The sequence below is a fragment of the Serratia sp. ME47 genome (assembly GCF_903970925.1).
Classification (GTDB): domain Bacteria; phylum Pseudomonadota; class Gammaproteobacteria; order Enterobacterales; family Enterobacteriaceae; genus Serratia; species Serratia ureilytica.
This window is the reverse complement of sequence record NZ_CAJCKE010000019.1, coordinates 56,706-99,444: the sequence shown is the minus strand read 5'-3', so window position 1 is coordinate 99,444 and position 42,739 is coordinate 56,706. Positions and strand designations below refer to the sequence as shown.

The 42,739-nt window shown below is 61.1% G+C and carries 37 protein-coding genes (1 of these 37 running past the window's edge); 21 read left to right on the top strand and 16 right to left on the bottom strand.

Going from position 1 to position 42,739, the window contains the following annotated elements:
• Window positions 1–616: 616 nt before the first annotated feature.
• Together H7A77_RS18165 and H7A77_RS18160 are read right to left on the bottom strand one after the other, a co-directional pair.
• Window positions 617–1,405, bottom strand: a complete 789-nt coding sequence (locus tag H7A77_RS18165; RefSeq protein ID WP_033643795.1) for an ABC transporter ATP-binding protein — start codon at window positions 1,403–1,405, stop codon at window positions 617–619.
• Window positions 1,402–2,484, bottom strand: coding sequence for an iron ABC transporter permease (locus H7A77_RS18160; protein ID WP_033643796.1), 1,083 nt, complete (start codon window positions 2,482–2,484; stop codon window positions 1,402–1,404). The genes H7A77_RS18165 and H7A77_RS18160 overlap by 4 nt, the downstream gene beginning before the upstream one ends.
• 370 nt (window positions 2,485–2,854) lie before the next feature.
• On the opposite strand from H7A77_RS18160, the gene H7A77_RS18155 reads away from it, so the two are divergent.
• On the top strand, window positions 2,855–3,955 hold the full coding sequence (locus tag H7A77_RS18155) for a GGDEF domain-containing protein (RefSeq protein WP_033652543.1): 1,101 nt from the start codon (window positions 2,855–2,857) through the stop codon (window positions 3,953–3,955).
• Between the two features lie 45 nt (window positions 3,956–4,000).
• On the opposite strand, the gene H7A77_RS18150 is transcribed toward H7A77_RS18155, so the two are convergent.
• From H7A77_RS18150 to H7A77_RS18140, 3 genes are all read right to left on the bottom strand, one after another.
• Window positions 4,001–5,479: an amino acid permease gene (locus H7A77_RS18150; RefSeq protein ID WP_033643798.1), complete on the bottom strand. Its 1,479-nt coding sequence runs from the start codon at window positions 5,477–5,479 to the stop codon at window positions 4,001–4,003.
• A gap of 221 nt (window positions 5,480–5,700) precedes the next feature.
• Window positions 5,701–6,567, bottom strand: coding sequence for a DNA-binding transcriptional regulator YeiE (yieE, locus tag H7A77_RS18145; RefSeq protein WP_021505917.1), 867 nt, complete (start codon window positions 6,565–6,567; stop codon window positions 5,701–5,703).
• Window positions 6,568–6,665: 98 nt separating this feature from the next.
• Window positions 6,666–6,863 carry a hypothetical protein gene (locus H7A77_RS18140; protein WP_033643799.1) on the bottom strand — a complete coding sequence of 66 codons (198 nt, stop codon included), beginning with the start codon at window positions 6,861–6,863 and terminating at the stop codon, window positions 6,666–6,668.
• 193 nt (window positions 6,864–7,056) lie between these two features.
• Here H7A77_RS18140 and H7A77_RS18135 point away from each other — a divergent pair, with 193 nt between their 5' ends.
• Window positions 7,057–8,130 carry a YeiH family putative sulfate export transporter gene (locus tag H7A77_RS18135; protein WP_182074485.1) on the top strand — a complete coding sequence of 358 codons (1,074 nt, stop codon included), beginning with the start codon at window positions 7,057–7,059 and terminating at the stop codon, window positions 8,128–8,130.
• Window positions 8,131–8,228: 98 nt separating this feature from the next.
• Complete coding sequence (gene nfo, locus H7A77_RS18130) at window positions 8,229–9,068, top strand: deoxyribonuclease IV (RefSeq protein ID WP_033643802.1); 840 nt, start codon at window positions 8,229–8,231, stop codon at window positions 9,066–9,068.
• Window positions 9,069–9,087: 19 nt separating this feature from the next.
• Here the strand turns inward: nfo and H7A77_RS18125 are convergent, their stop codons facing one another.
• The 4 genes from H7A77_RS18125 to fruB all read right to left on the bottom strand — a co-directional run bounded on the left by H7A77_RS18125 (window position 9,088) and on the right by fruB (window position 13,608).
• Window positions 9,088–9,681: a DJ-1/PfpI family protein gene (locus tag H7A77_RS18125; protein ID WP_080280892.1), complete on the bottom strand. Its 594-nt coding sequence runs from the start codon at window positions 9,679–9,681 to the stop codon at window positions 9,088–9,090.
• A gap of 161 nt (window positions 9,682–9,842) precedes the next feature.
• Entirely contained in the window at window positions 9,843–11,525 is a 1,683-nt protein-coding gene (gene fruA, locus H7A77_RS18120) for a PTS fructose transporter subunit IIBC (RefSeq protein ID WP_147879926.1), read from the bottom strand.
• A gap of 11 nt (window positions 11,526–11,536) precedes the next feature.
• The gene (fruK, locus tag H7A77_RS18115; RefSeq protein ID WP_015378523.1) at window positions 11,537–12,478 is read right to left on the bottom strand and encodes a 1-phosphofructokinase; all 942 of its coding nucleotides are present in this window, start codon (window positions 12,476–12,478) and stop codon (window positions 11,537–11,539) included.
• A complete protein-coding gene (gene fruB / locus H7A77_RS18110; RefSeq protein WP_182074483.1) occupies window positions 12,475–13,608 on the bottom strand; it encodes a fused PTS fructose transporter subunit IIA/HPr protein in 1,134 nt (377 codons plus the stop codon). The genes fruK and fruB overlap by 4 nt, the downstream gene beginning before the upstream one ends.
• Before the next feature lie 247 nt (window positions 13,609–13,855).
• Here fruB and H7A77_RS18105 point away from each other — a divergent pair, with 247 nt between their 5' ends.
• The 4 genes from H7A77_RS18105 to H7A77_RS18090 all read left to right on the top strand — a co-directional run bounded on the left by H7A77_RS18105 (window position 13,856) and on the right by H7A77_RS18090 (window position 19,488).
• Window positions 13,856–14,278 (top strand): NUDIX hydrolase, encoded by a 423-nt coding sequence (locus H7A77_RS18105; RefSeq protein WP_033652539.1) that lies wholly within the window; start codon window positions 13,856–13,858, stop codon window positions 14,276–14,278.
• A gap of 231 nt (window positions 14,279–14,509) precedes the next feature.
• The gene (locus tag H7A77_RS18100) at window positions 14,510–15,670 is read left to right on the top strand and encodes a NapC/NirT family cytochrome c (RefSeq protein WP_108681574.1); all 1,161 of its coding nucleotides are present in this window, start codon (window positions 14,510–14,512) and stop codon (window positions 15,668–15,670) included.
• A gap of 12 nt (window positions 15,671–15,682) precedes the next feature.
• Entirely contained in the window at window positions 15,683–18,157 is a 2,475-nt protein-coding gene (torA, locus tag H7A77_RS18095; RefSeq protein WP_182074482.1) for a trimethylamine-N-oxide reductase TorA, read from the top strand.
• 155 nt (window positions 18,158–18,312) lie between these two features.
• On the top strand, window positions 18,313–19,488 hold the full coding sequence (locus H7A77_RS18090; protein WP_182074481.1) for a sugar efflux transporter: 1,176 nt from the start codon (window positions 18,313–18,315) through the stop codon (window positions 19,486–19,488).
• Here H7A77_RS18090 and H7A77_RS18085 read toward each other — a convergent pair.
• The gene (locus tag H7A77_RS18085; RefSeq protein WP_019453627.1) at window positions 19,485–19,739 is read right to left on the bottom strand and encodes a YkgJ family cysteine cluster protein; all 255 of its coding nucleotides are present in this window, start codon (window positions 19,737–19,739) and stop codon (window positions 19,485–19,487) included. The genes H7A77_RS18090 and H7A77_RS18085 overlap by 4 nt on opposite strands.
• A 271-nt stretch (window positions 19,740–20,010) precedes the next feature.
• On the opposite strand from H7A77_RS18085, the gene mtr reads away from it, so the two are divergent.
• Together mtr and yeiP are read left to right on the top strand one after the other, a co-directional pair.
• Entirely contained in the window at window positions 20,011–21,255 is a 1,245-nt protein-coding gene (gene mtr / locus H7A77_RS18080; protein ID WP_047025330.1) for a tryptophan permease, read from the top strand.
• A gap of 126 nt (window positions 21,256–21,381) precedes the next feature.
• Complete coding sequence (yeiP, locus tag H7A77_RS18075; RefSeq protein WP_004935725.1) at window positions 21,382–21,954, top strand: elongation factor P-like protein YeiP; 573 nt, start codon at window positions 21,382–21,384, stop codon at window positions 21,952–21,954.
• Between the two features lie 42 nt (window positions 21,955–21,996).
• Here yeiP and uxuA read toward each other — a convergent pair whose 3' ends face one another.
• Window positions 21,997–23,187 (bottom strand): mannonate dehydratase, encoded by a 1,191-nt coding sequence (gene uxuA, locus H7A77_RS18070; protein WP_047025329.1) that lies wholly within the window; start codon window positions 23,185–23,187, stop codon window positions 21,997–21,999.
• Between the two features lie 292 nt (window positions 23,188–23,479).
• On the opposite strand from uxuA, the gene H7A77_RS18065 reads away from it, so the two are divergent.
• Window positions 23,480–24,952, top strand: coding sequence for a mannitol dehydrogenase family protein (locus H7A77_RS18065; protein ID WP_182074480.1), 1,473 nt, complete (start codon window positions 23,480–23,482; stop codon window positions 24,950–24,952).
• Between the two features lie 61 nt (window positions 24,953–25,013).
• On the opposite strand, the gene H7A77_RS18060 is transcribed toward H7A77_RS18065, so the two are convergent.
• A complete protein-coding gene (locus tag H7A77_RS18060; protein ID WP_004935734.1) occupies window positions 25,014–25,322 on the bottom strand; it encodes a type 1 fimbrial protein in 309 nt (102 codons plus the stop codon).
• 319 nt (window positions 25,323–25,641) lie between these two features.
• Here H7A77_RS18060 and H7A77_RS18055 point away from each other — a divergent pair, with 319 nt between their 5' ends.
• The 8 genes from H7A77_RS18055 to yejF all read left to right on the top strand — a co-directional run bounded on the left by H7A77_RS18055 (window position 25,642) and on the right by yejF (window position 36,008).
• Complete coding sequence (locus H7A77_RS18055; RefSeq protein WP_033652532.1) at window positions 25,642–26,616, top strand: GTP-binding protein; 975 nt, start codon at window positions 25,642–25,644, stop codon at window positions 26,614–26,616.
• 77 nt (window positions 26,617–26,693) lie between these two features.
• Window positions 26,694–27,404, top strand: a complete 711-nt coding sequence (locus H7A77_RS18050; protein WP_033643814.1) for a phosphatase PAP2 family protein — start codon at window positions 26,694–26,696, stop codon at window positions 27,402–27,404.
• A gap of 410 nt (window positions 27,405–27,814) precedes the next feature.
• Window positions 27,815–28,390 (top strand): bifunctional murein DD-endopeptidase/murein LD-carboxypeptidase, encoded by a 576-nt coding sequence (mepS, locus tag H7A77_RS18045; RefSeq protein WP_033643815.1) that lies wholly within the window; start codon window positions 27,815–27,817, stop codon window positions 28,388–28,390.
• Between the two features lie 392 nt (window positions 28,391–28,782).
• Window positions 28,783–30,369 (top strand): cyclic di-GMP phosphodiesterase, encoded by a 1,587-nt coding sequence (locus tag H7A77_RS18040; protein WP_033643816.1) that lies wholly within the window; start codon window positions 28,783–28,785, stop codon window positions 30,367–30,369.
• Between the two features lie 89 nt (window positions 30,370–30,458).
• Window positions 30,459–32,270, top strand: a complete 1,812-nt coding sequence (locus tag H7A77_RS18035) for an extracellular solute-binding protein (protein ID WP_042785061.1) — start codon at window positions 30,459–30,461, stop codon at window positions 32,268–32,270.
• A gap of 9 nt (window positions 32,271–32,279) precedes the next feature.
• A complete protein-coding gene (gene yejB, locus H7A77_RS18030) occupies window positions 32,280–33,374 on the top strand; it encodes a microcin C ABC transporter permease YejB (RefSeq protein ID WP_182074479.1) in 1,095 nt (364 codons plus the stop codon).
• Window positions 33,371–34,396: an ABC transporter permease gene (locus H7A77_RS18025; RefSeq protein WP_042785062.1), complete on the top strand. Its 1,026-nt coding sequence runs from the start codon at window positions 33,371–33,373 to the stop codon at window positions 34,394–34,396. The genes yejB and H7A77_RS18025 overlap by 4 nt, the downstream gene beginning before the upstream one ends.
• 1 nt (window position 34,397) lies before the next feature.
• Window positions 34,398–36,008 carry a microcin C ABC transporter ATP-binding protein YejF gene (gene yejF, locus H7A77_RS18020; protein WP_117188999.1) on the top strand — a complete coding sequence of 537 codons (1,611 nt, stop codon included), beginning with the start codon at window positions 34,398–34,400 and terminating at the stop codon, window positions 36,006–36,008.
• Between the two features lie 8 nt (window positions 36,009–36,016).
• Here yejF and H7A77_RS18015 read toward each other — a convergent pair whose 3' ends face one another.
• From H7A77_RS18015 to rsuA, 3 genes are all read right to left on the bottom strand, one after another.
• On the bottom strand, window positions 36,017–36,361 hold the full coding sequence (locus H7A77_RS18015) for a YejG family protein (protein WP_004935763.1): 345 nt from the start codon (window positions 36,359–36,361) through the stop codon (window positions 36,017–36,019).
• 595 nt (window positions 36,362–36,956) lie between these two features.
• Window positions 36,957–38,153: a Bcr/CflA family multidrug efflux MFS transporter gene (locus H7A77_RS18010; RefSeq protein WP_182074478.1), complete on the bottom strand. Its 1,197-nt coding sequence runs from the start codon at window positions 38,151–38,153 to the stop codon at window positions 36,957–36,959.
• 41 nt (window positions 38,154–38,194) lie between these two features.
• Window positions 38,195–38,908 (bottom strand): 16S rRNA pseudouridine(516) synthase RsuA, encoded by a 714-nt coding sequence (gene rsuA / locus H7A77_RS18005; RefSeq protein ID WP_182074477.1) that lies wholly within the window; start codon window positions 38,906–38,908, stop codon window positions 38,195–38,197.
• A 316-nt stretch (window positions 38,909–39,224) separates the two neighbouring features.
• Here rsuA and H7A77_RS18000 point away from each other — a divergent pair, with 316 nt between their 5' ends.
• Window positions 39,225–40,982, top strand: a complete 1,758-nt coding sequence (locus tag H7A77_RS18000; protein WP_089197253.1) for a DEAD/DEAH box helicase — start codon at window positions 39,225–39,227, stop codon at window positions 40,980–40,982.
• A gap of 162 nt (window positions 40,983–41,144) precedes the next feature.
• Window positions 41,145–41,429 (top strand): 50S ribosomal protein L25, encoded by a 285-nt coding sequence (rplY, locus tag H7A77_RS17995; protein WP_004935776.1) that lies wholly within the window; start codon window positions 41,145–41,147, stop codon window positions 41,427–41,429.
• A gap of 84 nt (window positions 41,430–41,513) precedes the next feature.
• Here the strand turns inward: rplY and yejK are convergent, their stop codons facing one another.
• Entirely contained in the window at window positions 41,514–42,521 is a 1,008-nt protein-coding gene (gene yejK / locus H7A77_RS17990) for a nucleoid-associated protein YejK (RefSeq protein WP_042785067.1), read from the bottom strand.
• A 211-nt stretch (window positions 42,522–42,732) separates the two neighbouring features.
• On the opposite strand from yejK, the gene H7A77_RS17985 reads away from it, so the two are divergent.
• A protein-coding gene (locus H7A77_RS17985) for a YejL family protein (protein ID WP_004935782.1) crosses the window boundary here: on the top strand, window positions 42,733–42,739 show its beginning. 221 nt of this gene lie beyond the right edge of the window; the window shows 7 of its 228 coding nt (coding positions 1–7); the start codon lies at window positions 42,733–42,735; its stop codon lies beyond the right edge, outside the window.

The window sequence follows — 42,739 nt, the reverse complement described above, 5'->3', positions numbered from 1 at the left end:
CCCCTCCTCTCTTCCCTCCCCCCCCGCTCTCCCTACCCTATCAGACGGTTGGCTTTGCCAACTTCCCTCCCTCCGCCATACCGCATTGAGGCCGGTTGCGACAGGCGTCCCTGCCTGTCTCACCTGAAACCGCCGTCCATGGCGGTTTCGCCTAATGCGCTATGCCTGCGTTCGGCGTCTTCAAGGGCGCCCAACACCGCGCTCATCTCCAACTTCTCTACCACAACCTCATAAGCGACAGATTTCCCAGTAGCTGCCAGCTCAGGTGTTGACCTTGAGCGCGCATCACCGGCTGCCGAGCAAGACGGCGTTGTCAGGGGCAACCGGCCAGGGAAGGCCGGTTGAGGCGAGACTAACAGGGACGTTTGTCGCAGCCGACCCGCCCGACAACGCAGACACGGCGAGGGTATCCGCGTAGCGGACAGACGGTGTTAAGCGAAGGCGCGGGTGGAGGGGCCGCGCCTTCGGCCCCTCCAATTGCCGTTCGCTACGGCATCAGAGAAATGAGAGATTTTTACGGCAATTCAGGCTGCACGAAACACACAAAGATGGGATAAAAAAATGCCAGTCAGGCTTAACTGACCGGCATTACCGGCGATGCCGGGCTTTTCTTGGATTATATCGTCGGCTGATTCACCAGACCGTCTATCAGCACCTGCGGCGTGCCCTGCGAGCAACGCTCGATGCGCCCGCGCACGCCATAGACCCGCGCCAGGCTCTGCGGCGTAATCACCTGATCCGGCGCGCCGTCGGCGATCAGATCGCCATCCTGCAGCATCAGCACGTGGTCGCCGTGACGCAGCGCAATGTTGATGTCATGCACCACCACCACCGTCACGATATCGCGCTTGCGGGTTTCGCGGCGCACCAAATCCATCACGTGGAACTGGTAGTTGAGATCGAGCGCGCTCAGCGGCTCATCCAGCAGCAGCAGCGACGGCTGACGGATCAGCGACTGCGCCAACCCTACCAGCTGTTTCTGGCCGCCGGACAGCTGATCGAGATAACTCAGCGCCAGGTGGGCGATGCCCAGCTGTTCCAGCAAAGCCATCACTTCCGCTTCGCTGCCGGCGTTGCTGCGGCCGCCCGAGGCGCGCTGCGCCACGATGATCGACTCCAGCACGTGCAGATGCACCCCGGCGGGCAGCGACTGCGGCAGGTACACCACTTTCTCCGCCCGACGGGCGAACGGCATCTGCATCAAATCGCCGTCGTCCAGCCACAGCTTGCCCTGCGCCGGGTTCAGCCCGGCCAGCGAGCGCAGCAATGTCGATTTGCCGCTGCCGTTCGGCCCCAGCAACACGGTGATTTGCCCGCGCGGCAGCATCGGCACCGAGAGATTGTCGATCACCTGGCGTTTCGGGTAACCCGCCGAGAAGTTTTCTATCCGTAAACCCTGGCTCATACGTTCCCCCGGTGGCGCAGAATAATGCTCAGGAAGAACGGCACCCCGACCAACGACGTCACGATCCCCACCGGGATGATTACCCCAGGCACCAGGTTTTTCGACGCCACCGAGGCCATCGACAGCACCAGCGCGCCAATCAGCGCACTGGCCGGCAGGTAGAAACGGTGATCTTCGCCGAAGATCATGCGGGCGATGTGCGGCGCCACCAGACCGATAAAGCCGATCGGCCCGACGAAAGCCACCGCCAGCGCCGAGAGCATGCTGATACGCAGCAGCGTGGTCAAACGCAGCCGACGCACGTCGATGCCGAAGCTCACCGCCCGGTCTTCCCCCAGACGCAGCGCGGTCAGTTTCCACGAGCTCATCATCGACAGCGGCAGCAGCACGGCGAACACCCCGAACAGAATGCCCAGCTTGTCCCACGAGGCGCGCGCCAGGCTGCCCATGGTCCAGAACACCAGCCCCTGCAGCGTGTCCTCGCTGGCGATGAACTGCATCATCGAGACCAGCGCGTTGAAGGTAAACACCAGCGCGATGCCGAACAGCACTACGCCGGAGGTGGCGACCCGCGTCCAGCGCGTGATGCCGTCCAGCATCAGCGCGGCGAACAGCGCGAAGATAAAGGCGTTGGCGGAGATGAACCACTGATCGGGGATCCCCGGAATGCCGATGCCGAGCACGATCGCCAGCGCGGCACCAAAGGCCGCAGCGGAAGACACCCCGAGGGTGAAGGGGCTGGCCAGCGGGTTATTCAGGATGGTCTGCATTTCCGCCCCGGCCAGGCCGAGCGCAAAGCCCACCACCACCGCCATCAACGCATAGGGCAAACGGATGTCCCAGACGATCACCCGCGTGCCGGCATCGGCCGCGGCGGGATCAAGCAGCGTTTGCCATAAGGATGACAACGACAGGCCGGACGGCCCCATGGTGAAATCCAGCAGCAGCGAGCCCAGGATCGCCAATGCCAATACGCCCATCATCAACAGGCGATGGCGAAGAATATGCTGATAACGCCCCATCACGCCGGCGTCGGGTTGCCCCTTGGCTTCAGTCATGGGATCGGTGGATACGCTCATTAGTTAAGATACCTGTTGCAACCATCATGACAGCGGCGCGAAAGCGGCCGCCGTGAACCGAAAAGTGTGCGGCAGCAGCCTGCTGCACAGCCGTTAACAATAAAACAAACGATAATACTTATCAATCATATCAATAGGTGAAAACGGCGTTGTCGAAATGTAATAATTTGTTTTTTATCGCCATTTTTCAAACCGCCACGCTTTCCCCCGCCAACGGCCAGTAGGTTAATTATTCTGAAAATTCTTCCTGATCCGACCAGACTCTGACAAATAACGGCAAAACCACATAGAATCCAAAATCACAGCACCGCGCGTGCAAAAAAAACTTCAGGCCGCCGCAAGAGCGGCCTTATTGATTGACGAGGCTGTAATGAGAAGTCCATCTCCGGCGGTAACGCCCAAACGCCCGGCGCTGCTGAACTGGCTGTTATACAGCCCGCTGCACGCCGATGACGAGCCGTTTCAACGCCAGCTGCGTCTCACGCTGACGCCCTCTCCTCTCACGCCCTGGCTGAATGCCGCGGGGCCGGCCGCGCTGCTGGCGGGGTACGCCTGGCTGGTCCAGCGGCCGCTCGGCATCGGTTTGCTGCTGCTGCTGCTGTTGTTGACCGCCGGGCGAGCCTGGCTGGCGCGCCGGCGTCAACCGGCCTGGCCGAACGCCATGCTGGTGACGGTGCTGCTGTGGGCGCTGCTGGTCGGCGCCAGCGCCGCTCTGGCGATGCTCTCGGGCCGCTTCGTCTTAATGCTGTTCGCCGGCCTGACGATCACCGCCCTGGCCTGCTGGCTGATGCAGCGCCACGCCGCCGCCCCGCGCTTCGCGCTGCTTGAAGTGATCGCGCTGACGCTGCCCTACCTGCTGGCGGCGCCGCTGTCGCGCGTGCAAAACCTGTTTGTCCTGGCGGACCTCGCGCCGCTGTGGCTGGTGCTGGCCCACGGCATGATCGCGCGCTACCACCGCCAGCTGGTGCAGCACGTCACGCTGGCGTGGGAGAAGCAGCAGGCGTCGCACCGCGATCGCCTGACCGGCTTTCTCAACCGCGCAGGCGGCGAGGCGGTGATGCGCAGCATCTGCCGTCCCGGAACGGCGCAGCCGATCTCCCATCTGTTCATTCTTGAATTCGGCCCGCTGGCGGCGCTCTACCAAAGCCACGGCGTCCAGATCGGCGACGACGTGCTGCGCACCGTCGGCGAGCGTCTCAAGACGCTGATCCGCCCCAGCGACTATATCTGCCGCTATACCGGCGGCCAGTTTCTGATTCTGGTGCACGATCTGCCCTACGGCGCGGAAAGCGAGTTTCTGGCGCGCATTGTGCCGCCGCTGGAGGCGCCCTACGATTTTGGCGCGTTCGGCGAGGTGAACATGCAGCTTAACGCCGGCATTGTGGCGCTGACGCAGGATTACGCGACGGTAGAGAGTTTGATGAGCTCGGCGCAGCAGGCGCTGGCGGAAGCCAAAGGCGGGAAAAAGTAAAACAAAACGCGGCGGGAGCCCCCGCCGCGTGTCACTCACCGAAAATTACTTCACGTCCATCTTCGGGAATTCCATCTCGCTGTACTTCACGACACGGGTGCCTTGCGACAGCTTGTAACCAAACCAAATCAGCAGGAACAGCGGAATACCGATGTAGGTCGCGGTCACGCCGTACCAGTCGATCTTGTCTTGCAGGAAGGCCTGGTAGTTCTGCCCCAGGGTGATGATCAGACACAGCACGAAGGCGAAGATCGGCCCCAGCGGGAAGAAACCGGAACGGTACGGCAAATCGTTCAGATCGCGCCCCTGCAGCATGTAGCCGCGACGGAAACGGTAGTGGCTGATGGCGATGCCCAACCAGGCGATGAAACCGGTCATGCCCGAGGTATTCAGCAGCCACAGGTAAACCGACTGGTTACCGAACATCGACGTCAGGAAGCACAGGCCGGCCACCACGCAGGTCGCGTACAGCGCGTTGCGCGGCACGCCGCCTTTCGACAGCTTGGCGAAGATGCGCGGCGCCTTGCCTTCCGAAGCCAGGGTGTACAGCATTCGGGTCGACGCATACATGCCCGAGTTACCGGCCGACAGCACCGCCGTCAGGATCACCGCGTTCATCACCGCCGCCGCCGACAGCAGGCCGGCATGTTGGAACACCAGCGTGAACGGGCTGACGCTGATGTCTTTCACGTCGTTGCGCAGCAGGCTCGGATCGGTGTACGGAATGATCAGGCTGATGATCAGAATGGCGAAGATATAGAACAGCAGGATACGCCAAAATACCTGACGCACCGCGCGCGGGATGTTTTTACCCGGGTTTTCCGATTCGCCGGCCGCGATGCCGATAAGTTCGGTGCCCTGGAACGAGAAGCCGACGATCATGGCCACGCCGATCATTGCCGAGAAGCCACCGGCAAACGGCGCGTCTCCTATTGTCCAGTTCTGCCAGCCGGCATGCTCGCCGCCCTTCAGAATGCCGACGATCATCATCACGCCGACGGCGATGAAGATAATCACGGTGCTGACCTTGATCAGCGCGAACCAGTATTCCGCCTCGCCGAACCCTTTCACCGAAATGTAGTTCAGCAGGAACATCAGGCCGAGGAACAGCGCGCTCCAGATCCAACCTGGGGTGTCCGGGAACCAGTAGCTCATCACCAACTGCGAGGCCACCAGGTCAACGGCGATGGTCACCGCCCAGTTGTACCAGTAGTTCCAGCCCAGCGCGAAGCCGAAGCCTTCTTCTACGTATTTGGCGCCGTAGGTGGAGAATGAACCGGAGACCGGCATAAAGGCCGCCAGTTCGCCCAGGCTGGTCATCAGGAAGTACACCATCAAACCGATCAGAGCGTAAGACAGCAGCGCCCCGCCGGGGCCTGCCTGAGAAACCGTGGCGCCCGAGGCGACGAAGAGGCCGGTGCCGATGGAGCCGCCGATGGCGATCATGGTCAAATGCCGGGCTTTCAATTCACGGCGCAATCCGGGTGCTTGCTGCCCCGATGTTTTTATATCCTGCTGAGCCATTCGTTCCCTATCTATCTGCTCTTCGAAAAATGAGGGCGGATTGTAACAAATACCCGCCGGTGAACTAGCAACATTGCACCGATATAAGATAGCTTCATAATTCAGAGGCAATTATTAGCTGCGGCCCTTATAGCCTTACTTACTCTCATTAATGTGAGCGCGCGCAGGTTTTTATGCTTTTTCCGGCCTGCGCGGCAGCAGAGCGCTTGACGTGCCGCCGGTTACAGCACGCAATAGCTGAGAAAACGTTGCAACGCGTTGGAGACGTGCTTTTGCCGATGGCGGATCAGGTACAGGGTGCGGCGCAGCGGCGGCAACGGCACCGGCAGTTCCACCAGCGCGCCGCTGGCCAGCTGTTCCGCCACCACCCGCCGCGACAGGCAGCTGATGCCGATGCCGTGCCGCACCGCATGCTTGATCGCCTCCGAGTTGCCCAGCTCCATCACCAGCTGGAAGTGCGGCAGATGCGCCAACAGCAGATGGTCCAACACCTCACGGGTGCCGGAACCGCGCTCGCGCAGGATCCACGGCGCATTGGCCAGCGCCTCCAGCGTCGGCGGTTGACGGGTCAGCGGGTTATCCGGCGCGGCGAACACCACCAGCTCGTCCTCCAGCCACGGCTGCGTCACCAGCTCCGGCATATGGCAAGGCCCTTCGATCAGCCCCAGATCGACGCGAAAATCCGCCACCGCCACGATTACGTCCTGGCTGTTGCCGACGTTCAGCTCCAGCGGCGTGGCGGGAAAATCCCGGCGGTAGCGGGCGATCATCTCCGGCAGCATGTAGTTGCCGATGGTGCTGCTGGCGGCGATGCGCAACGCCCCGCCGTCATGGCGAAACAGCTGCTCTATCTCCCCCGCCTGTTCCAACAGCGCCAGCGCCTTGGGATACAGCAACCGGCCGTGCTCGTTGATCACCAGCCGTTTGCCGACGCGATCGAACAGCTGCACGCCCAGCTGCCCCTCCAGATCCGCCAGCGCCGCGCTGACCGCCGACTGCGACAGCGCCAGCACCACCGAGGCCTGCGTGGTCGAACCGCTTTTCAGCACTTCGGTAAAGACTTCCAGTTGACGCAACGTGATATGCATAGCTGTCCCGGTATTGAAAGAGGGTTCTGCCAGAGAACCCCAACATGGTGTGGTGGGCAGCCCGGCCAGGCGACCCTGTTTGCGGCCAGATCGGCGCGCTATTTGCCCAACGCGACCAGCTGCGCCGCCGCGGCCAGCACCGGCTCTCGCGGCGTGCCGGTTTCGTCCCGCAGTATCAATTGCAGCATCGCCGCGAGATGGTCGCGGTCGATCGCCTTGTTTTCTTCAATCAACCGCCGCACCGCGCGGCCCACTTCCTGATCTACCTGCTCTCTGCGTTGATCGTCGGTATCCATCGCCTGCTCCTGTTAGTTGGAAAATTGACGGCGGCTCGCCGTTCCTCCACACCCTAGCCGCAATGCGGCGTTATGCCAATGGCTGACCCCATACCACTTATTCAGATAGGTTATAAATATATAATCAATTTCTCTTTTATTCAGCCCAAACGTACTCTTGACCGCAAGAAACAGACTGAAGGACTGACTTTATATGGCGACTGATACCACTCACACTTACCCCGAGCGACGCTTCCCGCTGTTCGGCCTGCCGCGGCTGGTGCCGGGGCTGGCGCTGACCGGCGCGCTCACCGCGCTGGCCGTCTGGGCCGGCGACATTCCCTGGGTGGCGGAGCTGGGGCTGGGGGCGCTGACGCTGGCGATCCTGCTCGGCATTCTGGTGGGCAACACGCTGTACCCCCGCTGGCAAACCGTTTGTCACAGCGGCGTACAGCTGGCCAAACAGCGCCTGCTGCGTCTGGGCATTATCCTTTACGGCTTCCGGCTGACCTTTCAGCAGATCGCCGACGTGGGCGCCAGCGGCATCATCATCGATGCGCTGACCCTGAGCACCACTTTCCTGCTGGCCTGCTGGCTCGGCAAGAAAGTGTTCGGCATCGACAGCCAAACCGCGATACTGATTGGCGCCGGCAGCAGCATTTGCGGCGCGGCGGCGGTGATGGCCACCGAGCCGGTGCTGAAGGCCGACTCCAGCAAAGTGGCGGTCGCGGTCTCGACCGTGGTGGTGTTCGGCACCCTGGCGATCTTCGCCTATCCGTGGCTGTATCAGTTGAATGAGCACTTCCAGTGGCTGCCGTTCAGCCAGGAAACCTTCGGCATCTACGCCGGCTCCACCATCCACGAAGTGGCTCAGGTGGTCGCCGCCGGGCACGCCATCGGGCCGGACGCCGAAAATGCGGCGGTGATCGCCAAGATGATCCGCGTGATGATGCTGGCGCCGTTCCTGCTGCTGCTGTCGGGCTACATCAGCCGAGGCAGCGCAGGCAAGGCGGAAAAATCCGCCATCACCATTCCGTGGTTCGCCGTGCTGTTTATCGCCGTCGCCGGGCTGAACTCCTTCAACCTGCTGCCGGCCACGCTGGTGCGGCACCTGATCACCGCCGACACCTGGATGCTGGCGATGGCGATGGCGGCGCTGGGGCTGACTACCCACATCAGCGCCGTGCGCCAGGCCGGGATGAAACCGATTCTGCTGGCAACGCTGCTGTTCGTCTGGCTGCTGGTCGGCGGCGGCGCGATAAACCAACTGGTGCAACACCTGCTGTAATCTCCCTCGGCGGCCCGCTTCGGCGGGCCGCCGCTTTTCTCCATTCAATCCGCCCGCCATCAATGCCATAATGTCACCGATAACACAGGAGAATGAAGATGAAGTTTGTCGGTGCACATGTCAGCGCGTCAGGCGGCGTGGATCAGGCGGTTATCCGCGCGCACGAATTGGAGGCGACCGCGTTCGCCCTGTTCACCAAAAATCAGCGTCAATGGAAGGCCGCCCCGCTGGCCGCCGACGTGATCGATAAGTTCAAGAGCGCCTGCGCCCAGTACGGTTACGGGCCAGGGCAAATCCTGCCGCACGACAGCTACCTGATCAATCTGGGGCACCCGGTAGCCGACGCGTTGGAAAAATCGCGCGAGGCGTTTATCGACGAGCTGCAGCGCTGCGAACAGCTGGGGCTGACGCTGCTGAACTTCCACCCCGGCAGCCACCTGCTGCAAATCGACGAAGATAAATGCCTGGCGCGCATCGCCGAATCGATCAACATCGCGCTGGATAAAACCGCCGGCGTGACGGCCGTGATCGAGAACACCGCCGGCCAGGGCAGCAATCTGGGCTTCAAATTCGAGCACCTGGCGGCGATCATCGACGGCGTCGAAGACAAAAGCCGCGTCGGCGTTTGCATCGACACCTGCCACGCCTTCGCCGCCGGGTACGATCTGCGCACCGAAGAAGAATGCGAGCGCACCTTCAAGCAGTTGGGCGACATCGTCGGTTTCAACTACCTGCGCGGCATGCACCTGAACGACGCCAAGAGCGAGTTCAACAGCCGCGTCGACCGCCATCACAGCCTGGGGGAAGGCAACATCGGCAAAACGGTGTTCAGCTACATCATGCGCGATCCGCGTTTCGACAACATCCCGCTGATTCTGGAAACGGTAAATCCGGATATCTGGGCCGAAGAGATCGCCTGGCTGAAGGCGCAGCAGTAACCCTCCCCTGGCCGCTCGCTTAAGCGCGAGCGGTTTCCCCCACCGCGTGCTCCGCCGCCAGCATGGCGCCGAACTGACGCAGCGTTTCTTCATCCAGGCCCGCAGCCCTGAACACCGCGGTGGTAAAACTGACCGGCGCCGATCCCGGTGACGTAATGACGCGGTCATCCACAACGGCGACGGCGCTCGCAACGTAATGGCGCTGCCCGCTGTAGCCCGCAACGTTGCGCGTCAAGAACTCGGCATCGTTGGAGGTATGCGCCCTGTTGTTCAACAGGCCGGCCCGCGCCAACGCCAACGTCCCGCCGCAAATGCCCGCTAGGATCGCGCCGCGTTGACGCTGCTCATTGAGCAACGCGCGGATATCCGGCGCCCGTTCGGTTTCCCACAGGGTGCCGCCGACCACCACCAGCACCTCGGGGCGCCAGTCCGCCAATTCGGCCACGCCGTGAGCAACGTCCACCGTCAACCCGCCCTGTGAGCGAAGCGTTCCGGCCTGCGGCGCAAAAAACGCCACATCCAGCCCATAAAACGGGCCGCCAACGCCGGCAATCAGCGCGTATTCCCAATCGGCGAAACCGGATGTCAGTACGATCGCCACTTTTTTAGCCACTGATGAATCTCCTTGAGTCATTCCTTGTTCGCAGGAACAAAGTCACGCTATCAGCTTAGAAAGCCTTGTGGTTTCTGACCAGGGGTAAATCGTGCTAACTGCCTAAGACACAAATAAAAACGCGCAGCTCTGGGCTGCGCGTTTTGCGGTATCGGCGAGGCTTACGCCGCGGCGGCGACCGGCGTTTCAGCACGTTTCAGCAGGGCATAAGCCACCCCGGCCAACAGCGTGCCGGCGGCGATCGCCACCAGGTACAGCAACACCGGCGAAATCGCGCCCGGGATCAGCAGCACGAACAAGCCGCCGTGCGGCGCCATCAGCTTGGCGCCGAAGGCCATCGACAGCGCGCCGGTCAGCGCCCCGCCGGCGATACAGCACGGCAACACGCGCATCGGATCGCGGGCGGCGAACGGAATCGCCCCTTCGGTGATGAAGCACAGCCCCAGCACCAACGCCGCCTTGCCGCCTTCCTGTTCGGATTTCGGGAACTTGCGGCGCGCCAGCAGCGTCGCCAGGCCCATCGCCAGCGGTGGCACCATGCCCGCCGCCATGATGGCCGCCATCGGCGCATACACCGAGGAGCTGAGCAGCGCCACACCGAACGCGTAGGCCGCTTTGTTCACCGGGCCACCCATGTCGGTGCACATCATGCCGCCCAGGATCGCCCCCAGCAGCACGGCGTTGGCGGTGCCCAGAGACTGCAGCCAATGGGTCAGGCCTTCCATGATTTTCGCCACCGGCGTGCCAACCACGTAAATCATGATGAGGCCGGTGATCAGGCTGGCCACCAGCGGAATGATCAAGATGGGCTTCAGCGCTTCCATACTTTGCGGCAGGCGCAGCTTGCTGCTGATCGCCCTGGCGACATAACCCGCCAGGAAACCGGCGATGATGCCGCCCAGGAACCCGGCGCCGGTGCTCACCGCCAGCATGCCGCCGATCAGGCCCGGCGTCAGGCCCGGACGATCCGCGATGGAGAAGGCGATGAAACCGGCCAACACCGGCACCATCAGCGCGAAGGCGGAGCCGCCGCCGATCTGCATCAGCGCCGCCGCCAGGGTGCCCTTGACCTCAAAGGCCTTGATGCCGAACACGAACGACAGCGCGATGCACAAACCGCCCGCCACCACCATCGGCAGCATGTAGGACACGCCGGTCAGCAGGTGACGATACGGGCCGTTGCCCTCTTTCTTCTTCGCCGTCGGCGCCGCGCCGCTGCGCTGCTGCGGCAGGAACACTTCGGCTTCGGCCAGCGCCTTGTCCAGTTCCTGCGCGGTTTTCTTCAGCGCCAGACCGGTGGAAGTACGATACATCGGCTTACCGGCAAACTTGTCCAGATCCACTTCGATGTCCGCCGCGACGATCACCAGATCCGCCGCCGCCACTTCTTCCGGGGTGATGGCGTTGCCGGCGCCGACGGAGCCGCGCGTTTCCACCTTCACCCACCAGCCGCGTTTCTTGGCTTCACTTTCAATGGCTTCGGCCGCCATAAAGGTGTGCGCCACGCCGGTTGGGCAAGCGGTGATCGCCACGATGCGTTTTTGTCCATCGGCTTTCACCGCAGCCGCCTGCGGCGCCTGATAGGTTTCAGCTTCGGCCTGGGCGCGCGCCAGAAACGCGTCCGGTTCACGCACCGCCTGTTCTACCTCGCCCACATAGATCAATTTGCCGTTCAGCGCGGCGTCAGCAGGAGCAGCCTGCCCCGCCACCGCCACCAGTTCGGCGTCCTGCAGCGACTCGACCAGCGTCAGGCCGGCTTTGGCCGCGGCGGCCTCCAGCATGCGTTTCGCCAGGTGGCCACGGGCCTGTCCCTGCGAACTGTCTACCATCAGCAGCGTTTTCATTCTGCCTCCTGCTATTGATTGAAAGGTTTCAGATCGACGCGCGCCATCATCGCGGCCAACTGGGGACGATCGGTCACGCCGACGTTGCTCTGGCTGACCGCCAGCGCCGCTACCGCCGTGGCCAGACGCAGGGTGTGTTCGCTGGATTCGCGCATCAGCAGGCCATAAATCAGGCCGCCGACCATCGAATCGCCGGCGCCCACGGTGCTGACCACCTCACAGGACGGCGGTTTGGCGATCCAGGCGCCGGATGCGTTAACCCACAGCGCGCCTTCCGCGCCGAGGGAGATGACCACGTGGGCGATACCCTGTTCGCGCAGCGCATGCGCGGCCTCGACCACGTCCGCCAGCGTCGGCAGCGGGCGCCCGGCCCAGATTTCCAGCTCGCGGCGGTTCGGTTTGACCAGCCACGGCGAGGCCTTCAGCCCGGCGACCAGCGCTTCGCGGCTGCTGTCGAAAATGATGCACGGGCACTTGGCGCGCAGTTGGGTCATCCAGTCGGTAAACGCGTCAGGATCGACGCCGGCCGGCAGGCTGCCGCTCACCGCCACCATGTCAAACTGGCCCAGCCAGCTCAGCGAGTCGCTGACGAAGCGATCCCAGTCCTGCGGCGTCACTTCGAAGCCGGAGAAGTTGAAGTCAGTGACTTCGCCGTCTTTTTCCGTCAGCTTGACGTTGATGCGGGTGCGCCCCGGCACCACCTGAAAGCGGTTGGCGATCCCCAGATCGCTGAACAGCAGCTGGAAACCGTCCTGATTATCTTTGCCCAGGAAGCCGCCGACGGTGACGTCGATGCCTAAATCTTTCAACACTTTGGCGACGTTGATGCCCTTACCGGCGGCGTGCAGGCCGGCGGTTTTTACCCGGTTGACTTCCCCGCGTTCAATCTGCGGGCAGAAACCCACCAGATCGTACGCCGGGTTCAGGGTGATTGTTGCTACTCTTCTGCTCATGCTGCGCCCTCGCCCAGTCCTTCATTAATCGCTTCGCCAATCGCCTTCAGCGCGGCTTCAGCATCTTCTCCATTGGCGGTAAAGCGCAGGTGATGCCCTTTCTTCACGCCCAACGCCACCACCTTCATCAGGCTGCGCCCGTTGGCCGGCTTGCCGCTGCCGTCCAGGTTGGTGACGGTGATGTCACTGTTGAAACTTTTGATCACGTTGACCAGCGCCGTGCCCGGCCGCGCGTGCAGACCGTGCTCGTTGCGGATCACGAACTCGGCGCTCAGCACGCTGCTCTCTTCCGCCACGTCGCTGGTCAGCAGCGCCAGCACGCCGGCGGCATCCGCCTTCAGCAAGCGTTCAGCTTTGTTGGCCAGCAGCAGATCGCTGAGGTAGTTGAGCACCGCCAGCGGCTGCGCGTCGGCGACCGACACCGTCAGCAGTAGCGCCACCGGCTCGCCGTCTTCCACGAAAGCCTGCGCCGGGCGGCTGACGGTGGCCGCGCTGGCCAGGTTGCCTTCAACGCTGTCGCTGAGCCAAATGCCCTGCCCCAGATTCAGCGGCTTGCGGGTGATGGCATCGCTGACGAACTGCGCGTTGACCGCCCCGATTTTTTGCAGACGGCCGGCGTTCAGCGCCTGCAGCGTCATCAGGCTGTCGGCGGCGACGTCGAGCGCAATCAGCGAAACGTCGAACTGGAATTCGGCGCTCTGCCGTTCGCCCATCAACAGGCTGCGCAGCTCTTCCGCGGAGGTGGTTTTCGCCAGCCGCTCCGCCACGCTGTCATCGCTCAGCACGTGGGTGAGCTGACGCAGCAGCGCCAAATGCTCGTCGGAACGGGCGGCGATGCCGATCGCCACATAGGCGGTCTGGCCTTCCCCCCACGCGATGCCCTGCGGGAACTGGAACACCTGCACGCCGGTTTTCAACACCAGATCGCGGGTATCGGTGGTGCCGTGCGGAATGGCGATGCCGTTGCCCAGGTAGGTGGACGTCTGCAGTTCGCGCTGCAGCATGCCGTCCACATAACCGGCGCTGACGCAGCCGGCTTCGGTCAGCGCGGCGGCCACCTGACGGATGGCATCCTGCTTATCGGCGGCAGCGGCGCCCAGATGAATGTCTTGCGGTGACAACTGGAACATGATTCTCCTCTCCTGCTGAATTGAATCGTTTCAGCTTCATTGAGAAAAAGGAGCGTTACCCGCTGCCCACAAGCGGTCGGATAACGCTGAAACGTTTCAAGGAGTGTGTAAGCAGCGCAAGATGAAAGCAAGCTTTCTCCCTTTCGCCATTGCAGATTTTTGAGCTTACGCACACTTTCATCGGCGCATTGGTCAGCGCCGGGGCAAAATGACATACTGTGCTGAAACTTTGCTGACGGAGAAAAGCATGAATGTAGTGACGGGCGTCGGGGTGATCATCGTGAACCCGCAAGGCGAGATTTTGCTGGGCAAACGCTGCGGCTCCCACGCGCCCTTTTGGTCGATCCCCGGCGGGCATCTGGATGCCGGTGAAACCTTCGAGCAGTGCGCCCAGCGCGAAATTGCCGAAGAAACCGGGTTGATCATCGATCCGCCGCGCTTCGTTGGCGTCAGCAACAATCTGCAAACCTGGCGCGCCGAAGGCAAACACACGGTGTCCATCTGTCTGCAGGTGGCGCATCCCGGCGGCGAAGCCGAGCTGAAAGAACCCGAAAAATGCGCCGAATGGCGCTGGTGCGCGCCAGACTCTCTGCCGGAACCCCATTTCGAAGCCAGCCGCACGGCGATCCGCCTGTGGCTGAGCGGCCAAACCTACTTGCCAACGGCCTGAGCCCTTCGCGAGCGCGCGGCGTTCGCGTTGCCTGCCTCACAGCTCATCGTTATATAAAATAGAATATAACGCTATTTTTTGCGATATACGCCATTTTTTTGACTACGGATAACCCCATGGGGTTAACCCTCTTCTATCATTACCCCTGCAATCGACGTGGCATTCTGACCTCCGGTCGGCGGCCTTTTGGCAAGATTTTATTTTAAATTCATAATTATAAGCGGGTTTACCATGAGCAAAAAACTGACTGGCTTTGAAAAAAAGCGCCGGTGGGGATGGCTATGGCTTTTGCTGCTGGGGATTATCCTCGGCGCGGCGCTGTTGGCCGGGACCGCCACCGTATTCCATAAAACCAGCGATACCGCCTTCTGCGTTTCCTGCCACACCATGCAACAACCGCTGGCCGAATATCAGGGCAGCGTCCACTTCCAAAACACCAAGGGCATCCGCGCCGAGTGCGCCGACTGCCACGTGCCGCACCAGCCGATCGATTACCTGTGGACCAAGATCCGCGCGGTAAAAGACATCTACGGCGAGATGGTCGGCACCATCGATACGCCGGAAAAATATGAAGCGCACAAGCTGGCGATGGCGCAGTCGGTCTGGAAGACGCTGAAAGAGAACGACTCGGCCACCTGCCGCTCCTGCCACAGCTACGACGCCATGGACATCACCGCCCAGCGTCCCGAAGCGCGCCTGCAGCACCCGGTGGCGATCAAACAGGGCGAAACCTGCATCGACTGCCATAAAGGCGTGGCCCACATCCTGCCGGACATGAGCGGCGAAACCCAGGCCGGCGCCGCCGAGCTGGCCAAGGCCGCTGCGCTGACCGCACCGGGCGCCACCACCCTCTACACCATCGCCACCGAACCGTTCTTCCTCAGCGCAGACGACAGCCATAATGCCGGCAACCTGATGCCGTCCACCGAAGTGCAGGTGGTGAAACAGGATGGCGACAAGGTGCTGGCCACCGTGAGCGGCTGGCAGCAAGACGGGGTCAGCGAAGTGTTCTACGCCGCGCAGGGCAAACGCATCCTCAGCGTGCTGCTGGGTGAAGACGCGCGCAAACAGCTGAAGACCACGTCCACCCAGACCGATGCGGAAACCGGCCTGGTCTGGCATCAGGTCTCTCTGCAGGTGTGGCTGCCGCGCAAGCAGCTGATCGACGATCAGCAAAAAATCTGGCGCTACGCCGCGGACATGATGTCGGCCAACTGCACCGGCTGCCACGGGCTGACCGCGCTCGATCGCTTCAACGCCAACCAATGGATCGGCGTCATCAAAGGCATGGCGCCGCGTACCTCGCTGACGCAGGAACAGCTGCGCGTGCTGACACAATACGTACAAAAACACGCCAGCGACATGCCACCTGCCGCACCGGCCAAGCTTTAAGGGAGAAGCGCAATGAGCAACCAAAAACCGTTAACCATGAGCCGCCGCCGCTTCCTGACCGGCGCCGCCGCGCTGACCGCCGCCCCGCTGCTGGCGGGATTATGGCCCAAAGCGGCGCTGGCGCAGGCCATCAGCGAAGCGCTGCCGCAGTTCATCGTCTTGCGTCAGGCGCAGAAAGGCATTCTGACCGGCGCCCACTGGGGCGCGTTTGAAGCCATCGTGCAGGACGGCAAGATGGTCGGCGTGCAGCCGGTGCAGGACGATCCGTATCCCAATGAGCTGATCACCATGGCGCCTTATCAGGTGCACGCCGAGAACCGCATCAAATACCCGATGGTGCGCAAAAGCTGGCTGGAAGGCGGCCCCGGCAGCCGCACCGAGCTGCGCGGCCGCGACGAGTGGGTGCGCGTCAGCTGGGACAAAGCAACCGAGCTGGTGTGCAATGAGATCACCCGCCTGCAAAAAGATCACGGCCCGCAGTCGATCTACGCCGGTTCCTACGGCTGGAAAAGCGTCGGCATGCTGCACAACAGCCGCACGCTGCTGCAGCGCCTGATGAACCTGACCGGCGGCTTCCTCGGCTACGCCGGCGACTACTCCACCGGCGCGGCGCAGGTGATCATGTCGCACGTGGTCGGCTCGATGGAGGTCTACGAACAGCAGACCGCCTGGCCGAACGTGATCGAGAACAGCGAGCTGGTGATCCTGTGGGGCTGCAACCCGATGGTCACGCTGAAAAACAGCTGGAACGTGCCGGATCACGTCGGCCAGACCGGCTTCGAGGCGCTGAAGAAAAAAGGCACCCGGGTGATCAGCATCGATCCGGTACACAACGACAGCGCCAAGTTCGTCAATGCGCAGTGGATCGCCCCGCGCCCATACACCGACGGCGCCATGCTGATCGGCATCGCCCATACGCTGCTGACCGAGAAGCTGCATAACCCGGACTTCCTGAAAACCTATACCGTCGGCTTCGACAAGTTCCAGGCCTACCTGCTGGGCGAGAGCGACGGCGTGGCGAAAACCGCCGAATGGGCGGCCGACATCAGCGGTGTCGATGCCGACACGCTGCGCGCGCTGGCGCGCGAGATGGCGAAGCACCGCACCATGATCATGGGCGGCTGGGGCATTCAGCGCCAGCATCACGGCGAACAGCAGCACTGGCTGCTGGTAACGGTGGCGGCGATGCTCGGCCAGATCGGCCTGCCGGGCGGCGGCTTCGGCTTCAGCTACCACTATTCGTCCGGCGGCAGCCCGACCGCCAAGGGCGGCATCATCGCCGGCATCTCCGCCGGCAACGCGCCGAAGAACTCGCCGGCGCCGATCCCGGTGGCCCGCATCGCCGAATGCCTGAGCAATCCGGGCAAAACCATCGACTTCAACGGCGCCAAGGTCACCTACCCCGAGGTGAAAATGGTGTATGTGGCGGGCGGCAACACCTTCCACCAGCATCAGGACACCAATAACCTGGTCAAAGCCTGGCAGCGGCCGGACACCATCGTGGTCAACGAGCCTTACTGGACCGCCACCGCCAAGCATGCCGATATCGTCCTGCCGGCCACCACCAGCTACGAGCGCAACGATCTGGAAATGGGCGGCGACTATTCGCAGCTCTACGTGTTCCCGATGCATCAATGCGTGCCGCCACAGCACGAGTCGCGCAGCGACTTCGACATCTTCTCGGCGATGGCGGCCAAGCTGGGCGTGCAGGAGGCCTTTACCGAGGGCAAGGATGAAACCCAGTGGCTGAAAGGCATGTACGACGACATGAAAAACCAGGCGCGCGCCGCGCGGGTGGCGCTGCCGCCGTTCGACATGTTCTGGCAATCCAATAACTACGTGCGTTTCCCGGTGCCGGAGGCCAATAAGCAGTGGGTGCGCTTCGCCGATTACCGCGACAACCCGCTGCTGAACCCGCTGGGCACGCCGTCGGGCAAGATCGAAATCTACTCCGACGCCATCGCCAAAATGCATTATGAGGATTGCCCGGGCATCCCGACCTGGATGCCGCCGCACGAGTGGTATCGCGGGCCGGAAGCGGCCAAGTATCCGCTGTCGCTCAATACCGCGCACCCGACCAACCGGCTGCACTCCCAGCTCGACAATACGCCGCTGCGCAAGAAATACGCGGTGGCGGATCGTGAAGCGATCCTGATCCACCCGCAGGACGCGCAGCCGCGCGGCATTACCGGCGGCGATCTGGTGCGGGCGTTTAACGATCGCGGCCAGATCCTGGTAGGGGCGGTGGTCAGCGAAGACGTGCGGCCTGGCGTGGTGCGCATCAGCGAAGGCGCCTGGTTCGATCCGGCCGATCCGGCGCAGCCCGGCTCGCTGTGCAAGAACGGCAACGTCAACTGCCTGACCTTCGACATCGGCTCCTCCAGCCTGGCGCAGGGCAACTGCGGGCAGATGGCGCAGCTGCAGATCGAGAAGTATCAGGGGCCGGCTCTGAAAAATACCGCGCACGCCGTGCCGCAAGGCGCCTGATCCCGCGATAAACAGAGGGCGCAACGCGCCCTCTGTTTTCCTCGTCGCCGCGCGACATAGCCGCTTACCCTGCGCCGAGGGATAGCGGTTTGCGTTTCTTTTCAACGGGCGTATGATGCGCGCGACCTCACTTTTTCGACGAATTCTCCATCGCCATGCCGACTTCATCCGCAGTAACGCGACGCACGCCCGATCTCACTTCGCTGGCCTTTTTGGCGGTGGCCTTCCTGACCGGCATCGCCGGCGCGTTGCAAACCCCGACGCTGAGCCTGTTTCTGGAAACCGAAGTCAAGGTGCGGCCGGCGCTGGTTGGCCTGTTCTTCACCGGCAGCGCGGTGATCGGCATTCTGGTCAGCCAGTTTCTCGCCGGCCGCTCGGATAAAAAAGGCGACCGCAAATCGCTGATCTTCCTCTGCTGTATGCTGGGTGCGCTGGGGTTCACGCTGTTCGCCTGGAGCCGCAATTACTCCCTGTTGCTGCTCGTCGGCGTGCTGCTCACCAGCTTCGGTTCCACCGCTAACCCGCAAATGTTCGCCCTGGCGCGCGAACACGCCGATCGCACCGGGCGCGAGGCGGTGATGTTCACCTCCATCATGCGCGCGCAGGTCTCGCTCGCCTGGGTGATAGGCCCGCCGATCGCCTTCGCGCTGGCGCTGAGTTTCGGCTTCAAAACCCTGTATCTGGCGGGCGCGGCGGCTTTTGTCCTGTGCGGCCTGCTGGTGTGGAAACGGCTGCCCTCCATGCCGAAAAGCGCCGTGGCGAGCGCGCCTCTGGCCGCACCGCGGCAACATCGCCGCGACGCGCTGCTGCTGTTTGGCGCCAGCACCCTGATGTGGACCGCCAACAGCATGTACCTGATCAACATGCCGCTGTATATGGTGCACGAACTGCGGTTGCCGGAGCGGCTGGTCGGCGTGCTGATGGGCACCGCCGCCGGGCTGGAGATCCCGATCATGCTGATCGCCGGCATGGTGGCGAAACGCTGCGGCAAACGGTGTTTGATGCTCGGCGCCGCCGTCGCCGGCGTACTGTTCTACTGCGGCCTGCTGTTTATCACCGGCAGTGGGCAACTCATCGCTCTGCAGCTATTGAATGCGGCGTTTATCGGCGTACTGGCGGGGATCGGCATGCTCTACTTCCAGGATTTGATGCCCGGTCAGGCCGGCACGGCCACCACGCTGTTCACCAACACCATTCGAGTCGGCTGGGTTATCGCCGGCGCCATCGCCGGCGCGGTGGCGGAAATCTGGAACTACCATGCGGTGTTTTACGCCGCGCTGGCGATGGCCGCAGGCGCGACGCTGTGTCTGTGGCGGTTGAAAAACGCTTAAGGCGCGGTGTCCGCTTCCAGCCTGGCGAGGTAGATCAGCGCCTGATCGCGGTGATCGTGGCACATGTCGCGGCTCGGCTGCAGGCTGCCGCACACCTTCGGCCGCAGCGGCGAATGAAACAGGCCGCAGCGCAGCTGTTCATCCAAATGAATGCAGCGGGTATTGGCGGGCTTGCCGTTCGGCATGCCGGGGATCGGGCTGGATATTGACGGCGCGATACAGCAGGCGCCGCAGTCGCTGCGACAGTCCATCAGCGCTACTCCTGGTGGGCTGGGGAAAAGAAGCGCGACAATAGCAGCCGCGTGCGGCGGCCGCCAGCAGAATCCCTGCGCCTTGGCGATCTTTACACTCGTCCCGCAACCGTCTTGCCCCGCCGGATTCGCCGCCTGGCGAATAAACGCCCAAAAAGCCGCAATTTAAAGACAAAAACGCGTGAAGCGTGCAATTCCCACGCTTTACATGCGCCATGCACCCATGTACCATTGAGCTAGTACAAAAGAACCTCTTCCATCAGGAGCACACATGTCTACGGACACCATCCAGAAGCTGGCCCGCCCTTCCGTTCTCGGCGGCGCGATGATCATTGCCGGTACCGCCGTAGGCGCCGGCATGTTTTCCATTCCGATCGTCACTTCCGGTGTCTGGTTCAGCGGCTCCGTCGCGCTGCTGGTGTATACCTGGGCCTGCATGTTGCTTTCCGGCCTGATGATCCTTGAAGCCACGCTGCACTACCCGAGCGGCGCCAGCTTCAACACCATGGTCAAGGATCTGCTGGGCAAAGGCTGGAACGCCGTGAACGGCCTGTCGGTGGCGTTCGTGCTGTACATCCTGACCTACGCCTATATCTCCGCGGGCGGTTCGATCATCGCGCACACGCTGGAGGGCATCGTCGGCGTCGGCCAGACCACCGCCGGCCTGGTGTTCGCGCTGGTCGTGGCGTTTATCGTCTGGCTCTCCACCCGCGCGGTCGACCGCCTGAGCACCATTCTGATCGGCGGCATGGTGATCACCTTCGTGATGTCGGTGGGCGACATGTTCACCCACGTGCAGCCTGCGGTGCTGTTCAATACCGGCGATGACCAGGCCAGCTATCTGCCTTACGCCCTGGCGGCGTTGCCTTACCTGCTGACCTCGTTCGGCTACCACGGCAACATTCCCGGGCTGGTGAAGTACTACCACAAGGACAGCGGCTCCGTGGTGCGCAGCCTGGTGTACGGCACCCTGTTGGCATTGGCTATCTACATCCTGTGGCAGTATGTGATTCAGGGCAATATCGCGCGCGACGCCTTTAAGCAGGTGATCGCCGAGGGCGGCAATATCGGCAGCCTGCTCAAGCAAATGGGCAACGTCTCCAGCAGCCAGACCGTCAGCCAACTGCTGAACGCCTTCTCCTATATGGCGCTGGCCAGCTCGTTCCTCGGCGTGTCGCTGGGCCTGTTCGACTACCTGGCGGACTTCTGCAAATTCAAGGACGACGCCGTCGGGCGCAGCAAGACCGCGCTGGTGACCTTTGTGCCGCCGACCCTGGCCGCGCTGCTGTTCCCGAACGGTTTCCTGTACGCCATCGGCTTCGCCGGGCTGGCGGCCACCATCTGGGCGGTGATCGTGCCGGCGCTGATGGCGCGCGCCAGCCGCCGCCGCTATCCGCAGGCCGGTTATCGCGCACCGGGCGGCAACGGCGTGATCCTGTTCGTCATCCTGTTTGGACTGATCAACGCCGCCGCGCATATTCTGTCGCTGTTCGGCCTGTTGCCGGTCTTCCGGTAATCCCCGACGGGAGGGCTGCCTCCCTCCCTTTCCCGCACTGTTTTTGCGCCGGGCTATTGCCTGAAATCGGCGGCGCGAGTACCTTGTCGCAACTTCTCTAATACTCTTCATTGCGGATGAATTGAAATGGCAAGAGCTAACGAAATTAAACGCGGCATGGCGATCAGCTACAACGGCAAGCTGCTGCTGGTAAAAGATATCGACGTGCAGAGCCCGAGCGCCCGCGGCGCCAGCACCCTGTACAAAATGCGCTTCTCCGACGTGCGCACCGGCCTGAAAGTAGAAGAACGCTTCAAGGGCGACGATATCCTGGACACCATTTCCCTGTCGCGCCGCAAGGTGAACTTCTCCTATATCGACGGCGAAGAATACGTGTTTATGGATGACGAAGATTACACGCCGTACATCTTCAAGAAAGACCAGATCGAAGACGAACTGCTGTTCATTCCGGAAGGCGGTCTGCCGGGCATGCAGGTGCTGACATTGGACGGCCAGGTGCTGGCGCTGGAGCTGCCGCAGACCGTGGATATGGAAATCGTCGAGACCGCGCCGGGCATCAAAGGCGCTTCCGCCAGCGCCCGCAACAAGCCGGCCACCATGGCGACCGGTCTGGTGATCCATGTGCCGGAATACCTCAGCGCCGGCGACAAGATCCGCATTCATATCGCCGAACGCCGCTACATGAGCCGCGCCGACTAGTCGCGCCAGCGGGGCCGATACTCGGCCCCGTTTCCTTTTCCGCTACGGCAATTCCGGGAAAAATCGCCGCTTGAGCGCCAGCTCGACGCCGCGCAGCTCCGCCAGCCCTTTCAACCGCCCGATGGCCGAATAGCCCGGATTGGTTTTCTTTTTCAAATCGTCCAGCATCTGATGCCCATGATCGGGGCGCATCGGGATCGGCCGCCGATCGCCCGCCCGCTGCCGACGCAGTTCTTCGGTCAGGATCGCTTCGATCACCGCCACCATGTCCACATCGCCCTGCAGATGCGCCCCCTCGTGGAAGCTTTTCGGGTTTTCCTCGCGGCAGGTGGCGCGTAAGTGGGTAAAGTGAATGCGATCGCCGAAGGTTTCAATCATCCGCACCAGATCGTTGTCGGCGCGCACGCCGTAGGAACCGGTGCATAGGGTGAAACCGTTATGAATGCTGTCGACGGTCTGCTTCAGCCACTGCATGTCTTCGATCGTGGAGACGATGCGCGGCAGGCCGAGGATCGGCCGCGGCGGATCGTCGGGATGCACCGCCAGCCGGATGCCGGCCTCTTCCGCCACCGGCACGATGGCGCGCAGAAAGACCGCCATGTTTTCGCGCAGCTGCGCCTTGTCGATGCCGTCGTATTCCGTCAGGCGGCGGCGGAACTGCTCCAACGTATAGCCTTCTTCCGCCCCCGGCAGCCCGGCGATGATATTGCCCGTCAGCGTGGCTTTCTCCTCCTCGCTCATGGCGGCGAAATAGGCCGCCGCCTGACTGCGCTCTTGCGCCGTATAGTCCGCCTCGGCGCCGGCGCGTTGTAGGATATGCAGTTCGAACGCGGCGAAGGCGATTTGATCGAAACGCAGCGCTTTGGCACCGTCCGGCAGCGAATAGGCCAGATCGGTGCGCGTCCAGTCGAGGATCGGCATGAAGTTGTAGCAGACGGTGTCGATGCCGCAGGCCGCGAGGTTGCGCAGCGTCTGTTGATAGTTGGCGATATGCCGCCGCCAATCGCCGCTGTGGGTTTTGATCTCTTCATGTACCGGCACGCTCTCTACCACCGACCACACCAGCCCTTTTTCCGCCAGCAGCGCCTGCCGCGCGCGGATCTCGTCGATCGGCCAGACTTCGCCGTTCGCAATATGGTGCAGCGCCGTGACCACCCCGGTCGCCCCAGCCTGACGCACGTCATCCAAAGAGACCGGATCGTTCGGGCCATACCAACGCCATGTTTGTTCCATGTTGTGTCCTTATGCCTGTCTCGCATTGCAATGTTGTTATACCAGTTTAATTTAGATGTCAGCTAGCTTTAACTTACTCTTTCGCCGTGCGCTGTCAAAATTGAACCGTTCATTGGTTGATCCGCTTCACGATTCTGGCTTATTTTGGCCTGACCAATTCCCTTAACCTGCCGACAACTTTAGACTGGTGGCAGTTTTTTATCGCCGGCGCCCCGCTGCCCATGCGTCGGCAAACTGGTCCGCTAACTTGACGCAAGTGGCCCGCCAGCTGTCTACTCGCTTTGGAGATGAGATGAATACGATCGCCAACACCCCGCTGCCGGGCGCCGTCCGGCAACCGAATTATGATCGCCGGGCCCTGCGCAGCCGCATCGTGCACCTGGGTTTCGGCGCGTTCCACCGTGCGCATCAGGCGCTGCTGACCGATCGGGTGTTGAACGCCCAGGGCGGCGACTGGGGCATTTGCGAGATCAGCCTGTCCGGCGGCGTGCCGCTGTTTCAGGCGCTGCGGCAACAGGATCATTTATACAGCGTGCTGGAGAAAGGCGCGGACGGCCATCAGGCCCTGGTGATCGGCGCGGTGCATGAGAGCGTGCACCGCAAGCTGGAGGGCATCGCCGCGGTGTTGGAGAAGCTGGCCGAGCCGCAGGTGGCGATCGTCTCGATGACCATTACCGAAAAGGGCTACTGCATCGAACCCGGCAGCGGGCGGCTGGATCGGCGGCATCCGGGGATCGTCGCCGATCTGGCGGCGCCGCATCAGCCGCAGACCGCGCCCGGCATTTTGGTGGAGGCGCTGCGGCTGCGGCGTGAACGCAAGCTGCCCGCCTTCACCCTGCTCTCCTGCGACAATATTCCGGAGAACGGCCACGTGCTGCGCCGGGCGGTGCTCGATTTGGCGCAGGCGCGGGATCCGTCGCTCGCCGACTGGATCGCCTCCGCCGCCACCTTCCCCTGCACCATGGTCGATCGCATCGTGCCGGCCGCCACGCCGGCCACGCTGGATGAGATCGCCGCCGCGCTGGACGGCGTACGTGACGAATGCGCCATCGCCTGCGAGCCCTTCATTCAATGGGTCGTGGAAGACAATTTCGCCGCCGGACGCCCGGCGTGGGAGCTGGCCGGCGCCCAGTTGGTCCGCGATGTGCTGCCGTTTGAGCATATGAAGCTGCGCATGCTGAACGGCAGCCACTCGTTCCTGGCGTATCTCGGTTACCTGGGCGGCTACCGCTATATCAACGAGTGCATGACGGACGAGCACTACCGCCGCGCCGCACAGCGGCTGATGCTGTGCGAGCAGGCCCCAACCCTGAGCGTCACCGGTATCAGTCTGCCCGACTACGCCGCACAGCTTATCGCGCGCTTCAGCAATCCGGCGCTGCAACACCTCACCTGGCAGATCGCCATGGACGGCACGCAAAAGCTGCCGCAGCGCCTGCTGGACGCCGTGCGCTGGCATCTGCGGCACGGCGGCGACTATAGCGGGCTGGCGCTGGGCGTGGCGGGCTGGATGCGGTACGTCGGCGGTGTCGATGACGCCGGCCAGCCCATCGACATTCGCGATCCGCTGGCAGATGTCCTGCAACAGACGATCGCCGCCACTCCGGACGATCGGCGGCGCGTAACGGCGCTCCTGGCGCTGAAATCGGTGTTTGGCGAACAGCTGGCGACGCATGCCGCGTTTATCGAGGCGGTGACGCAAGCCTATTTGTCACTGCGCGATCGCGGTGCGCGTGAAACGGTGAAGGAGTGGGTGAAGCAGTGAAGTGCCTGCAGGCTGAGAATAACCATGCCGACGTAACGTTACGCCGGCATGGCGGAACGACTTAACGATAAACGACCGTCATAACAGCAAGTTTCTTCTGTTGGTCTACCCACTTCATTTCGGTTGTGCCAAGATTCAGCGGAAGTTCTTTGCGTGTAGTATCAAAACCTGACAACGCTTGCTGGGCCTGATAATGCTGGCCGTTGCGGTAACATTGCGTATTCGCCTTAGAATCTGCAATCTTGACCGTGCAAGGACTTTCAACGATAGAGCCGACGAAGCGAATTACCCCGCCGGCCACTCCTGCCTGACTCACTGCCGTCCATGAAAACAACATTCCTACGATCAAAAATAACCGAAAGGTATTCATGGCAACCTCATTTTTAGTTAAGCCAATTTAACCATAGAGGATCTTGTTCGGAATAATCGCAAGGAAAGGGACGAGATTTGATCGTTAATCGCGTCATTAACAATGTAAAAACAAGCTACTAACAAAAGTTAACCGTATCTAATACAGGGTTTTATCTAAGAATTTTCTTGCAAAGAAAAGTGGATTTTGCCGGTTGAAAAGCGCAGGGTGGCGTGCAAAATTTGTGAGGCAGAGCACAAATTAAATCGCGCTCGCCGCCGCGACCGCGCAGAATCGCTCATTTATTAGGCAGGTTGATTTTTGCACCCAGGAATGATTAATGACTAAAACCAATCTGATTACCGGCTTCCTCGGCAGCGGTAAAACCACCGCCATCCGCCATTTGCTGGCCCATAAGCCCGAGCATGAACGCTGGGCGGTACTGGTCAACGAATTCGGCGAAATAGGCATCGACGGCGCGCTGTTGGCGGACAGCGGCGCGGTGCTCAAAGAGATCCCCGGCGGCTGCATGTGCTGCGTCAACGGCCTGCCGATGCAGGTGGGTCTGAATATGCTGTTGCAGCAGACCAAACCGGACCGGCTGCTGATCGAGCCGACCGGGCTCGGGCATCCGAAGCAAATCCTGTCGCTGCTGACCCAGGAGAGCTATGCCGGCTGGATCGATCTGCAGGCCACGCTGTGCCTGCTGGATGCCCGTCAACTCAGTCAGCCCCGCTACCGCGACAACGAAAACTTCCGCGATCAGCTGGCCGCGGCCGACGTTATCCTGGCCAGCAAAAGCGATACCTATCGGCCGGAAGACAGACGGGCGCTGGAAGCCTGGACGGCGCAAGATCCGCTGCAGCGGCCCTGCTACGCCATCGCGCAAGGCGAGGCGGATGTCGCGTTGTTGTCACTTCCTCGCACAAATCGTACAGAATTGCCGGACGCACGACATCATCATGGTCAGGCGAAAACGCAAGGACTGGCGGCGTTGCGGCTGCCGGAGAACGCGCGTTGGCGGCGAGCGCTGAACGAAGGGCAAGGCTTCACCAGCTGCGGCTGGATTTTTGACGGCGACACCCGGTTCGACACCGTCGGCTTTATGGAATGGGTGCGGCTGGCGCCGGTCGAACGTGCCAAAGGCGTGGTGCGCATCCCCGAAGGCACGTTGCTGATCAATCGCCAGGGCCAGGATCTCAACATCGAAACCCGCCCGAACGCGCCGCTCGACAGCCGGGTTGAACTGATCCACAGCGAAAATGCCGACTGGAACGCCCTGCAATCCGCCTTGTTTAAGATTCGTTTAAGTTAAACCCCGTACCGTTGCCCCCCGGTTGCCGCAGGGCGGCCGGTTTTGTTTCGTTTTCATTTTTCCAACAGGTTTATGTCATGACACGCCGCAATTTACCCTTCATTCTCTTCTTCAACTTACTGGGCGTTGCGCTGTTTCTGTCCTGGTTCCTGCCGGCCAATCACGGCGGCTGGTTTACCCTGGATTCGGCGATCTTCTTCTTCTTTAACCGCCATCTGGCTACCGACCCAGCATTTTTGCACCTGGTCGCCATCACCAACAACCGCGCGTTCGATGTGATTTCGCTGCTCGCCATGGGCCTGCTGTATTTGTACTTCTACCTGAAGCAGGACGCCGCCGGCCGCCGCCGTCTGGTGATCACCGGCGTGGTGATGCTGCTGACCGCCGTGGTGCTGAATCAGCTTGGCCACCTGCTGCCGGTGAAGCATCCGAGCCCCACCCTGACCTTCGACAATATCAATCGCGTCAGCGCATTGACCGGCATCCCCACCAAGGACGCCTCCGGCGACAGCTTCCCCGGCGACCACGGCATGATGCTGATTATTTTTTCCTGCTTTATGCTGCGCTATTTCGGCCGCGGCGCCTTCGCCGTCGCCCTGCTGATTACGCTGATCTTTTCATTGCCACGCGTGATGATTGGCGCCCACTGGTTTACCGATATCGCCGTAGGCTCGCTGTCCGTGGTCTTGGTTGGCGCCAGTTGGGTGCTGATGACGCCTTGCAGCGACTGGATTATCGAACGGTTGAATCGCCTGTTGCCCGGCAAGCACCGCCCCGGCCAACCATAACTTACGTCTATGAGTCATTCCGGGAGGCGCCCGCCTCCCGCGTTTTATCCCCGCGCGATGCGCAAAATTTCTCCGCCCCCCGTTAACGCTTTTGCAACCTGATTTCACGCCAGATTCATACATCGGACAATTGGCGTTTTTTATATGAAGATTTACATTATGTTACATCACAAATTCATATAAAAAAGACCGGAAAAAGACTCGCAATCCCCTATTTGTTCCGGTAATCTCAGATGCGTTTGTGCCTGGTTTAAGTCGAATCAGTACGGAATCCGATAAAAATGTGCGTTCCCGCACGTTTTCAACGGTAACTGATTGTCGATGCAACAGGTGCGGACTAGGCTCGTTTCGTTTGGCATTTTTCAGGTAGCGACTTTCGTCGTTAAGGACTTCAAGGGAAAACAACAACAATGGTCAAATCTCAACCGTTTCTGAGATATTTTTTGCGGGTAGTCCCTGCAATTGCCGCTGCGGTTATGCTGTCAGCGTGCAGCTCGACTCACACTTCGAACTTGAGTAACGCACAAACTGAGATGCGTGCAGTTAATGACAAAGACGGTCTTTTACTGCAAGCCTCTCAGGATGAATTCGAAGCGATGGTCCGCAACGTTGACGTCAAGTCAAAGATTATGGATCAGTACGCGGACTGGAAAGGCGTTCGCTACCGTTTAGGCGGTGACACCAAGCGCGGCATCGATTGCTCGGCGTTTGTACAGCGCACCTTCCGCGAACAGTTCGGCATGGATTTACCGCGTTCTACCTACGAACAGGAAGATCTCGGTAAGAAAATCCAGCGCACCAAACTGCGCGCCGGCGATTTGGTGCTGTTCCGCGCCGGTTCTACCGGGCGCCATGTCGGCATCTATTTAGGCAACGATCAGTTCGTTCACGCTTCTACCAGCAGTGGCGTCATGATTTCCAAGCTGACCGATAACTATTGGAATAAACGTTATCGAGAAGCGCGCCGAGTGTTGACCAACGGCTGACGGCGCAACGCCCTGAAGATCCTGAATACCAAACGAGCGATAAACGCCGCCTACGGGCGGCGTTTTTTTTGGCTGTCAAACGAGAGCCACCGGGGCTGAACCAGGCCTTATCGTCACCTCACACCATTATTTTGATAAACTGCCGGCCGGAAATCGCGCCGACGAGGAAAAACTCGCCTATTATCGTCAGATGACGGCAACGGCGCGCCCGGCGTTATTTAAAACGTTTCCGCTTAATAGGTGCATTATATTTCTGTCGGCGACGCCTTGTATTTAAACGGCGTCGCCGGTTGGGTACGGGATAAAAGGCAAAAAATGAAAAAAAAGCCGTTGGCACAATCCATTAAATGGCTGCGCGACACGCCTGACGCCCCGTTGCAGAGGTCTCGGTTATGGGCTTGAAAAGGGCGTTCTCTCGCAGCGTGTCGCACCGACAGCGCAGTCTGGCCAAAAGCGTTGTCGCCGCCCTGCTATTTTTTACGCTATTCACCGCGGTCACACTTTCTTTGATCAACCACCAGCGCACGCAATATCAACACAAGGTTGAAGCGCGTACGCAAAAATTCGCGCTGGGTTATATCTCGCACCTGACGGATGTCATGCAAAAAATGATGCCGCTGCTGGACAAACCCTGCCTCTCAAGCCAGTCGGACATCACCTATCAGGCGGCCTTTACCAGCGGCGTACGCACCTTCCTGCTGGTGAAAGACGGTTACGCCTACTGCTCCTCCGCCACCGGCGACATGATGCTGCCGATGAAAAACCTGTATCAGGACATCGATACCCACCTGCCTTTGGATCTGAAGCTGCAGCAGGGCACGCCGATCGTGCCGGACAAGCCGGCGGTCGCGGTTTGGCTGCGGCATCCTGGCGCATCGGCGACCGGCATCCTCGCCACGCTGGACATCAATTTGATGCCCTACCTGCTGTTCACTTCGCATGACGAGCAGGCGCCGGGCATCGCCATCGTGATGGGCAACCGCGCGCTGACCACCTTCAGCCCGAACCTGATGCCGATCGCGCAGTTGCCGCAAGACAAGGCGGACACCCTGACGCTGCCCAATCTGCCGCTGAGCATCCTGTTCTACAACGAGAAACTGACGCCCAACGATATTCGCCTGACGCTGCTGGGCAGCCTGGTGCTGTCGCTGATGATCGGCGTGCTCTGCTACTACATGCTGCTGTTGCGGCAAAGCCCGGAGCGCGCGCTGCTGCGCGGCATTAAGCGCAACGAGTTCTTCATCGAATATCAGCCGGTGTTCCATACCGGCAGCAACAGCATCGGCGGGCTGGAAGCGTTGATCCGCTGGCAGCATCCTATCGAGGGCCGCATTCCCCCGGATGTCTTTATCCCGTACGCCGAAAGCAACGGGCTGATCGTGCCGCTCACCCGCCATCTGTTCAGGCTGATTGCCGAAGATGCGCCGCAGCTCGCCAAGGCGCTGCCGCGGGGAGGCAAGGTCGGCCTCAATATTTCCCCCGCCCACCTTAGCGCGCCGTCATTCCATCAGGACGTGTATGAACTGTTGGCGCAGCTGCCGGGCGATTACTTTACGCTGGTGTTTGAAATCACCGAACGCGGCATGGTGGAAGAAGAGAGCGCGCTGGCGGAGTTCGACTGGCTGCATAAACAGGGCATCGAGATCGCGGTGGACGATTTTGGCACCGGCCACAGCGCGTTGATCTATCTTGAGCGTTTCACCATGGATTACCTGAAGATCGATCGCGGCTTCGTCAACACCATCGGCCAGGACACCGTCACCGCGCCGGTGCTGGATGCGGTGATTTCGCTGGCGAAAAAGCTGAAAATGCTGACGGTGGCCGAAGGCGTGGAAACCGCCGAGCAGATGCAGTTCCTGCAAGAACGCGGCGTTAACTTCATGCAGGGCTATTACTTCAGCAAGCCGCTTAGCATCGCTAATTTCCTCGCTTACTGCAATGCTCATCAGGTCTTTGATTATCAGGAAAAAAATAGTTAATCTTTAAGCATCTTTACCCTGCGCCCGCCCGAAGAATGTTATGCTGGGCGCCGGTTGTACTTTATTCCACAGCAGGAGCTTACCGTCTGATGTCCGTGCGCATTTTCGCTGCTCTGGTGCTCTCGGCACTGAGCTTCGCCTCGCAGGCCGAAGCCCTCAACGAAAGCTACGCTTTCGCCCTTCTCGGTGAACCGAAATACGCCGCCGACTTCAGCCATTTCGACTACGTCAATCCGGCGGCGCCCAAGGGCGGCGACGTGCGCCTGGCGGCCATCGGCACCTACGATAACTTCAACCGCTTCGCTACCCGGGGCGTGCCCGGCGAGCGCACGGATCAACTTTACGACACGCTGTTCGCAACGTCCGACGACGAACCCGGCAGCTTTTATCCGCTGATTGCCGAATCGGCGCGCTTCCCGGCCGACATGCGTTGGGTGGAAGTGGATATCAACGCCCGCGCGCGTTTCCACGACGGCAGCCCGATCACCGCCGCCGACGTGGCCTTCACCTTCAGCAAATTCATGGCCGAGGGCGTGCCGCAGTTTCGCTCCTACTACAAAGGCGTCACGGTCAAAGCCATCTCTCGGTTGACGGTGCGCATTGAATTCCCGCAGCCGAACAAAGAAGCGATGCTGTCGTTATTCGGCAGCCTGCCTATTCTCCCGGCCGCCTTTTGGCAAAACCATAAGCTCAACGAGCCGCTCAACACGCCGCCGCTGGCCAGCGGCCCGTATAAAATCGGCGATTATCGCCTCGGCCAGTACATCACCTATCAACGGGTGCGCGACTACTGGGCCGCCAACCTGCCGGTGAACCGCGGCCGCTATAACTTCGACAGCATTCGCTACGATTATTATCTGGACGATAAAGTGGCGCTGGAAGCGTTCAAGGCCGGCGCTTACGATTTCCGCATCGAGCCGTCGCCCAAGAGCTGGGCCACCCAGTATCAGGGTGGCAACTTCGCGCGCAACTACATCATCAAACAGGACGAGACCAACCAGGCGGCGCAAAACACCCGCTGGCTGGCGTTCAACATCCAAAAACCGCTGTTTGCCGACCCGCGCGTGCGCGAGGCGATCACCCTGGCTTTCGACTTTAACTGGATGAACAAGGCGCTGTATTACAACGCCTATCAACGCGCCGACAGCTATTTCCAAAACACCGCCTACGCCGCCCGCGGCTATCCGGACGCCGCCGAACTGGCGCTGCTGGCGCCGCTCAAAGGCCAGGTGCCGCCTGAGGTGTTCACCAGCATCTATCAACCGCCCGCCTCCGACGGCAGCGGCAACGATCGGCAAAATCTGCTGAAGGCGACCCAACTGTTGAAAGAGGCCGGTTGGGTGGTCAAAAATCAAAAGTTGGTCAACGCCAAAACCGGCCAGCCGTTCGCCTTTGAGCTGATGCTGCTGAGCGGCAGCAACTTCCAGTACGTGTTGCCGTTCCGCCACAACCTGCAGCGGTTGGGCATCGATATGGCAATCCGCGAGATCGACGCCTCGCAATATACGCGCCGCATGCGCGAACGCGACTTCGATATGATGCCGACGGTGTACATGGCGATGCCGTTCCCCACCGCCAATTTACGCATCATTTGGGATTCGGAGTACATCAACTCCAGCTATAACACCCCCGGCGTCAAGGACCCGGCGGTCGACAGCCTGGTCAGGCAAATCGCTGAGCATCAGGGCGACGAAAAAGCGCTGCTGCCGCTCGGCCGCGCGTTGGATCGGGTGTTGACCTGGAACCGCTACATGCTGCCGATGTGGTACTCCAACCACGACCGCTACGCCTATTGGGACAAGTTCTCCACGCCGCCGATCCGCCCGGCCTACGCCATCGGCTTCGACAACTGGTGGTACGACGTCAACAAGGCGGCGCGCTTGCCGGCTCAACGGCAATAAGGAGTCGGCATGGCGGCCTATCTGATACGCAGACTGTTACTGGTGATCCCCACGCTGTGGGCGATCATCACCATCAACTTTTTTATCGTGCAAATCGCCCCCGGTGGCCCGGTCGATCAGGCCATCGCCGCCATCGAACTGGGTCAGGGCAGCGGTTTCGGCAGCGGCGGAGTCAATGAAGACCTGGGGCACGCCAGAGCCGGCGTCCCGGCCGCGACCGAAGGGCAATACCGCGGCTCGCGCGGCCTGGATCCGGAGGTGATCGCCGAGATCACCCAGCGTTATGGCTTCGATAAACCGCTGCACGAACGCTACTTCACCATGCTGTGGAACTACATGCGTTTTGACTTCGGCGACAGCCTGTTTCGCGGCGCTTCGGTGATGCAACTGATCGGCCAAAGCCTGCCGGTCTCCATCACGCTGGGCCTTTGGAGCACGCTGATCATCTATCTGGTGTCGATCCCGCTCGGCATCCGCAAGGCCGTCCACAACGGCAGCGCGTTCGATACCTGGAGCAGCACGCTGATCATTATCGGCTACGCCATTCCGGCGTTCCTGTTCGCCATCCTGCTGATCCTGCTGTTCGCCGGCGGCAGCTATCTCGACTGGTTCCCGCTGCGCGGCCTGGTCTCCAGCAACTTCGATACCCTCTCGTGGCCGGCGAAGATCGCCGACTATCTGTGGCACATCACGCTGCCGGTGCTGGCGACGGTGATCGGCGGTTTCGCCACCCTGACCATGCTGACCAAAAACTCGTTCCTCGACGAGATCCGCAAACAGTACGTCACCACCGCCCGCGCCAAGGGCCTGGACGAGAAAAAGATCCTGTACCGCCACGTGTTCCGCAACGCCATGCTGCTGGTGATCGCCGGTTTTCCTGCCACCTTTATCAGCATGTTTTTCACCGGCTCGCTGCTGATTGAGGTGATGTTCTCGCTTAACGGCCTGGGGCTGCTGGGTTACGACGCCACGCTGCAGCGCGACTACCCGGTGATGTTCGGCACGTTATATATCTTCACCCTGATCGGCCTGCTGTTGAACATCCTCAGCGATATCACCTATACCCTGGTCGATCCGCGCATTGACTTCGAGGCCCGCCAATGAGCCGCCTTAGCCCAATCAATCAGGCGCGCTGGGCGCGTTTTCGCCGCAACCGCCGCGGTTACTGGTCACTGTGGATCTTTCTGGCGCTGTTCACGCTCAGCCTGGCCGCCGATCTTATCGCCAACGACAAACCGCTGTTGGTGCGTTATGAAGGCCGGCTATACCTGCCGTTTATGATCAACTACAGCGAAACCGCGTTCGGCGGCGAACTGAACACCGAAGCCGACTATCAGGATCCGTTCGTCCAGCGCCAAATCGACCGGCATGGCTGGGCGATCTGGGCGCCGATCCGTTTCAGCTACGACACGATCAACTTCGCCACCGAGGTGCCCTTCCCCTCCCCGCCTTCGCGCCATAACCTGCTGGGCACCGACAGCAACGGCGGCGACGTGCTGGCCCGCGTGCTGTATGGTTTTCGCATTTCGATGCTGTTCGGCCTGGCGCTGACGCTGTTTTCCAGCCTGATCGGCGTGTGCGTCGGCGCGACACAGGGGTATTACGGCGGGCGTTTCGATCTGTGGGGGCAACGCTTTATCGAAGTGTGGTCGGGCATGCCGACGCTGTTTCTGATCATTCTGCTGTCGAGCATCGTCCAGCCCAATTTCTGGTGGCTGCTCGGCATCACTATTCTGTTCGGCTGGATGAGCCTGGTGGGCGTGGTGCGCGCCGAGTTCCTGCGCACCCGCAACTATGACTATATCCGCGCCGCGCGCGCCATGGGCGTGCCGGATCGCGTGATCATGTCCCGCCACATGCTGCCCAACGCCATGGTGGCGACGCTGACCTTCCTGCCGTTTATCCTCTGCGGCTCGATCACCACCCTGACGTCGCTCGATTTTCTCGGCTTCGGTCTGCCGATCGGTTCGCCGTCGCTCGGCGAACTGCTGCTGCAAGGCAAAAACAATCTGCAGGCGCCGTGGCTCGGCATCACCGCCTTCCTGGTGCTGGCAGTGCTGCTGTCGTTATTAATCTTTATCGGCGAAGCGGTACGCGACGCCTTTGACCCCAGCAAGGCGCATTGATATGGCTACACCTCTGCTCGCCATCCAGGATCTCAGCATCGCCTTCCGCCAGGGCGACGCCGTCACGCCGGTGGTCAACGAACTCTCTTTGCAAATAGCCCCGGCGGAAACGCTGGCGCTGGTGGGAGAATCCGGCTCCGGCAAAAGCGTCACCGCCCTGTCGATACTGCGACTGCTGCCCGCGCCGCCGGTGGTTTACCCTGGCGGCGATATTCTGTTCAACGGCAACTCGTTGCTGCATGCGCCGGAGGCTGACCTGCGCAAGGTGCGCGGCAATCAGATCGCGATGATCTTTCAGGAACCGATGGTGTCGCTCAATCCGCTGCACACCATTGAGAAGCAACTGGCGGAAGTGCTGATGCTGCACCGCGGCCTGCGACGCGAAGCCGCGCGCGCAGAGATCGTCGACTGTCTGGAGCGCGTCGGCATCCGCCAGGCCAAAACCCGGTTGCAGGACTATCCGCATCAGCTCTCCGGCGGTGAACGCCAACGCGTGATGATCGCTATGGCGGTGTTAACCCGCCCGAAATTGCTGATTGCCGACGAACCCACCACCGCGCTCGACGTGACTATCCAGGCGCAGATCCTGACGCTGTTGCAAGAATTGAAACAAGAAATGGGCATGGGGTTGCTGTTCATCACCCATAACCTGAATATTGTGCGCCGTCTGGCGGACAACGTGGCGGTGATGCGTCAGGGCCGTTGCGTGGAGCAAAACGGCCGCGCACAGCTGTTCAGCCGGCCGCAGCATCCCTACACACGGCAACTGCTGGCCGCCGAGGACGTCGGCGAACCGCTGCCGCTGCCGGCCGCAGCCAGCGCGCGCCCCGGCGATGAGCGGCCGCTGCTCAAGGTGGAAGATCTGCAGGTGCGATTCCCCATTCGGCGCGGCCTGCTGCGCCGCACGGTGGATTATCACTATGCGTTGAAGTCATTGAGTTTCGAACTGCGCGCCGGAGAGAGCGTGGGGCTGGTGGGGGAATCCGGATCGGGAAAAAGCACCACCGGGCTGGCGCTATTGCGTCTGCTGGCCTCGCAGGGGGCCATCTGGTTCGACGGCGAACCGCTGCACCCGCTGACGATGAAACAAATGCTGCCCTACCGCAGCCGGATGCAAATCGTCTTCCAGGATCCGTATTCCGCCCTCAACCCGCGCCTGAACGTACAGCAGATCATCGCCGAAGGGCTGGAAGTGCACCAGCGGCTGAACGCCGAGCAGCGGGAACAGCGCGTGATCGAGGTGTTGCAGGAGGTCGGCCTGGATCCGCAGCTGCGCCACCGCTACCCCACCGAGTTTTCCGGCGGCCAGCGCCAGCGCATCGCCATCGCGCGCGCGCTGATCCTGCAGCCGCAGCTGCTGATCCTCGACGAGCCGACCTCTTCGCTGGATAAATCGGTGCAGGCGCAGATCCTGACGCTGCTGAAATCGCTGCAGCAACGCCACCGGCTGGCTTATCTGTTCATCAGCCATGACCTGCAGGTGGTGCGTTCGCTGTGCCACCAGGTGATTGTGCTGCGACAGGGAGAAGTGGTTGAGCAGGGAGACTGCCGGGCGATTTTCGCGGCGCCCGCAGCCGACTATACCCGACAACTGTTGCAGTTGGCGGATTAGCGGCGAATTCAGAAGGGGTATTGCGCGCTGAGCGGTTCGGCGATCGCGGCGCCGACGTTTTTCAGGCGGCACATCGTCGCGCTCTCATCGCTGCGCTGCACGAACAGGCAAGGTTCCCCTTCCCATTCGACGATCGCGCAGTCGACCTGAATCTCCTGCAACGACAGATTAAGCTGTTGCATCACCTGCCAGGCCTCGGCCCCTTCATGGCTGAGCAGCTTCAGCCCAATCAGGTTGTTATCCTCGTCTATTCCGTTAAACGGAATCGGTTCGACCTTTACGCCGGTGAAACCGGATAGCCAACGATAACTTTGCGGCAAGCGATGCACTACCGAAAGTTGGATACTCTCCACATGAAATCCCTAGTTTGAAAAGGTGAAACACTTTTACCTGACAGGGTTACTAAGTTATAGCCGTTGACTCCCGACTCTGCCGCGCACAAATGTTATTTAAATGTAAATTTTGCCGCAAGCCTTTAACCTGACCCCGTGCTTGCCGATGCCGTGCCATTTTTTGGCGCGCCGTGCGGTGTTATTTCACGGCATTTTGCGACTCAGCTCGCATTTTTGCGTTATATGTAACCCTTTCCCGCAGCGATCTCAACTCTTTTTTCTTGCAATGCGACTACTTTTTCGTCGCCATATTTTTACATTGAAGAAACATTTCACCCGTCGCGTTAGCGCACCGTCGTCCGCTAATGCCTTGATTTACATCACCCCTATTGCAAACCGCCCGCACCGACCCGCCGGCAAAACGCCGCGCATACCGGAGGATATCGGGCAGCTCAGCGACGGTATTTTTTAACAAAAAGCACACAGAAGGGTAAATGACTCATTGATTAGCAGGCATATGTTTAGCAACAAAATTTTCATTGCCGGTTGCACCACAAACTGGCAAGGCGCAACCCTGTGACGGCTCGGGACAACCTCGCCCCGAACCTGGAGAACGTCAGGCTGCGCGATCGCGCGGCCGGCTGGCGTACAGATAGAACAACACCGCCACAATGCTGCACAGCGCCATCGAGGTGACCATCGGCCAGGCGCTCTTGCCCGGCGCCATCGACAGCACCGCACCCACCAGCGCGCCGATGCTGAACCGCAACGTACCGGCCAGGGAAGACGCGGTGCCCGCCATATGCGGAAAATCATCCAGGATCACCGCCATGGCGTTGGAGGAGATCATCGCGATGCACCCCAGATAGACCGCTACGCCGATCACCAGCGCCCAGAAGCCCAGCCCGACGGCGCTCACCGCCAGCAGCCACAGCCCCATCGCCAGCTGCACCAGCAGCCCCAGTTTGAACATCTTGACCGCGCCGAATCGCCGCACGTTGCGGCTGTTGATCAGCGTCGTCAGGAACAGGAAGACGATATTCAGCGCAAAGTAGTAACCGAAGTGCTGCGGCGAAACATGGTTCAGTTCGATGTAGACGAACGGCCCGGCGCTGAGGAACGAGAACATGCCGGCGAACGAGAAGGCGCTGGCCAGCATGTAGCTCAGCACCCGCTTGTGGCGGAACAGCGAACCGAAGTTGCCCAGCGTAGTGCGCAGGTGGAACCGCTGTCGCCGCTCTTTCGGCAACGTCTCCTTGATGAACAAGGCCACCAGCAGTGAACCGATCAGCGCTGCGGCGCCCATGGTCCAGAAGATGGCATGCCAGTTGAACCACAGCAGCAGCGCCCCGCCGATCATCGGCGCCAGCAGCGGCGCGATGGTCATCACCAGAATGACGAACGACATCATGCGCGAGAACTCGTCCTTGGTGAACATGTCGCGCATCAAGGCGTTGATCACCACGCTGGCGGCGGCGGCGGCCAGGCCGTGCAAGAAACGCAATCCGATCAGCTGATCGATCGACTGCGCCATGGCGCAGGCGCAACCGGCGATGGCGAAGATCAGCGTTCCCCACAGGATCACCGGTTTGCGGCCGATGCTGTCCGACATCGGCCCATAGAACAGCTGCCCGAAGGCGAAGCCGAGCATATAGGCGCTGAGCGTCATCTGCACGCTGCCGGACTCGACGTCAAACTGGGCGGCGATCACCGGCATGCTGGGCAGGTACATGTCGATGGCCAGCGGCATCAGCATGGACAGCAGGCCCAGAATGAAAATCAAACCGAGATGAGAGGTTCGGTTCTGTTGCACGTTCCACGACTCCTTAATCGGCCGCAATCAATGATCGGTTATCAGTCCTGCAGGTGCGGCGCGCCCACGCTGGCGATCTCTTCTTCGGTCAGTGGGCGGTATTCGCCCGGCGCAAGATCGTCATCCAGCACGATGGCGCCGATGCGCTCACGGTGCAAGGCGATCACCCGGTTGCCGACTGCAGCGAACATCCGCTTCACCTGGTGGTAGCGCCCTTCGCTGATGGTCAGGCGCACCACATGCTCGTCAACCTGCTCCAGCATCGCCGGCCGCGTCAGATCTTTCTCGTTGTGCAGTTGCACCCCTGCGGCGAAACGCTGCGCGGTGTCTTCCGCCAGCGGGTGCTCCAGCGTCACCAGATAGGTTTTCTCGCAGTGGTGGCGCGGCGAGGTGACGCGGTGCGACCACTGGCCGTCATCGGTCATCAGCACCAGCCCGGTGGTGTCGATATCCAGCCGCCCGGCGGCGTGCAGTTTGTACGCGACCGGCTCATCGAGGAAGTACAGCACCGTCGGATGATCGGGATCGTCGGTGGAGCAGACGTAACCCTGCGGTTTGTTGAGCATGAAATAGCGCGGGCCGTTCTGCTGCTGCAGCGGATTGCCGTCAAACGCCACCTCTTGTTCCGGGGTCAGTTTGACAGCCCCGCTCTTCACCACCTCACCGTCTACGGTGACGCGTTTAGCCCGAAGTTCGCGCGCGACCAGCGCACGGCTGATGCCTAACTGCTGAGATAAAAACTTGTCCAATCGCATGGGATCTGCTTTGCCTGTCGTTGTTATGATCGCATTGATCGTATTGCCAAAATATGACGCCCGCCGTTGCACCGGGTGCAAATGGCAGGCTCAGGGGGGAAATCGCGTGGGGGCACAGCGATTGCTGTCACACGAGTATAGCGGCACAACGCGCTGCCCGACAGGGGTAATTTTCACGCTTCTCGCACCGCGCGCGCTCAGAAGGCATAATATAGACATTTCTCGGCCGCCCGGGGCGTAAAATGTCAGCGTTTCTGTGGCAACAGCGCTGACAAACCTAACCCCCGCGGCCCATTCCAACCTACGGCGTTCATTTATGGCCTTTACCCTACGCCCCTACCAACTGGAAGCGGTCGAAGCCACCATCAACCATTTCCGGCGGCATCCCGAGCCGGCGCTGATCGTGCTGCCGACCGGCGCCGGCAAAAGCCTGGTGATCGCCGAGCTGGCGAAGCGCGCCCGTGGGCGAGTGCTGGTGTTGGCGCACGTCAAGGAACTGGTGGCGCAAAACCACGCCAAATACTGCGCCTACGGCCTGGAGGCGGACATCTTCGCCGCCGGGCTGCAACAAAAAGAGAGCGCCGGCAAGGTTGTGTTCGGCAGCGTGCAGTCGGTGGCGCGCAACCTGCCGCTGTTCGACGGCGCCTTTTCGCTGCTGATCGTCGATGAATGCCATCGCATCAGCGACGACGACGACAGCCAGTACCAGCAAATCATCCAGCACCTGCAGAAAACCAACCCGCAATTGCGGCTGCTGGGGCTGACCGCCACGCCGTACAGGCTGGGCAAAGGCTGGATTTATCAGTACCACTACCACGGTTTCACCCGCGGCGACAGCGCCAGTCTGTTTCGCGACTGCATCTACGAGCTGCCGCTGCGCTACATGATTAAACACGGTTTTCTGGTGCCGCCGGAGCGGCTGGATATGCCGATCGTGCAATATGACTTCAGCAGGCTGGAAGCCAGAAGCAACGGCCTGTTCAGCGAAGCGGATCTGAACCGAGAGTTGAAGCGGCAAAACCGCGTCACGCCGCACATCATCAGCCAGATTGTGGAGTATGCCGACGATCGCAAAGGGGTGATGATCTTCGCCGCCACCGTCGAGCACGCCCGCGAGATCCACGGCCTGCTGCCGAACGGCGAAGCCGCGCTGGTCAGCGCCGAAACGCCGCCCGCCGAGCGCGATGCGCTCATTGAGGCGTTCAAGCAGCAGCGGCTGCGCTATCTGGTCAACGTGGCGGTGTTAACCACCGGCTTCGACGCGCCGCACGTCGATCTGATCGCTATCCTGCGCCCCACTGAGTCCGTCAGCCTGTATCAGCAGATCGTCGGGCGCGGGCTGCGTTTGGCGCCCGACAAAAAGGATTGCCTGATCCTCGACTACGCCGGCAACCCGCACGATCTGTTTACGCCGGAGGTCGGCGTCAGCAAACCGCACGGCGACAGCCAGCCGGTGCAGGTGTTCTGCCCGGCCTGCGGTTTCGCCAACCTGTTCTGGGGCAAGTGCACCGAAAACGGCGACATCATCGAACACTACGGCCGCCGCTGCCAGGGCTGGCTGGAGGACGACGACGGCCACCGCGAACAGTGCGATTACCGCTTCCGGTTCAAGAGCTGCCCGCACTGCGGCGCGGAGAACGATATCGCCGCGCGCCGTTGCCATCAGTGTCAGGAGGTGTTGGTCGATCCCGACGACATGCTGAAGGCGGCGCTGAAGCTGAAAGACGCGCTGGTGCTGCGCTGCGGCGGCATGGAATTGCAGAGCGGCCGCGACGAAAAGGGCGAATGGCTGAAGGCCACCTATTACGACGAGGACGGCACCAGCACCAGCGAGCGCTTCCGCCTGCAGACGCCGGCGCAGCGCAAAGCGTTCGAGATGCTGTTCCTGCGCCCGCACCAGCGCGCGCCGGGCGTGCCGTTCGCCTGGCACACCGCCGCCGACGTGCTGGCGCAACAGCAAGCGCTGCGCCATCCGGATTTCGTGGTGGCACGCAAGCGCGGGCAGTTTTGGCAGGTGCGTGAGAAAGTGTTCGATTATCAAGGCCGTTTCCGCCGTGCCAATCAGTTGGCCTGAGCGAACGGCCCTCAATCTGGGCAGGTTTTCGTTGCCCTGTGGGCGGCTTTCCGTTAAAATGCCGCGCGCTTTACCTGGGCCTGCCCAGCGTTAAAGCGGAATTCCGAACTTGCTACTTGGGTCGCCTGTAGCAGGGTAAATTTTCTTTTAAGAGAAAAAACAATGTTCACTATCAATGCAGAAGTACGTAAAGACCAGGGTAAAGGTGCGAGCCGCCGCCTGCGTGCAGCAAACAAATTCCCAGCTATCGTTTACGGTGGCAAAGAAGCTGCAGTTTCCATCGAATTGGATCATGATTCAGTCAAGAACATGGAAGCTAAACCAGAATTCTACAGCGAAGCAGTAACTCTGGTTATCGACGGTAAAGAAACCAAAGTTAAGGTTCAGGCTGTACAGCGTCACCCGTTCAAGCCAAAACTGGCTCACATCGACTTCGTTCGCGTTTAATCGCTACGTTTTCGAACCTTTCGGGACGCCGAAATAAAGAACGCCGCAATTGCGGCGTTTTTTATTGTCTGCGATTCGGCAAGCTTACTTGCCGCTGCCGGTCCGGCGCTGCAGCTGATCGCGCAGGTTCGGCGGCGTGCCTCTGATGGTCAGCGTGTCGGTGGCCGCATCCCAGAAAATGCGCTCGCCCAGCAGCATGGCGTCGAAGTTCAGACTGATACCGCCGCCGCTGCCGGCGAATTTGGTCAGCTGGCGCAGCGTGCCGCGATCCGCCGGGAAGCTGTCTTCCAGCTGATAGCCTTGCTCGCTGGAGAACTGCATGAAGTCTTTCTCACCGACCGGCGACAGTTCCTGCGACAGCGCCTGCAGTTCGATCTCTTCGCCCGCCTGCAGCTGTTCGTTGCAGTAGCTGTACACCTGCTGGCGCACCGACTGGCGCTCATTCTTGTCCAGCTGCGCGTCGGCGCAGTAGTCATCCACCGCCTGCAGCAGCCCGCGGTTTTGCGCCTTGGTGTCCAACCCTTCGGACGCCGCCAGGAAATCCATGAAGAAGTCGGCGACCTTACGGCCCACGCGCCCGCGCAGGAAGGTCAGATAGCGGGTCGATTCCGGGTTGGTTTCCCACTCGGTCAGATCGATGCGCGCAACGATATCGGCGTTGTTGATGTCCAGATAGTGCGTAGTGTTGATATCCAGCTCTTCGTTGACGCGCATGCTGTTACGGCTGTTCAGCACCGCGATCAGCAGGTACTCGACCGCCAGATAACGGTATTGACCGAACAGCACCACGCCGCCTTCGGCGAAGGGATACTTCGCCAGTTCGTCGCGCAGACGGCCGGTCGCCGCGCGGCTGAAGGCCAGAAAGTCCTTATCGTCCTTGCGGCAGGTGCGCAGCGCTTCCGCCAGCTCGCTGCCCTCGTTGAACAAGCCCAGGGCCTTGCTCTTGGCGCTGTAGACGCGATGCAGTTCCGCCATCATTTCTTCCACCGCCGCGTTGGTGGGAAGCAAGGAATCGCGCAGCACCACGTCCAGCGTTTGCTCGTCGCGTTTCACCAACTGGTGCAGAGCGATCTGGTCGATATCCAGACTCATGGTAAATCCTCCTGTTCTTTAGGCGCGTATTCAAACACTGAAGGCCCCGCCCTGCAATACTAAAAAACCGCGGCAAACCGGAAAGGCGCAGCGGTGAGCGGCCCCGTCGCGGGCGAACCCTTTACCGAATGACAGGAAGTGATAAAAGAGCGGAAAATCACTGTCCTATACGGTAAGATAGGACACTTTGCAGATTACTAAGCGCAATTTTATGCCAC

Coding starts and splice junctions, on each gene's coding strand:
- H7A77_RS18165 (WP_033643795.1), bottom strand. CDS start 1,405: ATGAGCCAGGGTTTACGGATAGAAAACTTCTCGGCGGGTTACCCGAAA.
- H7A77_RS18160 (WP_033643796.1), bottom strand. CDS start 2,484: ATGAGCGTATCCACCGATCCCATGACTGAAGCCAAGGGGCAACCCGAC.
- H7A77_RS18155 (WP_033652543.1), top strand. CDS start 2,855: ATGAGAAGTCCATCTCCGGCGGTAACGCCCAAACGCCCGGCGCTGCTG.
- H7A77_RS18150 (WP_033643798.1), bottom strand. CDS start 5,479: ATGGCTCAGCAGGATATAAAAACATCGGGGCAGCAAGCACCCGGATTG.
- yieE (WP_021505917.1), bottom strand. CDS start 6,567: ATGCATATCACGTTGCGTCAACTGGAAGTCTTTACCGAAGTGCTGAAA.
- H7A77_RS18140 (WP_033643799.1), bottom strand. CDS start 6,863: ATGGATACCGACGATCAACGCAGAGAGCAGGTAGATCAGGAAGTGGGC.
- H7A77_RS18135 (WP_182074485.1), top strand. CDS start 7,057: ATGGCGACTGATACCACTCACACTTACCCCGAGCGACGCTTCCCGCTG.
- nfo (WP_033643802.1), top strand. CDS start 8,229: ATGAAGTTTGTCGGTGCACATGTCAGCGCGTCAGGCGGCGTGGATCAG.
- fruA (WP_147879926.1), bottom strand. CDS start 11,525: ATGAAAACGCTGCTGATGGTAGACAGTTCGCAGGGACAGGCCCGTGGC.
- fruK (WP_015378523.1), bottom strand. CDS start 12,478: ATGAGCAGAAGAGTAGCAACAATCACCCTGAACCCGGCGTACGATCTG.
- fruB (WP_182074483.1), bottom strand. CDS start 13,608: ATGTTCCAGTTGTCACCGCAAGACATTCATCTGGGCGCCGCTGCCGCC.
- H7A77_RS18105 (WP_033652539.1), top strand. CDS start 13,856: ATGAATGTAGTGACGGGCGTCGGGGTGATCATCGTGAACCCGCAAGGC.
- H7A77_RS18100 (WP_108681574.1), top strand. CDS start 14,510: ATGAGCAAAAAACTGACTGGCTTTGAAAAAAAGCGCCGGTGGGGATGG.
- torA (WP_182074482.1), top strand. CDS start 15,683: ATGAGCAACCAAAAACCGTTAACCATGAGCCGCCGCCGCTTCCTGACC.
- H7A77_RS18090 (WP_182074481.1), top strand. CDS start 18,313: ATGCCGACTTCATCCGCAGTAACGCGACGCACGCCCGATCTCACTTCG.
- H7A77_RS18085 (WP_019453627.1), bottom strand. CDS start 19,739: ATGGACTGTCGCAGCGACTGCGGCGCCTGCTGTATCGCGCCGTCAATA.
- mtr (WP_047025330.1), top strand. CDS start 20,011: ATGTCTACGGACACCATCCAGAAGCTGGCCCGCCCTTCCGTTCTCGGC.
- yeiP (WP_004935725.1), top strand. CDS start 21,382: ATGGCAAGAGCTAACGAAATTAAACGCGGCATGGCGATCAGCTACAAC.
- uxuA (WP_047025329.1), bottom strand. CDS start 23,187: ATGGAACAAACATGGCGTTGGTATGGCCCGAACGATCCGGTCTCTTTG.
- H7A77_RS18065 (WP_182074480.1), top strand. CDS start 23,480: ATGAATACGATCGCCAACACCCCGCTGCCGGGCGCCGTCCGGCAACCG.
- H7A77_RS18060 (WP_004935734.1), bottom strand. CDS start 25,322: ATGAATACCTTTCGGTTATTTTTGATCGTAGGAATGTTGTTTTCATGG.
- H7A77_RS18055 (WP_033652532.1), top strand. CDS start 25,642: ATGACTAAAACCAATCTGATTACCGGCTTCCTCGGCAGCGGTAAAACC.
- H7A77_RS18050 (WP_033643814.1), top strand. CDS start 26,694: ATGACACGCCGCAATTTACCCTTCATTCTCTTCTTCAACTTACTGGGC.
- mepS (WP_033643815.1), top strand. CDS start 27,815: ATGGTCAAATCTCAACCGTTTCTGAGATATTTTTTGCGGGTAGTCCCT.
- H7A77_RS18040 (WP_033643816.1), top strand. CDS start 28,783: ATGGGCTTGAAAAGGGCGTTCTCTCGCAGCGTGTCGCACCGACAGCGC.
- H7A77_RS18035 (WP_042785061.1), top strand. CDS start 30,459: ATGTCCGTGCGCATTTTCGCTGCTCTGGTGCTCTCGGCACTGAGCTTC.
- yejB (WP_182074479.1), top strand. CDS start 32,280: ATGGCGGCCTATCTGATACGCAGACTGTTACTGGTGATCCCCACGCTG.
- H7A77_RS18025 (WP_042785062.1), top strand. CDS start 33,371: ATGAGCCGCCTTAGCCCAATCAATCAGGCGCGCTGGGCGCGTTTTCGC.
- yejF (WP_117188999.1), top strand. CDS start 34,398: ATGGCTACACCTCTGCTCGCCATCCAGGATCTCAGCATCGCCTTCCGC.
- rsuA (WP_182074477.1), bottom strand. CDS start 38,908: ATGCGATTGGACAAGTTTTTATCTCAGCAGTTAGGCATCAGCCGTGCG.
- H7A77_RS18000 (WP_089197253.1), top strand. CDS start 39,225: ATGGCCTTTACCCTACGCCCCTACCAACTGGAAGCGGTCGAAGCCACC.
- rplY (WP_004935776.1), top strand. CDS start 41,145: ATGTTCACTATCAATGCAGAAGTACGTAAAGACCAGGGTAAAGGTGCG.
- yejK (WP_042785067.1), bottom strand. CDS start 42,521: ATGAGTCTGGATATCGACCAGATCGCTCTGCACCAGTTGGTGAAACGC.